Annotated in this window: 59 protein-coding genes and 5 pseudogenes (2 of these 64 cut by a window edge); 12 read left to right on the forward strand and 52 right to left on the reverse strand. The window is 41.4% G+C overall.

Going from position 1 to position 57671, the window contains the following annotated elements; genetic code table 11:
- From AC6EJC_RS18465 to spoVAC, 7 genes are all read right to left on the reverse strand, one after another.
- A protein-coding gene (locus AC6EJC_RS18465) for a YqeG family HAD IIIA-type phosphatase (RefSeq protein ID WP_444955219.1) crosses the window boundary here: on the reverse strand, nt 1-149 show its beginning. It extends 382 nt beyond the left edge of the window; 149 of the gene's 531 nt are visible here — the first part of the coding sequence; the start codon lies at nt 147-149; the stop codon falls past the left edge of the window.
- Between the two features lie 146 nt (nt 150-295).
- Nucleotides 296-2542 carry a transglutaminase TgpA family protein gene (locus tag AC6EJC_RS18470; protein ID WP_444955220.1) on the reverse strand — a complete coding sequence of 749 codons (2247 nt, stop codon included), beginning with the start codon at nt 2540-2542 and terminating at the stop codon, nt 296-298.
- Nucleotides 2539-3786 carry a DUF58 domain-containing protein gene (locus AC6EJC_RS18475; protein ID WP_444955221.1) on the reverse strand — a complete coding sequence of 416 codons (1248 nt, stop codon included), beginning with the start codon at nt 3784-3786 and terminating at the stop codon, nt 2539-2541. The genes AC6EJC_RS18470 and AC6EJC_RS18475 overlap by 4 nt, the downstream gene beginning before the upstream one ends.
- 3 nt (nt 3787-3789) lie before the next feature.
- Nucleotides 3790-4749 (reverse strand): AAA family ATPase, encoded by a 960-nt coding sequence (locus tag AC6EJC_RS18480; protein WP_444955222.1) that lies wholly within the window; start codon nt 4747-4749, stop codon nt 3790-3792.
- Between the two features lie 215 nt (nt 4750-4964).
- Nucleotides 4965-5321, reverse strand: a complete 357-nt coding sequence (gene spoVAE, locus AC6EJC_RS18485) for a stage V sporulation protein AE (RefSeq protein WP_025682025.1) — start codon at nt 5319-5321, stop codon at nt 4965-4967.
- On the reverse strand, nt 5318-6340 hold the full coding sequence (gene spoVAD / locus AC6EJC_RS18490; protein WP_149093917.1) for a stage V sporulation protein AD: 1023 nt from the start codon (nt 6338-6340) through the stop codon (nt 5318-5320). The genes spoVAE and spoVAD overlap by 4 nt, the downstream gene beginning before the upstream one ends.
- Nucleotides 6337-6843: a stage V sporulation protein AC gene (gene spoVAC / locus AC6EJC_RS18495; RefSeq protein WP_444955285.1), complete on the reverse strand. Its 507-nt coding sequence runs from the start codon at nt 6841-6843 to the stop codon at nt 6337-6339. The genes spoVAD and spoVAC overlap by 4 nt, the downstream gene beginning before the upstream one ends.
- A 184-nt stretch (nt 6844-7027) precedes the next feature.
- On the opposite strand from spoVAC, the gene AC6EJC_RS18500 reads away from it, so the two are divergent.
- The gene (locus tag AC6EJC_RS18500) at nt 7028-8107 is read left to right on the forward strand and encodes a M42 family metallopeptidase (RefSeq protein ID WP_444955223.1); all 1080 of its coding nucleotides are present in this window, start codon (nt 7028-7030) and stop codon (nt 8105-8107) included.
- A 98-nt stretch (nt 8108-8205) separates the two neighbouring features.
- Here AC6EJC_RS18500 and AC6EJC_RS18505 read toward each other — a convergent pair whose 3' ends face one another.
- On the reverse strand, nt 8206-8922 hold the full coding sequence (locus AC6EJC_RS18505) for a metal-dependent hydrolase (protein ID WP_444955224.1): 717 nt from the start codon (nt 8920-8922) through the stop codon (nt 8206-8208).
- Between the two features lie 157 nt (nt 8923-9079).
- The gene (locus tag AC6EJC_RS18510) at nt 9080-10231 is read right to left on the reverse strand and encodes an iron-containing alcohol dehydrogenase (RefSeq protein WP_444955225.1); all 1152 of its coding nucleotides are present in this window, start codon (nt 10229-10231) and stop codon (nt 9080-9082) included.
- Between the two features lie 279 nt (nt 10232-10510).
- Between AC6EJC_RS18510 and exlX the strand changes: the two genes are divergently transcribed.
- Nucleotides 10511-11224, forward strand: a complete 714-nt coding sequence (exlX, locus tag AC6EJC_RS18515) for an expansin ExlX (RefSeq protein ID WP_444955226.1) — start codon at nt 10511-10513, stop codon at nt 11222-11224.
- Between the two features lie 222 nt (nt 11225-11446).
- Nucleotides 11447-13708, forward strand: coding sequence for an AraC family transcriptional regulator (locus tag AC6EJC_RS18520; protein ID WP_444955227.1), 2262 nt, complete (start codon nt 11447-11449; stop codon nt 13706-13708).
- Nucleotides 13709-13811: 103 nt separating this feature from the next.
- Here the strand turns inward: AC6EJC_RS18520 and AC6EJC_RS18525 are convergent, their stop codons facing one another.
- The 5 genes from AC6EJC_RS18525 to AC6EJC_RS18545 all read right to left on the reverse strand — a co-directional run bounded on the left by AC6EJC_RS18525 (nt 13812) and on the right by AC6EJC_RS18545 (nt 19436).
- Nucleotides 13812-15353, reverse strand: coding sequence for an extracellular solute-binding protein (locus AC6EJC_RS18525; RefSeq protein ID WP_444955228.1), 1542 nt, complete (start codon nt 15351-15353; stop codon nt 13812-13814).
- 109 nt (nt 15354-15462) lie between these two features.
- A complete protein-coding gene (locus AC6EJC_RS18530) occupies nt 15463-16356 on the reverse strand; it encodes a carbohydrate ABC transporter permease (protein ID WP_061830389.1) in 894 nt (297 codons plus the stop codon).
- An 18-nt stretch (nt 16357-16374) separates the two neighbouring features.
- Nucleotides 16375-17370: an ABC transporter permease gene (locus AC6EJC_RS18535; RefSeq protein WP_444955229.1), complete on the reverse strand. Its 996-nt coding sequence runs from the start codon at nt 17368-17370 to the stop codon at nt 16375-16377.
- A gap of 234 nt (nt 17371-17604) precedes the next feature.
- Nucleotides 17605-18381, reverse strand: a complete 777-nt coding sequence (locus AC6EJC_RS18540; RefSeq protein ID WP_444955230.1) for an NAD-dependent epimerase/dehydratase family protein — start codon at nt 18379-18381, stop codon at nt 17605-17607.
- Nucleotides 18382-18548: 167 nt separating this feature from the next.
- Entirely contained in the window at nt 18549-19436 is an 888-nt protein-coding gene (locus AC6EJC_RS18545; RefSeq protein WP_444955231.1) for a DMT family transporter, read from the reverse strand.
- A 217-nt stretch (nt 19437-19653) separates the two neighbouring features.
- Between AC6EJC_RS18545 and AC6EJC_RS18550 the strand changes: the two genes are divergently transcribed.
- The gene (locus tag AC6EJC_RS18550) at nt 19654-20403 is read left to right on the forward strand and encodes a YdcF family protein (protein WP_444955232.1); all 750 of its coding nucleotides are present in this window, start codon (nt 19654-19656) and stop codon (nt 20401-20403) included.
- Between the two features lie 104 nt (nt 20404-20507).
- On the opposite strand, the gene AC6EJC_RS18555 is transcribed toward AC6EJC_RS18550, so the two are convergent.
- Both AC6EJC_RS18555 and AC6EJC_RS18560 read right to left on the reverse strand, forming a co-directional pair.
- Complete coding sequence (locus AC6EJC_RS18555) at nt 20508-20969, reverse strand: 2-thiouracil desulfurase family protein (protein ID WP_444955233.1); 462 nt, start codon at nt 20967-20969, stop codon at nt 20508-20510.
- Nucleotides 20970-21212: 243 nt separating this feature from the next.
- Nucleotides 21213-21629, reverse strand: a complete 417-nt coding sequence (locus tag AC6EJC_RS18560) for a NucA/NucB deoxyribonuclease domain-containing protein (protein WP_444955234.1) — start codon at nt 21627-21629, stop codon at nt 21213-21215.
- Nucleotides 21630-21924: 295 nt separating this feature from the next.
- Here AC6EJC_RS18560 and AC6EJC_RS18565 point away from each other — a divergent pair.
- Nucleotides 21925-22128: pseudogene (locus tag AC6EJC_RS18565) on the forward strand (RNA polymerase subunit sigma-70); the annotation flags it as partial.
- On the opposite strand, the gene AC6EJC_RS18570 reads toward AC6EJC_RS18565, so the two are convergent.
- The 7 genes from AC6EJC_RS18570 to AC6EJC_RS18600 all read right to left on the reverse strand — a co-directional run bounded on the left by AC6EJC_RS18570 (nt 22099) and on the right by AC6EJC_RS18600 (nt 28286).
- Complete coding sequence (locus tag AC6EJC_RS18570) at nt 22099-23766, reverse strand: recombinase family protein (protein WP_444955235.1); 1668 nt, start codon at nt 23764-23766, stop codon at nt 22099-22101. The pseudogene AC6EJC_RS18565 and the gene AC6EJC_RS18570 sit on opposite strands and share 30 nt — an antisense overlap.
- Before the next feature lie 66 nt (nt 23767-23832).
- Entirely contained in the window at nt 23833-23979 is a 147-nt protein-coding gene (locus AC6EJC_RS18575) for a hypothetical protein (protein WP_155766947.1), read from the reverse strand.
- A gap of 223 nt (nt 23980-24202) precedes the next feature.
- On the reverse strand, nt 24203-24415 hold the full coding sequence (locus tag AC6EJC_RS18580; RefSeq protein ID WP_444955236.1) for a hypothetical protein: 213 nt from the start codon (nt 24413-24415) through the stop codon (nt 24203-24205).
- A 304-nt stretch (nt 24416-24719) separates the two neighbouring features.
- Nucleotides 24720-24944, reverse strand: a complete 225-nt coding sequence (locus AC6EJC_RS18585; protein WP_044645149.1) for a hypothetical protein — start codon at nt 24942-24944, stop codon at nt 24720-24722.
- A gap of 36 nt (nt 24945-24980) precedes the next feature.
- Nucleotides 24981-25229 carry a hypothetical protein gene (locus AC6EJC_RS18590; protein WP_444955237.1) on the reverse strand — a complete coding sequence of 83 codons (249 nt, stop codon included), beginning with the start codon at nt 25227-25229 and terminating at the stop codon, nt 24981-24983.
- Nucleotides 25230-26131: 902 nt separating this feature from the next.
- Nucleotides 26132-27907 carry a hypothetical protein gene (locus AC6EJC_RS18595; protein ID WP_444955238.1) on the reverse strand — a complete coding sequence of 592 codons (1776 nt, stop codon included), beginning with the start codon at nt 27905-27907 and terminating at the stop codon, nt 26132-26134.
- Nucleotides 27908-28064: 157 nt separating this feature from the next.
- Entirely contained in the window at nt 28065-28286 is a 222-nt protein-coding gene (locus AC6EJC_RS18600; protein ID WP_372238124.1) for a DUF5659 domain-containing protein, read from the reverse strand.
- An 899-nt stretch (nt 28287-29185) separates the two neighbouring features.
- Here AC6EJC_RS18600 and AC6EJC_RS18605 point away from each other — a divergent pair.
- Nucleotides 29186-30067 (forward strand): DNA-binding protein, encoded by an 882-nt coding sequence (locus AC6EJC_RS18605; RefSeq protein WP_444955239.1) that lies wholly within the window; start codon nt 29186-29188, stop codon nt 30065-30067.
- A 162-nt stretch (nt 30068-30229) separates the two neighbouring features.
- Here the strand turns inward: AC6EJC_RS18605 and AC6EJC_RS18610 are convergent, their stop codons facing one another.
- The 14 genes from AC6EJC_RS18610 to AC6EJC_RS18675 form a co-directional block, all read right to left on the reverse strand.
- On the reverse strand, nt 30230-30559 hold the full coding sequence (locus AC6EJC_RS18610) for a hypothetical protein (RefSeq protein WP_043882133.1): 330 nt from the start codon (nt 30557-30559) through the stop codon (nt 30230-30232).
- Nucleotides 30560-31819, reverse strand: coding sequence for a WXG100 family type VII secretion target (locus tag AC6EJC_RS18615; RefSeq protein ID WP_444955240.1), 1260 nt, complete (start codon nt 31817-31819; stop codon nt 30560-30562).
- 539 nt (nt 31820-32358) lie between these two features.
- Nucleotides 32359-32508, reverse strand: a complete 150-nt coding sequence (locus AC6EJC_RS18620) for a hypothetical protein (RefSeq protein WP_322152961.1) — start codon at nt 32506-32508, stop codon at nt 32359-32361.
- 5 nt (nt 32509-32513) lie between these two features.
- Entirely contained in the window at nt 32514-33851 is a 1338-nt protein-coding gene (locus AC6EJC_RS18625) for a helix-turn-helix domain-containing protein (RefSeq protein ID WP_444955241.1), read from the reverse strand.
- A gap of 769 nt (nt 33852-34620) precedes the next feature.
- Complete coding sequence (locus AC6EJC_RS18630) at nt 34621-35238, reverse strand: recombinase family protein (protein ID WP_444955242.1); 618 nt, start codon at nt 35236-35238, stop codon at nt 34621-34623.
- A gap of 276 nt (nt 35239-35514) precedes the next feature.
- Entirely contained in the window at nt 35515-35856 is a 342-nt protein-coding gene (locus AC6EJC_RS18635; protein ID WP_342426901.1) for a hypothetical protein, read from the reverse strand.
- Nucleotides 35857-36542: 686 nt separating this feature from the next.
- Nucleotides 36543-36875: a DUF3102 domain-containing protein gene (locus tag AC6EJC_RS18640; protein ID WP_444955243.1), complete on the reverse strand. Its 333-nt coding sequence runs from the start codon at nt 36873-36875 to the stop codon at nt 36543-36545.
- A gap of 19 nt (nt 36876-36894) precedes the next feature.
- On the reverse strand, nt 36895-37605 hold the full coding sequence (locus AC6EJC_RS18645) for an alpha/beta hydrolase (RefSeq protein WP_444955286.1): 711 nt from the start codon (nt 37603-37605) through the stop codon (nt 36895-36897).
- A 325-nt stretch (nt 37606-37930) separates the two neighbouring features.
- Nucleotides 37931-38407 (reverse strand): hypothetical protein, encoded by a 477-nt coding sequence (locus tag AC6EJC_RS18650; RefSeq protein ID WP_444955244.1) that lies wholly within the window; start codon nt 38405-38407, stop codon nt 37931-37933.
- A 66-nt stretch (nt 38408-38473) separates the two neighbouring features.
- The gene (locus AC6EJC_RS18655; protein ID WP_444955245.1) at nt 38474-39745 is read right to left on the reverse strand and encodes a flagellin N-terminal helical domain-containing protein; all 1272 of its coding nucleotides are present in this window, start codon (nt 39743-39745) and stop codon (nt 38474-38476) included.
- A gap of 93 nt (nt 39746-39838) precedes the next feature.
- On the reverse strand, nt 39839-40474 hold the full coding sequence (locus AC6EJC_RS18660) for a restriction endonuclease (protein ID WP_023987873.1): 636 nt from the start codon (nt 40472-40474) through the stop codon (nt 39839-39841).
- Nucleotides 40475-41025: 551 nt separating this feature from the next.
- Nucleotides 41026-41310: a hypothetical protein gene (locus tag AC6EJC_RS18665; RefSeq protein ID WP_444955246.1), complete on the reverse strand. Its 285-nt coding sequence runs from the start codon at nt 41308-41310 to the stop codon at nt 41026-41028.
- A 112-nt stretch (nt 41311-41422) separates the two neighbouring features.
- A complete protein-coding gene (locus AC6EJC_RS18670; RefSeq protein WP_444955247.1) occupies nt 41423-41869 on the reverse strand; it encodes a hypothetical protein in 447 nt (148 codons plus the stop codon).
- Between the two features lie 44 nt (nt 41870-41913).
- Entirely contained in the window at nt 41914-42564 is a 651-nt protein-coding gene (locus tag AC6EJC_RS18675) for a hypothetical protein (RefSeq protein ID WP_444955248.1), read from the reverse strand.
- Between the two features lie 161 nt (nt 42565-42725).
- Here AC6EJC_RS18675 and AC6EJC_RS18680 point away from each other — a divergent pair, with 161 nt between their 5' ends.
- Entirely contained in the window at nt 42726-42941 is a 216-nt protein-coding gene (locus AC6EJC_RS18680) for a helix-turn-helix domain-containing protein (protein ID WP_242210791.1), read from the forward strand.
- A 189-nt stretch (nt 42942-43130) separates the two neighbouring features.
- On the opposite strand, the gene AC6EJC_RS18685 is transcribed toward AC6EJC_RS18680, so the two are convergent.
- The gene (locus AC6EJC_RS18685; protein WP_444955287.1) at nt 43131-43352 is read right to left on the reverse strand and encodes a DUF5316 family protein; all 222 of its coding nucleotides are present in this window, start codon (nt 43350-43352) and stop codon (nt 43131-43133) included.
- Nucleotides 43353-43737: 385 nt separating this feature from the next.
- Here AC6EJC_RS18685 and AC6EJC_RS18690 point away from each other — a divergent pair, with 385 nt between their 5' ends.
- On the forward strand, nt 43738-44535 hold the full coding sequence (locus AC6EJC_RS18690; protein WP_444955249.1) for a hypothetical protein: 798 nt from the start codon (nt 43738-43740) through the stop codon (nt 44533-44535).
- 832 nt (nt 44536-45367) lie between these two features.
- Nucleotides 45368-45910 carry an RNA polymerase sporulation sigma factor SigK gene (gene sigK, locus AC6EJC_RS18695; protein WP_444955288.1) on the forward strand — a complete coding sequence of 181 codons (543 nt, stop codon included), beginning with the start codon at nt 45368-45370 and terminating at the stop codon, nt 45908-45910.
- A gap of 178 nt (nt 45911-46088) precedes the next feature.
- Here the strand turns inward: sigK and AC6EJC_RS18700 are convergent, their stop codons facing one another.
- The 11 genes and pseudogenes from AC6EJC_RS18700 to AC6EJC_RS18750 all read right to left on the reverse strand — a co-directional run.
- Nucleotides 46089-46460 (reverse strand): hypothetical protein, encoded by a 372-nt coding sequence (locus AC6EJC_RS18700; protein ID WP_444955250.1) that lies wholly within the window; start codon nt 46458-46460, stop codon nt 46089-46091.
- A gap of 395 nt (nt 46461-46855) precedes the next feature.
- A complete protein-coding gene (locus AC6EJC_RS18705) occupies nt 46856-47065 on the reverse strand; it encodes a hypothetical protein (protein ID WP_444955251.1) in 210 nt (69 codons plus the stop codon).
- Between the two features lie 115 nt (nt 47066-47180).
- Nucleotides 47181-47498 (reverse strand): putative quinol monooxygenase, encoded by a 318-nt coding sequence (locus AC6EJC_RS18710; RefSeq protein ID WP_444955289.1) that lies wholly within the window; start codon nt 47496-47498, stop codon nt 47181-47183.
- 3 nt (nt 47499-47501) lie between these two features.
- Nucleotides 47502-48668, reverse strand: coding sequence for an iron-containing alcohol dehydrogenase (locus AC6EJC_RS18715; RefSeq protein WP_444955252.1), 1167 nt, complete (start codon nt 48666-48668; stop codon nt 47502-47504).
- 14 nt (nt 48669-48682) lie between these two features.
- Complete coding sequence (locus AC6EJC_RS18720; protein WP_444955253.1) at nt 48683-49252, reverse strand: FAD-dependent oxidoreductase; 570 nt, start codon at nt 49250-49252, stop codon at nt 48683-48685.
- Entirely contained in the window at nt 49252-49395 is a 144-nt protein-coding gene (locus tag AC6EJC_RS18725) for an NAD(P)-binding protein (protein WP_444955254.1), read from the reverse strand. The genes AC6EJC_RS18720 and AC6EJC_RS18725 overlap by 1 nt, the downstream gene beginning before the upstream one ends.
- Nucleotides 49396-49467: 72 nt before the next feature.
- Complete coding sequence (locus tag AC6EJC_RS18730) at nt 49468-49719, reverse strand: oxidoreductase (RefSeq protein ID WP_444955255.1); 252 nt, start codon at nt 49717-49719, stop codon at nt 49468-49470.
- A complete protein-coding gene (locus AC6EJC_RS18735) occupies nt 49694-49903 on the reverse strand; it encodes a beta/alpha barrel domain-containing protein (RefSeq protein ID WP_444955256.1) in 210 nt (69 codons plus the stop codon). The genes AC6EJC_RS18730 and AC6EJC_RS18735 overlap by 26 nt, the downstream gene beginning before the upstream one ends.
- Nucleotides 49900-50546 (reverse strand): annotated as a pseudogene (locus tag AC6EJC_RS18740) (oxidoreductase). Before AC6EJC_RS18740 ends, AC6EJC_RS18735 begins: the two are co-directional and overlap by 4 nt.
- An 88-nt stretch (nt 50547-50634) precedes the next feature.
- On the reverse strand, nt 50635-51591 hold the full coding sequence (locus tag AC6EJC_RS18745; RefSeq protein WP_444955257.1) for an NADP-dependent oxidoreductase: 957 nt from the start codon (nt 51589-51591) through the stop codon (nt 50635-50637).
- 42 nt (nt 51592-51633) lie between these two features.
- Nucleotides 51634-51793: pseudogene (locus tag AC6EJC_RS18750) on the reverse strand (aldo/keto reductase); the annotation flags it as partial.
- A 259-nt stretch (nt 51794-52052) separates the two neighbouring features.
- Between AC6EJC_RS18750 and AC6EJC_RS18755 the strand changes: the two are divergent.
- Entirely contained in the window at nt 52053-52712 is a 660-nt protein-coding gene (locus AC6EJC_RS18755; RefSeq protein ID WP_444955258.1) for a type 1 glutamine amidotransferase domain-containing protein, read from the forward strand.
- A 132-nt stretch (nt 52713-52844) separates the two neighbouring features.
- On the opposite strand, the gene AC6EJC_RS18760 is transcribed toward AC6EJC_RS18755, so the two are convergent.
- On the reverse strand, nt 52845-53708 hold the full coding sequence (locus AC6EJC_RS18760; protein ID WP_444955259.1) for a LysR family transcriptional regulator: 864 nt from the start codon (nt 53706-53708) through the stop codon (nt 52845-52847).
- A 31-nt stretch (nt 53709-53739) separates the two neighbouring features.
- Nucleotides 53740-54078, reverse strand: a complete 339-nt coding sequence (locus AC6EJC_RS18765) for a winged helix-turn-helix transcriptional regulator (RefSeq protein ID WP_444955290.1) — start codon at nt 54076-54078, stop codon at nt 53740-53742.
- Between the two features lie 237 nt (nt 54079-54315).
- Between AC6EJC_RS18765 and AC6EJC_RS18770 the strand changes: the two are divergent.
- Nucleotides 54316-55456 (forward strand): annotated as a pseudogene (locus AC6EJC_RS18770) (MFS transporter).
- Nucleotides 55457-55469: 13 nt separating this feature from the next.
- Nucleotides 55470-55927 (forward strand): annotated as a pseudogene (locus tag AC6EJC_RS18775) (LLM class flavin-dependent oxidoreductase); the annotation flags it as partial.
- Between the two features lie 818 nt (nt 55928-56745).
- On the opposite strand, the gene AC6EJC_RS18780 reads toward AC6EJC_RS18775, so the two are convergent.
- On the reverse strand, nt 56746-57671 hold the end of the coding sequence (locus AC6EJC_RS18780) for a fibronectin type III domain-containing protein (protein ID WP_444955260.1). It continues 3661 nt past the right edge of the window; 926 of the gene's 4587 nt are visible here — the last part of the coding sequence; its start codon lies off the right edge, out of view — the gene reads right to left on this strand; it ends in the stop codon at nt 56746-56748.

Consider the following 57671-nt stretch of genomic DNA (forward strand, 5'->3'; position numbering starts at 1 on the left):
AGCTCGGGAGTCGCATTCGGCGCTTTTGCGCCGACCAGCGTGTTATCCAGATCCGTAATAATGCCGCGATATCCTTGAGCATACAAGCCTTCAAGATCAATATCAAAGACGGTATTCACCCGTAATTTGGGCATCAGCATTTCAAACAACGTCGGTCACCTCAGTTTCATACGACAAACTATACCATATTACTATGGCTTAGTAAAAAGCTATCCGCAACAAACGGACAGCTTTTTACTAAACATATAGATAAAGATTCAAAATCGACGGCATTCGAACCTAGTAAAAATATAGACTAGCCTTTATCCTTCTGATCCGACGCAGCTTTTCGTCCAGCCCATCGTTGCATCCAGCCCTCCTTGTGTAACAGGGAAGCTTGTTGGCGAACCTTACGCCAATCCTCCGCGGTTACTGACGAAGGACTATAACGCGCTTGTTCAAATCGTCCAAGCAACTGATGTAAAATTGAAGCGCGTTCCGGTGCTTCTAGCGCCCATCTGTCAACTGATTCCCTCAGCGTCTCGTGACTGGGGCGGACAAATCCCTTCCTTCGCATGTACCGTAACCAGTGCTCAGTTTCGACGACCACCTTTTCATCCGGGGTCAGCGGCTTACCTCTGCGCAAGCGCAGCAGGTAAAAGTGAATGTCTGCCCGATTACGCCAGACGATATAAGCAGCCCACAGCAGAAGAATTGCAGCAGCTGAACCTATGATTACAGGATGAATCTTTGAACCTTCCTCTGGATTAGTCTGCGAGGTCTGCTCAGGCTGTTCTGGTTCAGGCTGATCTTTGACTTCTGGAGCTTCTGGAGTCTTTGAATCCTCCTGCTCCGTAAGCAGCGGCATATCAAAGCCAGGCGTAGCTTCTACAGGAACCCAGCCGTATTCGCCTAAATATACTTCCACCCAGGAATGAGCATCCGCGTTTGTCACGGAGTAAGAGGACATATTTTCGTCACCTTCGCCCGTTGCTGCATCATCTGAAAACGTCTGCTGACCAGGTGCATACCCTTTAACCCAACGGGCTGGAACCCCGACGGAGCGAGCCATCATGACTAGTGAGGTGGAATAATAATCGCAATAGCCCTCCCGAATCTCAAACAGAAAGGCATCCACAAAATCTCTGCTTCTTTTCCGTGAAAGATCCGGATTGTTCGTATACGCATAATTTTGCTGTAAATACTGCTGTAGCAAGCCGACTTTTTCATACGGCGTTTTCGCCGTTGACGTTACGTTCTGAGCCAAATCACGAACCCGCTGCGGCAACTCATCTGGAATTTGTAAATAGGCTTCCTGTTTGTTTTTTCCGTACAACTCATTAAAAGTTTTTGTGCGCAGCTCTTTCTCCGGGATCACAGGGACATACGATACCAGGGTATACGTTTTAGGATAAGCAGTTCTTCGGGAGGATGGATCCCACAGCAGTTCTGCCTGTTCCGGATTCCAACGCAAACCGTTTGCTCGTGAATCTCTATCCACCGATTGAACCCGATGCACCGAATAGGCGCCAAACAGAACGGGATAGCTCTGATCATTTTGCATCGTAATCGTCTGCACGACTTGCTCAGTCGAATGCCGCGTTTCTTGTGTGTTTTCAAGTTCTGCGGTCATTGGCACATCATTTAGTATTTGATCATCGTTGCCCCCGTCACTCCAGCCTGTACCGGAATACGTTTGTTTCGTTTCCCCCCGCCAATAGCTTCGCTGATTGGTCGTGATGGTCATGACGGGTGAATAATCAAAATTAAAACCTCCACCTAACCGATTATCCTGGCGACTATAACCCGATGCGGTGTTCATCCGCTGATTCAGCGCCCCAGCTCCATTGCTGATCCCGGCGGTGGTTGAGCTATTGCGCTGGGTCCACGCCGTATAGGGGTCCGTCAAGGCTGGCTGTACCTCGGGCATATTCACACCAGCCATAATAATGAGCGCAAAAATGACCGCAATATTGGCTGCGATTTTATACGGATAGCGCCGAATATGCTTCCACCCTTGAGGATAATGCTGCCGAAAATACTGCAAATGCTGTGTCACTAGCCACCCCATACCAGCAAAGACGATCCAGGCAACCTCCTCCCACAGCACAGTTGGCGTGAAGGAATCAAGCACCGCCAGCGCGGCAATATTGATGCCCACAAGAACTAGAATCCGCTGCTTCGTCGTAACGATAAGCGGTACCATTTCAATAACTAGCCAAGCGATGAGAGAAAACCAGATATAAGGAGACATATTGGATATAAATTGATCCAGGCGATTGGCTACCCCACCGAAGGGAATAATGATGGAGTAAGACACTAATGTCCGATACAAAATAAAAAACAGCGTCGCCGCCTTAACGATAAATTCAATCCAAGGACGAAATGGTAGTACAATCTTCACCAGAGCCAGCATTGTAATGGTCGTCAGTACTAGTTCTCTTGTCTCTTCCAGCCATAATTCGGAAGCAAAAGACACCCATTGCATGGCAATAATAATAATCCATAAAAATGTAAAAGCGGGAGCCCATGAACCCTTTAACGATTGTAGCCAGCTCTTCATAGTGTCCCTCCCCCCATTACAGCCGGGAGCTCTTCAAGGCTCTCAACATCGTAGCCCTTGATTCCCCTTGCACGAAGCATGCTCATCCATTCTTCATCTTTTCCCTCGGCAGAGCCTTCTCCAATATAGACATGGCACGGGGTCATCCCCCGGGTATCGGCCCAGCGAAGAAGTTCCAGCGCCTGATGATCCTTCAGCGGACTAATCAGTATAAAATAACAACCTTGGGGAAACTGGCGCACACTGCTTTCTACAGCGGACTTCAAGCTACCTTGTGAAGTTGTGTGTACGTCTACCAAGTGATGCATCATCCGTTGTCGTTCCATCGTCTGCTCACTTGGCTGAAAAACGGTGCCTTTCTCTCCAGCTGTGCACAGTCCGACGCCCATCCGCTCTCGTCCGCCATACTCCAGCAGTGAAGCGGTAGAGGATACAGCTAGCTCAAACTGATCGGCGTTTACATAATGCTTCGTGTGTACGTCCAGCACAAGCATCGTTTTGGGAACCGTCTCATGCTCAAATTCCTTGGATTTCCAACTACCTGTACGAGCCGTCGCATTCCAGTGGATACGTGAAAACCGATCTCCGTATACGTAGTCCCGTACACCATTAATTTGTGTCGTTTCACGCCGCGTTCGAGTTTGAACGGTCTGCGGCCCAGACATCCTTGACCGACGGTCATTGATCTGCCAATACGGAATGAATACCGTTCGGGGCAGCACCCGAAATTCACCGCGTGCGTTCAATCTGCCTTGGTGCTCCAACAGACCAAAGATGTCCTCACTCACACATTCGGTTTCCTCAAAATGGTAGCTTCCCCGCTCTAAAGCGGGAGTCTGAAATGTAAGCTGACCTCCCCCTTTCAGACTGGGGATGACACTGTCCTCAAACGACCAGGATTCACCTGTATGTCGCTTAAGGACCTCACGAACAATGATATATGGTAACGGAAGAAAGCCGGGAATGCTCAGGCTCAGTTTTACATGTACCTGATCTCCCGCATGCAGCAGTTCTCCGAACTCCGAGCCTAGCGAAAGCTGCCGAGAGCCTTGGACACGGCGAACCCCGCTCAGACCAACGATCCATAAATAAACGATTAACAGCGTAACCATAGACAACAGCATGACCGACGTCTTGCCGCCCTGAAACAACAAATATAGCAGGCACACCACCCATATGACCATCAGAAGCCAGATGCGGCCTGACAGCCGGGGAAGCCTGCGCTTCCTTTTGACCATGTTCATTCCCTAAGGACGCTCCATTCGTACGGGAACATGAACCTGTCGGAGGACAGCCTGCAGCACGGACTGAGCGTTGGAACTATCCAGGCGCGCCTCGGGACGCAGCAACAAACGATGTGTTAGCACATAAGGTGCCAGCGCCTTCACATCATCAGGTAGCACATAGTCACGGTTGTCCAGAAAAGCGTATGCCTTGGCCGCCATTACAAAAGCAAGCGCCGCCCGTGGGCTAGCTCCCAGCAGCACGGACGGATGTTCTCTCGTCGCACGCACGATATCAAGTAAATAGGACGTCACTGCTTCGTCCATATAAATTCCTCTGATTTCCTGCTGGATATCAGCAATCTGCTCCATATGAGCTACAGCCTCCAGACGGTCTGCCGGCTGGCCCGCCTGATGATGAAGCAGCATGTTTCGCTCCGTCTCCATGTCAGGATAACCCAAGCTGATTTTGAGCATAAAGCGATCTAGCTGTGCTTCCGGCAGCATATAAGTGCCTTCAAAATCAATCGGGTTTTGTGTCGCACACAGCATAAAAGGATGAGGCAGCATATGTGTGTCCCCATCCACCGTCACACTGCGTTCCTCCATTACTTCTAGCAGAGCCGATTGGGTTTTTGTCGTGGCTCGGTTAATTTCGTCCGCCAGCAAAATGTTAGTCATCACAGGACCCGGACGGAAATAAAAACGCTCGTCCCGTGGATGAAATATGGATACCCCTGTAATATCACTCGGGAGAATATCAGGATTACATTGAACACGGCGGTATTCACCGCGCATGGATTTGGCAAGAGCCTTGATCATTTGCGTTTTTCCCGTACCCGGAACGTCCTCGATCAGAATGTGTCCACCCGCCAGCATAGCCGTAAGCAGTAATTTTATTTCAAAGGATTTACCTAATATACATGATTCCAGATTAGAACGGATTGCAGATACAATCTGCACAGATTCTTGACGTACGGGCATAGCTCTGTAAACCTCCTAGATAGCAACATGTTTCTTATTATTGTACATGAAGGTGGGCACAGAGTACACTTAACCCCCTGCCCATATTACTCAAACTCCATCCTTCTTTCATATCGTACATGTGTAGACAATCAAAAGCCCTTCGGTCATCAGATCCGAAGGGCCCACGTATATAATATTTATTTTACTTATGTCATATCTAAAGTATACTGCTTTTATATGCTTCCTTTTGGACGAACAAACAAGCATGCCAGAAAAGAGAAAATAATCGCCGAGGAAATTCCTGCACTTGTCAGACTAAAAATCCCTGTAATGACACCCAGCCATCCATCCTTCTCCAATTCGGTTAGTGCGCCGTGTACGAGTGAGTTACCAAAACTGGTAATTGGAATGGTCGCACCCGCCCCTGCAAATTTAATAAGCGGATCGTATATCCCAACGGCATCAGCAATTGCACCTGCAACTACCAACGTACTCATCGTATGTGCTGGCGTCATTTTAAACGCATCCATCATCAACTGGCCCACGACACAAATGGCACCACCCACTAAAAAAGCCCATAGATATATCATACTTTTCCCCCCGCTTCGAAAGCTACAGCATGTGCAACACAGGGAATACTTTCACCCTGCTGTGTGGACAAAGGAGATAATAACGCTCCGGTCGCCACGACTAGTACCTTTTGCAGTTCTCCCTTTTCGATCCGCTTCAACAGATGTCCATAAGTTACCACAGCCGAGCATCCGCAACCACTGCCCCCTGCAATGACCTTCTTTTGCTTATTGATGTCGTAAATCAGTAAACCGCAATCATTAAATTCCGTCTGATTCATATCGTACCCATCTTTTTTGAGCAGCTCCTTGGCAATCGGCAGCCCCACTGAGGCTAAATCCCCCGTTACAATGAGGTCATAGTAACCAGGGTCCCGGCCTGTATCTCGAAAATGAGACAACAGGGTATCAGCCGCCGCTGGAGCCATGGCTCCGCCCATATTAAAGGGGTCTTTAATGCCCATATCCATCACGCGTCCAATGGTAGCACAGTCCACCACCGTACCTGACTTGGCATGTCCCACAATTGCGGCGCCGGAACCCGTAACGGTATACTGAGCCGAGGGCGGCTTCTGTGACCCATATTCCGTAGGGTAACGGAACTGCTTTTCCACAGTACAGTTATGACTGGTCGTACCCGCCATCACGTAGTCACCCGCCTCTGAGTCCACAATAAGCGCGGCTAAGGCTAAGCTTTCCATTGATGTTGAGCAAGCTCCAAAAACACCTAAATAGGGAATGGCCAGCTTGCTAGCCGAGAAGGAGCTGCTGATAATCTGGTTCATCAAATCACCACTAATAAAAAATTGCACTTCCTCTTTGTTTAAATTGGCATTAATTAGCGCCAGCTCAGTAGAATGCTCAATCAATCTACGTTCCGCTTTTTCCCACGTTTTCTCGTTAATTTCGATATTGTCATAAATATAATCAAAATCTGTGGACAACGGCCCCTCTCCTTCATCCGGGCCAACAACGGTGGCACTGCCAATAATGCGCGGTCTCGATTCAAACTTCCAGGTTTGTCCTCCCTGCCTTCTCATAGGTGATTGCCCCCCACACCAAGGATGGCGTATATAACTCCTACGATAAATGCGGCCACCACCCCGAATACGACAACCGAGCCTGCCAGCTTGAACATATTCGCGCCCACACCGAGCACCAGTCCCTCGGAACGATATTCCAATGCAGCCGAACACATCGAGTTAGCAAAGCCTGTAATTGGCACAGCGGTTCCCGCTCCCGCCCATTGGGCAACCTTATCGTAAACCCCGATGGAGGTTAATATGACCGCCAGCAAGATCATCATGGATGAGGTCGGCGGCGCTGCCTCCTTGGCTGACATGTGCATTCCTGCCATAAAAGCCTCCTGAATCGCCTGTCCAATCACACAGATCACGCCTCCAACCAGAAAAGCGCGCACACAATTGGCAAATACTTTTCTCGAAGGTTCATGCTTTTGTGAAATACTCTGATAGTCCTTCTCATTTATGGACAGCGGTGACGTATTAGTACGAAAACCGCGCTGCCCGGATTTAGCTGGCATCATTCACCACCCCTTATCTGTAAGTTTCGCGCTTGGCGGTTCGAATTGCTTGGGTCTTTATCATTATGAGCTTTTTGGGGAAATGTTATGTCAGGAAAATGATATCGTGGACATTCGGTACAAATCCATTCATACTGAATACATGACGACCACTGGTTAATTAATAAGGAGCGAGGTACACATCATGGAATCAAAAACGTTGGAATTGTTTAAAACTTTAACGGAGTTTCCTTCCATTCCCGGTCACGAGCGTGAACTGCGGGCATGGGTTAAAGAGCGGATATCCGGTTATACGGATGAAATCGTACAGGACCGTTTGGGCAGTCTTTTTGGCGTGCTACGTGGTCAAGAGAGCGGACCACGTATAATGGTGGCAGGCCATTTGGATGAGGTAGGATTTATCGTGAATGGCATTACGGAAAATGGAATGATTCGTTTTCAGCCGGTTGGAGGCTGGTGGAGCCAAGCCATCATGTCACAGCGTCTTCAAGTGTTGACTCCAAAAGGCCCCGTTATCGGTGTAGTTGGCTCTGTTTCGCCTCATTTGCTGGATGAATCGCAACGCAACAAGCCTATGGACATCAAACATATGTATCTGGATATCGGCGTAGACAGCCGACAGGAAGCGCAAAATCTGGGGATCGTACCAGGAACGGCCATTGCACCCATCTGTGATTTCACTCCGCTGGCAAATCCTAAAAAAATCATGGCTAAAGCGTGGGATAATCGCTACGGTGTAGGCTTGGCTATTGAACTGCTTGAAGCATTACATACAGAAAAAGATAAGCTTCCCAATACATTGTATGCGGGGGCCACTGTTCAGGAGGAAGTGGGACTGCGTGGCGCACGCACAGCGGCCAACCTGATTCAGCCGGATATTTTCTTTGCACTGGATTGCAGTGCAGCCAACGATATGGGCGGCGACTCGAATGCTTACGGGCATCTCGGTAAAGGCGCACTGCTGCGGGTATTTGATCCGGGCATGATTACACATCGCGGGATTGTGGAATACGTGCAAGACATGGCGGAAACCCACAAAATCAAGTATCAATATTTTATCTCCACAGGGGGAACCGATGCAGGCCAAGTGCACTTGAGCGGAATTGGCGTGCCATCCACCGTCATAGGTATCTGTGGACGATACATCCATACTTCCTCGTCCATTATTCACACCGATGATTATGATGCAGCCAAAGAGCTGATCATCAAGCTGGTTCAAAATCTGGATCGTACAACGCTGAATACCATTATTGAACGAGCTTAAGATGTAACAGAAGTTAGCGATCTATTAAAAAACAGTCAAGACACGTACAACGTGCATTGACTGTTTTTTAATTTAATAGAAACAAAAGATAGAACATCTCAAATCAAATGCTTATAACGAAGCAAAGCAATCACTACAAGTACAGCTGTTAAAGCAATGCAGACGTTTTCTACCTTTGCTCCCTTCCGGGTTCCGGTACTCATCAATTTAAATCGCAACTTCCATTTGAACGGCGGCAAAGGTTTAATTCCGTTATTCGTCAAGGAATCTGCCAGTAAATGCAGCAAGTACGCCATACCTCCAGCCAGCCATATGCTGTCACCGTGCAAACGTGTCGTACCGTAAAGCAGCGCGGTCCATGCTACTGTCGCGTACACCGTATGTGTCAATCCCCGGTGCGGGACAAGCGTACAAATGATCAGCAGACACCCAGCGATATAATTCCACGGTGCATATGATTCCCCATACCAGGCTAGGCCGATACCAAGTAGAAAGATAATAACCTTGCGCATGGATCGTGAAGGCATAAAAGAAGCGCTGATCATCAGCAAAGCCAAAACAAGATTCCATGGCGGTGGAGCCAAACGGGTGAAAAATACCCAGCCAGCAGCCCCAATCATTAGAAGCTGTACGAGTCTAAGCATTTTGTTTGGCAACGCACGGCTCACGAGCATGGAGTTAGGCTCGTCAATATCCGGCAACAGTGAACTAACCACAGCAGCTGCCACGGCAGCCGGAGTCACTTCGAATCCACTTAAGGCTAATACCGACAGGGAGACCCCGGTTCCAATAATTAAATGGGCTCTTCCCATCATGGTGCATAACATCCTTTCGTTGCAGCATACAACGGAGTTCGACATCACTCCGTTTGAATCAGCATGATTCGATTGTATACGACAAACAAAAGGAGAACAATAGTTCGCTTATTCTTTTTAAAAGACTTCATACAAAAGTCCTAGTTTAAGTTTCGCTCTAGAGTATTTTTTGAAACAAAGTGATAACTTCCTCTTTGGTCGGCTGAAAAGGATTGCCAGGGGCACACGCATCTTTCATGGCATTGTCTGCCAACAGATTGAGGTCTGGATCCGTTACTCCCAGCTCAGACAAACGTTTCGGAATTCCGACCTCCTGCGCCAGTCCACGGATGGCATCCACAACAAACTCAGCACATTCCTCATCAGTCCGCCCTTTGACTGAAAATCCGATTGCCTGAGCAATAGGTCTGAATTTACGTGGTACATGCTGAGCATTGGCCTCCTGCACATAGGGTAGCAGCATCGCATTACACACGCCATGGGGCAGATCGTACACACCGCCGAGCTGGTGGGCCATCGCATGCACATATCCCAAACCTGCATTATTGAAGGCCATCCCTCCGAGAAAGACAGCATAGACAAGCTTTTCCCGGGCTTCGATATTTTGACCATTGTTCACAGCTTCGGGCAAATAATGGAATATCAGTTCGACGGCAGCCAAGGCAGTGGCATCCGTGACCGGATAGGCTCCAGGGGTAACAAGCGCTTCAATCGCATGCGTAAGCGCATCCATTCCTGTCGCTGCAGTTAATTCAGCCGGCTTGCCCACCATTAATTCAGGATCATTGACGGAAATGGAAGCGAGACTGTTTTTATCAACCATGACCATTTTCACCTTACGTTTTTCATCCGTAATGACATAGTTAATGGTGACTTCACTGGAAGTCCCCGCTGTTGTATTCACCGCCACAATCGGAACGGACGGCCGTTTTGATTTGTGAACGCCTTCATATTCCGAGATATGCCCTCCATTCGTGACAATAATGCCAATAGCTTTGGCCGCATCCTGAGGCGATCCTCCACCTACCGAGACGAGAACATCACATCCGTTATCCTGAAACACCTTAACACCTTCGTGAACATTGTCACAGGTAGGGTTAGGTTGGACTCCGTCAAAAACAATATACGGAATTCCATGTTGCTCTAACATAGCAATAACGCGGTCAGCAATCCCATTTCGTCGCAACCATTTATCCGTTACGACAAGCGCTTTCATAAATTCCTTCTCTTGCAGTAGTGGTCCCAGGTCCCCAAGGCATCCGCTTCCCATCAAATTTACTGGCGGTACATAAAAGACATTCGTCCCCATTATTAACCCCCTCCTCTGTGCTTTACTCTCCAGTCATCCCTGCCCTCTGTTATAAAGCTACATCTTCCTGAACTTACCACCTGCCCTGCAAACTGTCTGCGAAAAAAAGCACAGTTCTGCCATTTCCCAAAACACGCCATATGGCCTATGCCCATGTTGACAAATATCTTTTATATTTTCTTTTTGCCTCAAAGTCCTATTGTATAATTTGAAATATTAGGTAATATAGTGTTTATATTTACTATATAAATCTATTAATTGAACAAGGAGGAAATGATTATGCAAAAAAAATCTGCGTTCCGAAAGTTCAAAACCGTCGGTCTGACGTCGTTGCTAAGTCTTGTTTTGTTCGCCCTTCCCGCTTCAGCTGCTTGGAATGATACATACACGGGATACGCTACATATACAGGATCAGGTTACTCTGGAGGGGCATTACTGCTTGATCCCATCCCTTCGGATGCCAAGATTACAGCGCTTAACCGGACACAACTGAATTATAACGGAATCAAAGCCGCATTAGCTGGAGCCTATTTAGAAGTTCAAGGCCCTAAAGGGAAAACAACCGTATATGTAACGGATCTTTACCCTGAAGGTCCAAGTGGTGCGCTCGATCTGTCCCCGAATGCATTCAACCTGATCGGTAATCAAATTGATGGAAAAATCAATATTTCGTGGAAAGTTGTCAAAGCTCCGGTTAGCGGCAATGTCTCCTACCGCATTAAAGAAGGCAGCAGCCAATGGTGGGCAGCCATTCAGGTACGCAATCATAAATATCCGGTCTTGAAGATGGAAGTCCAACAAAACGGACAATGGCTCAATCTCGAAAAACAGGATTACAACCACTTTCTGGGTACTAATTTAGGAAAACAGCCTCTAAAAATACGGATTACCGACATTCGCGGTGTCGTGCTGAACGATACGATCCCAGCTCTAGCGGAAAATGGCACAGGTGAAGCCTATATCGTTAAAGGTAACGTTCAATTTCCTGACTGATTGAAGTACCGTCATCTTTCCTTCTTTTATTTGAACAGACAAACCCGGCCGGGAACCGACGCAATCCAATGCGTATAAGTGTTCCTGGCCTTTTTACGAAAAGATCATTATTTTTCACAAAGAATCGGTTTGTTCACTGTCCTGTTCACAGGATCACACGTATAATGAATACATAAATAGGGTGTACTTTACAGCTACGTGCACACAGACAGGAGGCCTGCCATGAGCAATTTCAAAAAGCATCACAAGCTTCACAGCAAATTGCTGGTCAGCATCACGTTATGTATTACGCTAACGTTGCTGGTATCTACCACTGTGTATTATTTCTACTATATTCGCGTGGAAAAGGAGCAGGCGTTCGAGGCCAATCACAACAGCTTAACGTTGAGAAGCAAAGAGGTCATTAACATGACATCCATTGCTCAATCGTTGGCATTTCAAATGTATCGCAGCAGTACCCTGTCCAAGTTGTTGTATTATCCCAAACCCAATGTATATGATGTAACCGCTGCCATGACTGAATTAAATAATTATCTTAATTCCATGCCGTATATTGAATCCATCTATGTGTACAATCCTAAAAGCGGTACCTTCTACATTGCATCCTCACAAGGTCAAAACGGATTATTCAGCAAAAATGAACTGGCTGATACAGATATCATTCGCGTACTGGATCATTATCAGGACTATAAACCATTTACGCCTATCCCACGCACGTATCCGCTGCTGTCTGCCTCAGACTCCGTAGCAGGAGCAGAGCAAGCAAGCCCAGATATCGCAGCTTATACGTATTTATGTTATGACGCAATTAACTCGAACGAAGCGATAAATTCGGCTGTGATTGTGAATGTGTCTGCGGCTTGGATGAACAAGGAAATGGCGGCAAGCCCAACCTCAGGCGGAGCGGCTTATATTTTAGACGATCAGGGCAGACTGTTGTCCGGTATAACACTGACGGACGAATCTTTGAACGAAAAAGAACAGCAATGGTTGCACACCAGAGTCAAAAAACAGGAAACAGGCTATTTTGTAGAAGACTTTCATGGTAAAAGATCACTCATTTCCTACACCTCCCCGGATGGACTAGGCTGGCAGTATATTAGTGTCACACCATATGAAAGCGTTATCAAAATGGCGAGTGTTATTCGTAATGCGATGGTACTGATAGCCGCCATCATCGCACTGGCAGGATTCGTGGCTTCGTGGCTGCTGTCCAAAATGTTGTATACGCCTATTGGCCAAATCGTTGTGCATATGAATTCACTGGAATCGGAGAAACGAAACAGCATGTACACAATCCGGCAAAACATTTTACGGAATGTGATCCGGGGAATCCGAAATCTTCCTGCCGGAGAAGAACCGGAACGATTGCGCGAGCTTGGGATTACGTTCCAGTTCGACAAAGACTACCGCCTTGTGCTGCTGCGAATAGATGAATATGCCCGGTGGCAAAGGGAACGTGGACCTGACCTGCTACCCTATAAATTTGCAATCATGAATATCGCTTCCGAAATATGTGGGCAGACATACCGAGTGGAGACCGTTGATATGGATGAGGACAGCGTCCTACTGATGCTCAACATTCTCGATCCCGCGGAGCATACAGACACTGTACTGCTGGAAACCTTATTACGCCAAATACGCGAAGCTTGCTTTGAATATTTGAAATTGAGTGTATCACTGACCTACAGCGCCATTACAAGTCAACCAGAACGGCTGCATCTGCTGTACCGCCAGGTACAGGACGCATCTATGCACCGATTTTTTCAGGGACATGGCTGTATTATTAATGCGCAAAACACTACAGAAGAAGATATCCAAAATACTTACGTATATCCAGCCGATAAAGAGAAAAAAATGCTGGATACGCTGCTATCTGGTCATACGAAGGATGCACACAGTATGTTCAAAGACTTGCTGATGCATATGGAAAAATATCCGTTTTCCTCTGTTCAGGTGGCGATATCCCGGCTCATCATGAGTGTAAATAATGCTGTTCGGCATATAAGTGAGCTCAATGGATTTGCTATGGAATCTAAACCCGAATTACCATCCGCAGATCGGTTAGAGACCGCCGAGGATCTTATTGATCATTACCAATTGGTCTTTGATCATGTTCGCTCCAGTCTATCGGAAAAACGAAATACGAAGCAGGAACGACTGGTACGGCAAATTAATGAACGAATGGAACAAGGTTATACGAATCCTAATTTCTGTCTCAATCAGATTGCGGAAGAGCTGGATATGTCGCCAATCTATGTAAGCAGACTTTATAAGCAGCAGACCCTGTCCACCATTGTGGACGTCATCCAGCAGCTCCGTATACGCAAGGCCTGTGAGTTGCTGGAACAGACCGACTGGTCGGTGGCTGACGTGGCAGAACAAACCGGATTTGCGAGCAGCTCTTATTTCCATCGCTTGTTCAAACGTAGCTTGGGCGTAACACCGACAGATTTTCGCCGTTCTAAAGCGAATGCGCAATAAGTAAACTGCTCTCAACGCCATTAAAAATAGACTGACATAAAAAAGCAAGCCTCCAACTTTCTGGAGACTTGCTTTTCTTCTTTATATCACAATTCTTTATGTTTTATTTAATCCCCTTCTCCTTCACGTAGACTTCCCATTGTTTTGTATATTCCGTCTGGATTTTCTCCAGCCCAGCTTGGTTTGCCTTTTGCAAGAAAGTCTGCAAACCTTGATCGACGTTGTCAATCAACCCAGCTTGGAGCGGATACAGATATTGCTTCTCAACCTGCTCCAGAGCCGCTTTCTCAGCTTGGTAGGTCGTATAGTCCTCTGCAAAGCCGGTAAACAGGTCAGGCTTCTGAATTTTATCCAGCTCGGCAAAAATCTTCTTCACACGGTCAAAGCCTGAATCAAACAGCATGTATTCCGGGTTACGCCAAGCCCAACTGTTCATACCTTCCCTTGAAAAACCGTTCGTACTGCCGCTACCTATCATATGATAGTAACCATCTTTGACTTCGTAGTTTTTGCCTTCAATACCATATTGCGTGAGCAAGTTATAGCGTTTGTCCGTCACAAGCTTTTCATAAAAAGCCAATGCGCGCGCCGGATTTGGGCTGCTTTTTGGAATCGCAAAGCCGTTATGAATCGGATGCACTGGAGTTGCATAACCTGTCGTCAAAGGGAATGGGTAGTACTCGAGCTTCCAGTCCGGGTGAGATGCTTTGAGCTTAATGACCATATCATTAAACCGGGTTGGATTGTCACCGAAAATACTCGCTGCTTTACCAGAAGTCACTTGATCCTGAAGCGTATCTTTTACGTTTAATACGTTTTTGGGAATGAATCCTTTATCGGCCCAGCGTTTGTAAGTGTTCAGCTCTTCCTTTTGTTCATCCGAGCCCCAATATTTATAAACTTCTGTTGGTTTTTCGTATTTAATACCGATACCATAAGGCAGTGTGCCCACGCTCTTTGTTACTAATTCGGTATATCGATCATGCAGATTTCCCTTGATATCGCTGTTCAGAGATACGGTTTTCATATTTGGCTCATGCTGACGTATCCCATCCATATAAGCCTCGTAACTTTTCATATCTGTCGGTTTAGGCAAATTGTACTTCTCACGTAAATCCTCACGCCATACAAAACCGTTTGTGACATATTCTTTATACGTGCCAGGCACGGTGTAAATTTTACCCCCGATTTTAACGCCATCCCACATGTCCTGAGGCACAAATTTTTGCAAAGCAGGTGCGGCCTTTGGCAACAGATCGTCTAGCGGCAGGAATGCGCCCTTCTTGGCATAGGCCTGATACTGCGTCCAATCTGCAGTGAAGATCAGGTCGATAGGCTGACCCGAAGACAATAACAGCTTATATTTTTGATCCCAGTCTGTCCACGTCGTATAGTTAAATTTGACGGTGGCATTCAGATCTTTTTCCGCCAACTTATTGATTTCTGCCTCAATGGTAGGCAGGTCCTTAGGAGCATCCCCGAGCATATAAAATTGCAGCTGCACTTTCTGAGACTTGTCATCCTCTCCATTTGCTTTTTGAGCGCTGTTTCCGCTACCGCCTCCACATCCGGCTAATAGCGCCATGATGACCATTACTGCAACCAGGATGGACATGCGTTGTTTTCTTTTCTTTGTGAATGTCATGTGAATCCTCCCTTTGAAATGGTAATCTATTTAAATAAAACGCTTACAAAAAGTGTTGCTTAGATGCCACAACGTCAGCACGCCATGCCATCCCAACCTGAATTCCGTCTTAGCCTTTTACAGCACCGATGGTCAATCCCTTAACAAAATAGCGCTGAATGAACGGATACAGCAGTAAAATGGGCCCGGTAACCACGATAGCCATTGCCATTTTGGTCGACTCCGTCGGCATATCGTTGGAAAGGGATACGCCAGTACCTGCACCCATTTGAGCGATAAATTGCATGGAGTTGATTACATTATACAGATAATATTGCAACTGGTATTTATGCGGATCGTTAATAAAGAGTGAGGATGAGAACCAGTCATTCCAGTAAGCCAAGGCCAGAAACAGTCCTACAGTAGCAATACCCGGCGTAGATAAAGGCAGCACAATCCGATAGTAAATTTTAAAATCACCCGCACCGTCAATTTTAGCGGACTCGAATAACTCTTCCGGCATCGAGGAACGAATGAAGTTTTTCATCAAAATGATCAGAAACGGAGTCATCAGTCCCGGGAAAATAAGCACTGTATACGTATCAAGCAATCCTAAATACTTTGTCAGCATAATGTACCAAGGCACCAACCCGCCTCCGAACAACGTCGTAAAGTAAATATAGAATGAGAACGCGTTCCGGTATTTAAAATCTTTACGTGCCAGCACATATCCTGCCATCGTCATCAGGAACAGGCCCAACGTCGTGCCTACAACAGTGGTAAAAATCGTCACCCCGTACGCCCGTAATACCTCTTCAGGAAAGGTGAACACCGTCCGGTATCCTTCCAGCGAAAATTGCTGTGGAATAAAGTGATATCCATCCCTGATAATCGATTCATTACTGGTCAGTGAAGCCGAAATAATAAGTAGGAACGGGAGTAGACAAGCAATTGAAGCAATAATGATAATCACATAAGAGATTATTTTAAAAATTCGAGTATATACATCCTCTTTGATCGCCATCCGTTTGGGTCCTCCTTTCTAGAATAAGGCATATTCGTCGTTCAACTTGCGGATGATGTAGTTCACAGTCATGATCAGTACAAAGCCAAACAATGATTGGTACACGCCTGCCGCCGAGGCCATACCCACATCAAAAGTCACTTTCAACGAACGGTACACATAAGTATCCAAAATATCCGTCGTATTGTACAGCACCCCGTTGTTGCCGATTAACTGATAGAAAAGATCAAATTGTCCTTTCATAATACTCCCAAGCGCAAACAACAGCAGCACAACGAATGTCGACTTGAGCATAGGAACGGTAATGTACCAGATTCGTTGAAAAATGTTGGCTCCGTCCATTTTGGCCGCCTCATAATATTCGTCACTGATACCTGTGATCGCTGCCAGGTAGATCACCATACTGTAGCCGAGATTTTTCCACAGATAGAACAGGATAATCAGGAAAATCCATACCCATGGTTTGTTGTATACATCCACGCGTTCACCGCCAAATTGCAGCAGCAGCGTATTCAGAAAACCATTATCATAATTAAATATGTTATATACGATGACACTTAGAATAACGAAAGAAACAAAATAAGGCAGGAACATCACAGATTGAGCGATCTTTTTAAAGTAGCGGCCTCGCAGCTCATTCAGCAAAATAGCGAGGACAATCGCTAACATGTTGCCGAGTAAAATAAACGCCGCGTTGTACCCGACCGTATTTAATGTCAGTTTTGTCAGTGTGCCGGATTGCCATAGAAAGCGAAAATTCTGGAGTCCGACGAACTTGGCATCAAACAGGCTAGTATTGAAGTCGAACTGGGTAAATGCATAATAAATACCCACCATAGGAATGTATGAATTAATGAAGAAAAAAATTAAAGTAGGTAACAACATCAGAAATAATACCCGATTGCGGATCAGTTCATAGAAAAAACCGTGTTTCCTGCCCGTTCCCAGCCTCTTACCGTCCAGGCGGGAATCCGTCGTAAGCATTGCAGAATTTTTGGGCATAGGCTGATTCAATGTGAGTCACTCCCCCTCTGTATACGTTACCGACCGCAAGGTTTGTAGCACCGCCGCCGTATAACTGCATTTTATGTAAGCGCATTCAAAATGGAAAGTGAAGCCTCTCTTGCTTCATGAACAAAGGAGTGTCCTGAGGAGTGAACAATTCGGATATTTGTGAAGTTTTGTGTGATATGAGGCGCCTGATCGACGCCTTGAGCCCATTTACAAAGCATATTTGAACGATCTGCTCTATTCCTTTTGCCCACCCTGGAAAGTGGTTTCATCCTGTTTCACCCGAAATCCGATTTTCTTTGCCTGCTCCAGCAGCTCGGCGGCGTTATCCTGCGGCTTATATCCGATTAGTTCTTCCAAGTAGCCAATGTCATAATAATTATCCGTATTGGCTGACGTACCGTACAAATTAAGATAGCACATTTCCGAACAGGCTTCGATACAGCAGATGGTCAGACGGATCATATCGCGCTCGGAAATCCAAATATGAGCTGCACGCTCCGAATGGGGCAGATCATCCCCAGGAAAATTTCCGATACGGATATTAATTGAAGATATTTTGCCCTGATCGGCATACAGCCGTCCCAACAGTTCAATGTAGCACTTACTCAATCCATAAAAACTGTCTGGTCGGTAGGGATCTTCTACATCGATGGTTTCGCCTACTTTATAAAACCCTGTGGCATGATTGGAACTGGCAAAAATAATGCGCTTTACCCCATTTTTCACCGCAGCTTCATACAGCTTATAGGCTCCGCTAACATTGCCAGACAAAACCTTGCCAAGGAAATCCCCTTCATCCTTGATCCATGCAAAATGCAGTACCGTATCCACTCCGCGCGTAAGCTCATCCAGTCGTGCGGCATCGTGTATATCCATTTCAACAATTCCAGCCTCTTCATCCCTCTTCAAGTCAGCGGCGGTTATTTCATATGTCCCTTCCGCTTTTAGCCCTTCATACAGTACTTTCCCAATTGTGCCCGCTGCTCCCGTAATCAGCAATTTGCGTGTCATTGTGCGCTTCTCCCTTCTTTGTTTAGCAACGTGCCGTCATCCATAGCTTAACCAACTCCCCAGGGAGGGAACCTCGTTCCCATCATTCATTGCATTCTATCATATATAAAAAAGGACCCTGCTACTGTGCAGAGTCCTTACTTGTTACTATTTTTAGGTTACTATTTTCAAGCTTGCCGAACTACTCTCGCTCTGCGATTAACTAGATAAATGCTAAATCCGATTAATACCAGACCGATCAGCAGAAAAGCCGTAATCGCTTCGTGAAGCATCAAAGAGCTGACAAATACTGAAATCACAGGCACCAAAAACGTATAGGAGGCGACCTTACTTGCATCCCCCGAATTAACCAACGTGAAATACAGCAACCATGATAGCGAAATCCCCAGCACAGTCCCGAATACCAGCCCTGACACATAGGGAACATTCCACACGATGTCCGACCAGCTTTCCGTTACCGATCCAGCTCCCGTTAACACGATGCCTCCAAGTGTACATTGAAATGCAACCAACCACAGTGAATCCACACGCTGGTTTACCTTTTTCACATATACCGTTCCCAATGCCCAGCTCACTGCTGTAATAATGGCGATGATTACACCTGCCACAGCCACATGTCCTGAAAATCCTCCGACACTGACAGCTGCAACGCCCAAAAATCCGATGACCAATCCAATCACCTTGAGTCTGGACATCGCTTCCCCCAGCCACATCCATGCAAAAATGCCGACCAGTACAGGCTGGAGATATACCAGCACAGAAAACAAGCCGGATGGTACGTACATCAGTCCCACCGTTTGCAGACCATAAAACAGTACCACGTTAAAAACACCTGAAATAGCATACACCCGCCAATTTTCTTTCCAACGAATGCGATTCCATCTCGGTACTAAAATTGCTCCCAATAGCAGGCCGCCCAGCAGTGTACGTAGCCCTGCAAACAAAAGTGGAGGCGTGAATTCCAATGCGACTTTATAAATGGGCCAAGAAATGCCCCACAATACAACCAGTAGCGCGATCATCATCATCCGCTTGGCTGTCGTTAACTCTCCCATGACACTCTCGCTCCTCTATGAAAAAAATCACTAGACTTTATATATTACGCCTACAGAACAACTTTATCAAACAAAAATATGTATTGGAAAGCCTCCAGCTCTCAAGCACGCTTGTTCATCGAGGTATGTCTTCGGACAGAGGAATCCAGTCATTTGCCTATGTTACAATATACCCAAAAGATAGATAAAGCTTATAAGGATAGGAGGTTGTCTGCACTTGATTTATATCATCAAATTTTTGTACAGCTTCGTGCTCCCTCCCGGTTTGTTTATCCTCGTGATGGCAGGGCTCGTGATCTGGCTATGGAAACGGGCGCGTAAGCCTGCTGTCGTACTGCTCCTTGTCACATTGCTACTGTATGTTTCCTCCACCAATTTGGCTGGAGATCTGCTAATCAGTAGCCTGGAAAAGCAATACCCACAGCCCCGTACCGTTCAAGGCGATGTCATTGTCGTACTTGGGGGCGGAGCTACAGAGGGAACCCCCGACATCAATGGACAAGGTAATCTGCTAGGGTCTGCGGCCAATCGACTACTCACTGCGGCCCGACTGCACGAAGCAACAGGCTTACCTATTCTTTTTTCCGGTGGACAAGTGTTTGGAGACAGTGGTAATGAAGCGAATATTGCCCAAAGGCAACTGCTAGGACTCGGTATTCAGGCAAAGGATATCCTGATCGAAAACCGTTCCTTGAACACACAGCAAAATGCCGTATATACATCCCAAATTTTGAAACAGCACCAGCTCACAAAACCTGTTCTGGTGACCTCTGCATTCCATATGCCACGTGCTGCGCTGGAATTTCAGCGTGCAGGCATGCAGGCCACAGCTTATCCAACCGACTATCTGGCAAGTGAACATCTGTCACTCTATGCTGGCAAGCTCTCGCCGTCTGCTGGAGCCATGTCTACAACCGGAACAGCCCTCAAGGAATATCTAGGAATTCTTGCATTAAAGCTTAAATAATGTGATGTCTATATAGTATAGCGGCACACAGCACAAACAAGCGTCTTACGCTCGCAGGTATAAGCCTGTAAGCTGTCAAGGCGCTTGATCTACCGTTACATATTCTAATGCAAGAAAATATCGGTTATTTGCTCTTCTGATATTACCTTAAAGCCTTCCTTTTTTAACAAAGCCGAGGTTACCCCGTTACCTGCTATTTTACGGTTTTCGAATGACCCATTATAGATAGCTGCTGATCCGCAGGACGGACTGTTTTCTTTTAAAATAATAAGTGTTGCGTTAACCTCTCTGGCTATATTCAAAGCTTCGTACGCACCTCTAATGTACATATCACTGACATCGTTGCCCGAAAACTCGATCACCTTGGCTGTGCCGTTCAGCACATCCTCCCCTGTCCCTCCAACAATCTCAGCAGGCTCTCTAGGAGTCATAAAGCCCCCCAAAAGCTCAGGACAGATCGTCATAGCTTTCTTTTCCTCTACCAACTTCTGAATATGTACATCCAGGCTATCCGTCCCGTTATATCGCACCTTCATGCCCGCCAAACACGAACTTACCAGAATCATTAGTTTCCACCTCATATCCATTGCTTTCACTATTAAGTAATTAAAGTATAAACAAATTTTCTCATAGAGTCATCGTACGAAATTTAAACTCGCTTCTTCTATCTCTCATAACAGCCACTGCTTCTGGGTGACGTCCAATAAACCAAGCGAAGCTCTCCCGTAATAAGGATAACTCCGCTCGGTTTATGTGCATCTTAGGTCTGTTCTGCCTGGGCCAACATACCGACCGATTCCTAACTCGTACTAATTTACTATAAATTCAACTCGCGTTCCGTCTGGATATTCGTCCAGCTGATGACTTACCCATGATCCTGCACCCCGATTATCACTAGGACTTATATAGCGAATATCTGCGCCAGCCCCTCCTTCTGCACACATCGCCATCGGCCACTCGTCACGGTCGTATCCTTTTTTGGTCGGATACCCCTTCAAAGACTCCTTGCGATTTTCCTCGGCTCCGTCACGGTCAATTGTACAAACCGAAGAATGCCCGGCTGCAATGGCATCCCTAATGTGCGCCCCCGTTTCCGGATAACGAGAGGTCGGAAAATTCAAAGTATACTCTGCTGCCACTCTCTGCGTGTTCATCACGGGTTCTGCATAAGCACTTTGTACGGAAAAAATAGCGGCCAGCAAAAAAACAATGAGTCCGCGTAGCATTTCACACCTCCATTTTTTGTTATTTGCCTATAGAGTACAATTTTTCATGTGGATGTGTGTGAATTTTTTGGTATTTTTATGTAAAAAAACTCCATCCATACAATGTTGATAGAGTTCCTAACGTTTCGAATTATGTATTGGAGGTTGCTCAAGTAAGATATACCTGTAAATTGTTACGGAGCAGTTTTCGGAGTACAGGCACGGATGGGCACCTGCCTACATACAATAAACAGACCGCAAGCCCGGTAAGTAACAAAGGCCGGTAAGTTCGCAACTACCTCAGGAGGTGTCATCCGTGCCCGGACTATTTAGCGCTATCGCTCTGTTCATCAAGGAATTGACGCTACTCGTTTCCTACGTGAAAAACAACGCCTTTCCGCAGCCATTGACTGAGAAAGAGGAAGCTCGACACCTAAAGCTGTTTGCCGAAGGCAACGCCCATTCCCGTAATACACTCATCGAGCATAACCTACGGCTGGTGGCTCATATTGTGAACAGGTTGTGTTCCAGAAACAAAGTAATTATCTTTTGAAAATCCATCCACCATTCTGTTTAGGAACCCATAGAAGGATAAGCTAAATTGTTTCTTTTCATGGTCATATCGGATTATAATTTCATCAATCAGATTTTCCACAATCCTTCTTTTTATCTCTGGTGCTAATTCATTGTTTAATACTTTCTGATATTTAGATACCATCACTTTAATGACATCCTCAGACATCGACTGCCGATTCAATAAAGATATTTTTTCCTCAAGTCGTCCAAGTTCTCCTTGAATTCTTTTTACCTCTTTATTTAAAGTGGTCATATCAGTTTCCAATTCATCCTCCTCAATAACCCCTTTCCTAAACATAAACTTTATTTTCTCTCTTTCCTTTTCCTTCTCTTCTACCTGTTTTTCGAAGATATTTTTCAAATTCATGAGTTTATCTGTAGCATGGCTATCCTTTTTTGAAAGATCATTTTTTAGGTGTTCAGGATTGTTCAGAACTTTCACAATTATTCCCCATATATACTCATCAAGAATTTCAGTTCGGATCACCGGAATATCGCACTTTTCTACCCCTTCACCATACCTCTTGGGGTATTTGTTAGCACATCTGTAAATGGGATAACTCTTCTTCTCACCGTTTTTAGCTTTACCCGGATAGCTTGTTGCTTCCCACACACGTCCACAGTGACTACACTTGATTAACGATCTTAACAAATAATGGTGCTTCACATTCCGACCTGTACGTGTAAAATTAGTTCGCTTCTTTTTCTGGGCAAGTTCAAAAGTTCCCAAATCTATTAATGGAGGCACATCTACACTTATCCATTCTTCCTTATTCCTTATAGTGTAAGTCTTTTTAGCTTTACCTGATGCTGTTTTTTCACCTTTAATCTTCTTCGTTGATCTGCGGTTATAGTAATATTTACCGATATAAATTTCTGAAGTCAGGACGCGACCAATAGAACTGGCACTCCACTGCTTACTTTCTGCTCGTTTAGGAACAGCGCCCATCAAATATAAGCTCTCACCAATCTGTTTCATCGTTTTGGAGTCATGAACATACCAATGATAGATAAGTTGAACGAATTTAGCTTCCTCTTCATTGATTATAAGCTGACCATCAACAAGATCATATCCATAAGGTGCTACACGCATTGGCATAATTTTTTTGTCTTTTTCAACTGCTCTGAGCCTACCACGCACAGTACGCTTTTTAATTAGGGATAACTCATACTGAGCAATAGACGACATCATGTTAAAAAACAACTGGCCTTCAGGTGTGTTTTTATATTCTGTATCTACGAAAATAAGCTCTACATCATGTTTTTCAAGCTCGCGGCAAATAATGAGTTTGTCGGTCAGATCTCTTGTCAGCCTGTCGGGATGCGTCACAATTAACGATTTGATTTTACCTAGCTTAATGTCTTGCATCAAACGGTTAAGAGCAGGACGATCAATGTCCTCCCCTGTAAACCCTTCTTCTTGATAGACCTGTAGAGTATTTTCCTGAATTCCTAATTTACGTGCCTTATTAAAACAGATCTCCACTTGACCTTCCAAACTTGTACCCTCGGAAGCTTGCATTCCTGTAGATACTCTTGGATAAATAGCCGTTATGTAAGCATTCAATTGTCTACACCTCACTTTGTTTTGTGTTCATTATAAATCCTATGCTCATTACTGTATATAAATAAAGAAAAAACGATGCTGTTACACATCGTCTTCTCTTTTTGTTGATTGATTACTTATTTGTTCAAGTATAATTTCTAGGACATTCTGCAATGGTTTATCATTATTTATGTATTGGTCTGATACTGGATTAAAAACAGGGACAAAGGTGAATTCATTCTTCTTCATTGTTATACACCACCCGTCTTTAAGCTCACATGGATAGTGTATGAACGATGAGATTGTCCCTATGTCACGGCTACATCCTTGAATAATCCGATGTATAAATATCACATTCCTCTAAGCTATGTATTTTTGTCAAAGTGCTTACTATGTGTTGCTATATGTATAATTCAAGCGTTCTAATTTCAATTCTAACCCTTCCTAACTTGCTACCTACTCCAACTACTTCCTAACCGTACACACGCTTTAAAATGGATTCAAGCTCGTCTGAGCAGTAATAATTGTCTAGAAACGTCCTAACAACTTCATATGGATAATCTTCATCCATTATGGCTGTCATAATGAATCTTTTTGGCTCTATATGTATTCCATCTGTACTCAATTGACCTGCTACAATAGCATATTCGTTTATAAGGTCTTGCAGGGAAATTTGTTTACTCAAATATATATCCTCCAATTTTTTGCGCTGTAAAATGCCAATTTTATAAACTATCCGTTGAAAACTAACCAGAGGAATCCATACATTAAAGCGATTAGTCCTATAATACCGAACAAGCAAAAAAGTAAAAGCATGAGAACAAATTTTTTACCTTCCATAATAAACACCTCATTAAAGAATATAAAAGAAGTCAGCTACAATCCAATCAACTTTACACAAGAAAGGAATATGTAAAAGGATACTATAGAATGTTGTATCCAAACATGCTAGCCAATCAAGCACATCACCTCCTTTTAATGTATGATAATTATTTTTGTGTATAGCTACGTTTAAACTGTTTTACAAAATTACTACTGGTATATTCCGTACTCGCATTAGCGAATTCTAAGAATAAATCAGCGTTTTTTACGGCAAACTCCATTAGCATATCATGACGACATTCCAAATCATATTCTGCTTTCAAGTGTCCATCATGCTCCTCGTATCCCAATACGCTTTTAATAAATTCATTTGTTCCTTCAGTATGTGGCATTTTCTATCTCCCCTATTAATTTTTAAAATGCTTGTTTTACTGCATTTTTGCTTCTACGCCTTCGACAAATCCCATATATGTATCAAAGCTAATCAATCTCTCAGAGCTTGCATGCATTCGATCCTGTAGATACTCTTTAAAATCTTTGAATAGCCCATGTTCATGAATGAAATCCAGAACTACTTCATATGATTCTTCGTATCCCTCAACTACTTTTTCAAGTGATTCATTTTCCTTTTTAAGCGAAACAAATTCCTCTGGTGTCAGCGTGATAGCTTTATTCATTTAAAATTCTCCTTGTTTATGTATTGTTATATTTTATATAATTCTGGCTTACTTCATGTGAAGCCAATCCAACACTAGCTCAATCCACATCCCCCCTTTCAATAAACGCCTCTATGGTAAGTCTATGCGGCTATATGTAAAACGTAAAGGTGAGTCCCTAAATCAATTTTAACGCTCATAACCCTATATATTTATCTATGAATAAACAGGTGTTATCCTTCCTATACAAATACCCATCCCAAAACGAAGCATCTTAATTTCCTATAGATTATTAATGGACGCACTAAAGACAAGCCAAACGTCAATCCATTGACCAATACATTGCCTGTTCTGTTATCTCCCTGTCAACTAATCTGGCTCTGTGACTATAATCCCTAAAAATTTATGTACAACAAAGCAATGGAATCAAAATCAGCTTCCACATCTATTTTCTACTTCTGCAACGGTAACGATTAGAAAACTCCCCTTATCGGGTCGTGTTCCAACATTTGCTCCACAGCATACGCTATGTTGCTCATTTGTTTACTTTAAACCTTATCCCATCCAACGTTTCAGATAATCCATGTTCAAACTAAATAATGCGTACATAATTATGAAACTCAATTAACCCGATTTACACATTTCACCAATCTCATCATTGTAATTAAAAGTTTGATTGAAATATAGGCGAAAAAGGCATGTTTTTGACTATAACTCATAAAAATAAATGTGTAAAAAACATAGATAAACATTGAGTTTTTTACCAATCTCGCCATTTTTCTATATATTATATATAGAGGGATTGGATAGATTAGTATTCGATCAAGTTCAATAATCTAAATTAGTATATCCTCGTATGAGGAGAGACAAGGTATTGGAAATGTTTTCTCCAATATCCTTCCCTCGCATAAGTAGTTGAAAGATCACAACCTGATAATAGAGCGGTATTCAATTCGAATCTGTTTTGTGCTTATGTACGATCGAACTAGGCTTAAGTCCTTATTGATATATCTTGAAAAATGACTGCTTTTTATATTGAATTGCTTGGCTATATCTCTCTTTAGATACGTTCCCGGTGGCTGTTTAAGTAACCAATCTACAATTTTCTCTGTCATTGTATCTTCTTTTGATGATCCTGAAGCATCGTTTAATTCATGTCTGCTAACAAAATCATCTACAGTTAATGGGATTGGCCTAGCTATCTTGATATGTTTCAATTGCTTGGCTACTCCGTTAAAAACCTCTTCTTCGCTTGTCACTATGTATATTTCTGCTTTGGGCTTAGGATTACGCTGTACCCGCTTCACTGTCTGGTACATCTCTGCAATGATGGTAGCTTGCCTGATTTTCTCTAGGTCAAGATTTTTGAAGGATTTAGTTTTCCCCTTTTTAACAACACCTAATCCAATTCTCCAATCATGCTTATCCGCGTACTGACACAAATGTATGATATGAGACTCAAAACGTGGATTAGGCGTACCAAGCAAGTAACAGCAATCGAAGTCGCGCCATGTGTTCTTACCTATCAGATTCCCATACCAGTTAACCGATATAGTTTCGCCATTATATTCATCTCCAATAGCAATGTCAGTGAATCCAACTTGCCTGAGTTGACGAATAAAGCCACCTTCATCACCGTTATCAGATAACACGAACTCTTTCTGTAAAACAATCAAATACCGCTTCCCAAGCTTATAGTTACGTTTGATAAAATTCGATACCTTTTCAAAGTATTCATTCTGATTAGTTTCAGTGTTCAGCTTCTTATGAATGCTGGTTTTGCTGGTGTTGAATGTAATGTGCGTTATAGTTGAGCCTGAATGGTCTACAATCCTTGACTGCTTATCCAAAATAAATTTGATATTTCCATTTTTCACACTGTATAGATGGTCTATTTGTCCGTTAGCGTCCAATATTATGTTGTTGGCTAGACAAAACAGTCTGTGATTTCTGTTATATGTACTGAGTGAATGATAATTGTAATAGCATGTATTTTGATAGAATAATTGAAGTCTTTGAACAATGCCCATGAGATTATTATAGGTTGCTAAACCTTTGTTACGGATAATCTCAAATTTATTTTTATCTAAGGAATTAGACAACTCGTAGACCGACTCTAAGCTATCAATTCGGGGATGACACCTTATGATCCCTGTGCTTGAGAGCTTTTTCCCTTCACTTGTCTTCATTCGCTCACATTCATTAACCTGATCAAGCAAACCACTGACCGCATCATACAACAAGGGATGAAGAGTATGCGGTAAAATAGAAAATAGATTGTTATACTCCGACCTACTGAAACTGACAATATCGAAGTCAATACGTTCGTCTATGACTTGTGTGTGTCTGCCCTCTGTGAACCATTGTCTTAGTTCATTGTTTTCACACAGCATTTTATAGCGTGAATGTGTAATAATGAGAACATCCGAGTCACGTACAACCTCAAGATTCTGCCTATAGTAACTCCAATTGTCAGAGGTAATCCCAATAACATGCTGACCTTTGCCTGTAATTCGTACGCTACTGTCTCCAAATCCTTGGTATAACTTGTCTACATTTTCACCTATGTACTGAGCGGAATCTTCAACATCTTTAGCAAACCGCTTTACTAATAGAAACTTCCTATATGGCTTCCCATGATTTTGTCCTGTGAACTGGTAGGACTCTATGTAATCTCTCAAAATCTTATTTGTTTCCACAGACTTCCCTAATGAAGCCTCCAAATCAATAACTACAAACGTATTCGGATCAGTTTCCCCTTCTAATATCCTCCATTTCATATTTAAAATTTTATTTGTATACTTCTCACCGTAAACGTCATCAAATGTTGGAATAAAATGATTAGAATGTATTGGTTTAGCCCCTTACTGGCATTCTGTTGGCATACTCATGAAACTCATGATCGGTTTTATAATCTGCCATTGCCTGTTGTAAGCGTTCACTAGAGCAAAACAAATAAACATTCCTGTCACTCTTCAAATCATCACCAATCGCAACCAACATAAATCCCTTCAATTGAAGATAAAGAGATAGTTTGCGCGAATGAATGACAGTTGTCCCATTAGAAATATAGATCACTCCTGTCTTTTCGATATCCAGTTTTCAAAGATCGCACAACAAATAAACTTAACAATCCATTTCAAAAAGAAAAAATAAAGATAATATTAAGTTTGCCAATCCTAAAATAGTTTTATTTCATCTATCCGATCTAGTATGTATTCTATCTACTTGCTGTATTTTAAAATCTACTTTTTTAATTGTAACCGTGGTAAAGCAATATGTATTGTCAGCTACTACTCAACTTTCATTTTCTTTGGTTCTGTTTCACCTTCGCCTCACTTTGTTTCTCCTTTCAATTTATTGTTTCACTTCTATGTCACTATTACAGTATAGCATATACTCCCTTAATTACAAGTTTTTTATATACTCTATTGATATATTTTCGGTCAGGCATTTTTGTAGTCGCGAAAATATGCCTATATTAAAGAACGAGAATTCCAATTCACTTATTTGGCTACTCGTTTGATCCAGATTGACCGTTTTTTTTAATTTCTTCCTAATCTGGAATTGTCGTTCATTGTTCGAATGTTATCCCCTTCTTTTGGCATATTTTCTAAGGTCGTGATCCGAATTGCAACGTGGAGGAAGAGCAGAAACATACGAACAATTAATCTTCCCATGTAGATTTCGTAAAATAACTCAGTCAAATTAAACTTTTCATCTGAATATCAAGTTTGAGAGTCAACGATCTTCCAATACAGCCAGTATGATAATGACCTTTGCCTACAGTAAAAGGATTGCCAAACTTATCCGGGTCGAGCATTCGCCTTTTACTGTTTATTATGCAACAGAAAGCCGCCCACTATAGGTGTTTTTATAATGAACGTGAACTTGTCACCGAGTCACTTAACTACGTAATTGACCATTGTCCAATAATGCTATATTATTGGTTAAAAATGTAATATGGAGGAAGATGCATGTTCAACTCGGCAGTTTTGGAATCAGTAAGCGATATAAACCTTTTGACTGACATGTTGCGAGCAGAATTTTCACTAGAAGATTGGGATGCTATGGTACATATTGCGGACAAGCTTTATTTGTCGATTAGAACTTTGTATGATGAAAACCAACTTAGGCAAGCAAAAGGTCAACCAAAAATTGATACCAAAAAACTTAAACGAAGTGTCGCCTTCTATTTTGGATATGCAATGGTAGCAAAAGGTATCGCATTACAGAAGACGGGTGATTACACAGCAGCCAGAGATTGCATCGAAAAGTACACTGAATTGGGCTGGATATACGGATTGGACGAGGAAGGGCAAGCTGATGTGGCTCATTTCAGGATGCTTGCACGAGCAAATACATACGTCCTTGACTTGTTGGAAGGAAAGATGGATACGCTTCCTGAATATGTTCAATTTATACATCAAAGTGAAGAAGAAGAGTTGTTGCCGGGAATCATAACGATTTTGGAGGCAGCTATAAAATACGACTATAACGTTGATTGGGCATTAAAAGAATTTCAACCTACTCTGGATTCCTTAGACGGAAACTACGAAACAGATGCCAATATACGTTATTATATAGACCATCTCTATCTAATGGCTCTATATAACCTCAAAAATGCAAATTATTCTAATGCACTAAATATATCCCTCAAGGCTTTGGGAATGTCTGATAAACTCAAAGATGATACAGGGTATAAAAAACTCAATGCATTATTTGTATCTTTTAGTGTTCATGCAACTAAAGATCAACTGGAAGCATACAATGTATTGAACAATAAAATCTTGGGGAGGGTGCTCAAAGATGAAAAAGGCATTATGTATGATGGCAGTAGCTTTGTTTCTGCTCGGTAGCGTGAGCAACATAGGAGCGTTAATCGCCCCGAACAATCATGGAATGAATAGCTTCCAACTTGACAATCATGGAATGAATAGCTAGATTCGTACATTTTAAAATTGCACCGAAGAAAGGGTGTATCCAATTTGTATACACCCTTTAATCCAAATTATCACTACCTACCCTATAAAAACAACTGCTTCCTTACGCTGAAACGCGCTAGGCAATTTTTCTATGAGTGTTATTACTCGTTCAACGAGTTTATTTTTGTGATCCTCCTCTAAATTTCTTTCTGCCCAATTCTGAAGTTGTCGAAGCTCAGACAAAATATTTGGTAAGTCTTCCTCCTCAACATCAACTCCTGTTGAAAACAAATCTATCCATTGTAATCCTAAAGATTCGATAGCTGGTTGCCAACATTCATTAAAAAATGATTCTGACGCAACGGGAAGAAAAAAACTTTTTTCAAACTCATTTTGTGGTTCGAGTATCATAACGCTAACTGACATTTATTTTCCTCCTCCAAACTGGACACTAAATTTATAATCTGGAAACTCCTTTTTAAGCTGATTTAGGCTGTTCTCGGCAGCTTTTCTCAATTCAGGTGTATCACCATTTAATCTAAATACAAATTCCCGAATATCTTTAATACTATCGAGATGTGGGATATCAGATGAACTATTTTTTGTTGCTCTTGTAGTAAATGCATTATTTTCTAGTTCATTAATTCGATTTCGAGTCTTCTTTAATAATTGTTTATCCGTAAATTCTTGGGGCGTTTGAGCAGGTAAACCTGTCTTAGGATTTACTTTATCTAATCCTTTCGCAGATTTATCTTCATAGAATATTTTCTTTTTCAAATCAATTTCATCGAATTCTCCTATTGATTCACCTTTTTTATTGACAATCTCCACTTCTTTTGGATTTTTTATCGTAGAAGGCGATTGACTTGTCACTTCATGATGTACGGGGGAACTTGAAGGCTTTGAATTTTTACCTCCACCTTCTCCCTTCGCCATCTGCCACAATTCTGCTGAGCTTTTCCCTATTCCGCTTGCGCCTTTAACTGCGGTTGTACCTCCATGCGCTGCTAAAGCCGCTGAGCCTATCAATCCAGGTATTCCGATTATACTACCAACTCCAGTAGATGAAACAGCAACTGATAATCCTTCTCCACCTGTTCCAACGATTACCTCACCAGCACCCTGCAAGGTCGTAGCTACGTGGCCGAGAATTTCACCTACTTTAGCAGCCATAGGATGATCATAGTCACGGTCTTTGTCAGGCAGCATCCCCAAGGTTAAATCTTCCTGAATAGCTCCTTTTGCTCCCTGAGCAGTATCCCACAGAATTTCTCCTTGAAGCTTACTAGCTTCCATCTGAGCTTCGGCTTTTGTGATCTCAGCTTTACCGATCTGTTCAAAAATTTTATGTAGCCAACCTTCGCCGCTTGGTGCCGTTTTAACAGGCACACCATTCCCTGGCACATCCAGTACAACTTTTTCTCCATCTACCTGTGTGAAGTTTTTTGAAATAAAAATGAGTTCTTGTGCAACCGTAGAAAGTCGTTCAAGTGTCACGCCCATGGATTGTCTAGAGACCTGAAAATCTTGGAAAAACCTCTCTCGGGTAGCACCAGACCAACCATGTTGGACAAAATCAATTCTTTCATTCAGTAAATTCAACATACGTTCCATTTCGTGTTTACCATGCAAGAACTGGTCAGCCACTTCCATTAGCTTATCAGGTGGAACCAATATTCTCCCCAATTGATCACGTCCATTTTAATTTAGATGGAAATAATCTTATCAGAAGGAGATGTTTAGGGATATCCATCCACTATCCTGTTATTTCCTTTTTATATTATGTGACCAATGGACTGAAATAAACAGGTTACTATGTCAAAAGTATTATACCCCTTGTTATAATTTACATGGATCAACGTAGCACTATTAGCCTTAAACTTCGTCCATCAACCATATCCTGCTATACTCAATCCATAAGAATATGCCCTTAACCAGCTCGTCTCAACTTTCTGGTATGTATAAAGGCATTCATGTCTGAACATATTTAATGTTCAGACAATTAATTCTTCGAATTTTTCACTTTAGTGATATTTATGGCAATAACACTAATTAGAACGATGCCATAATAAGAGTGCTATCTAAGTTGCTTCAATTCCTCACATTTTCATTCCCTAATCAATCCCTGACATACAAAAAAGGCTAGACAGAATAACCATCTAACCTTCACTTAATTTTTTATGGTTTAATGAACATGAACATTCCTTACTATTTATACAAACATACTAACTTCCAATATGCCATCCAAACACTTGGATACCACCTTTAGAAACTGCCTGTGACATACCAAAATCTTGAATGCTCATTGTTTGTGTGCTTGCTATTAATACCAATAAGAAAGTAGTCGCGATCAACCCTTTAATTATGCGTTTCATATACATTACCCCATTTCCACTAAATTACGATACTCCACTTTTGCTTCATTTGTGACATATTGCCGATAACGTTCAAACATTCTCACGCAACGAAGTATAGAGTGCTCATTATTTATTATAGTGGATATTCTCATACAGTCTAATAAGTAGACAATTCCCTTTTCGTACTGACCATTGGTCAAATAATAGTCAGCCAATTCACTCAAAAAGCCAACAAGTTGATTATTAATATTCTGCTTGTCATTTGTTTGCCTTCCTTCTTGATCATGTATGTTGGATATTTCCCACTCAAATTGACTCAAAATACTGTCTACATTTAATTTATAACGATTGGCTACTATCATTATATTCCACAGACCCGGTAGTAATTCCTCTCTATTTGTTGAGATAAGATCAATATATAAGGGGAGCACTTCTATATCTCCAGCCATGAGTTTAGTTAAACATATATTAGCCTCGCCCCATTCTTGAAACAGGCTTTTCCAGCGTAATGTTTCTTCATCGGTCTCTTTCACCCAATCCAAATCACAAGACTCATACGCAATTTGTAACGCCAACTCATATTTTCCTTGTTCATAATAAACGCCGCCAATAAGTGATCTACTGAATGCTATATAAAAAAATAACGGTCGCAGAGTCTTGCGCTCTCCCCTTTGCTGAGACAAGGAGTAGTGAGCTTCCGCTAAAACCCTTAAATCCTTAGCAACTTCCTTAGCGCGATCCCATTTACGCAATGATCGGTACACATTAGCCAAATCTATAAGTGCATCTAATTGATCTATAGCGTCGAGACGTTTGACAAATGATTCAAATTGGAGTGCTGCTTGTAAATTTCTTTCCTGATCGTCTCCAATCCGAATTTTGAATATACGATATTGACAGATAGCTAGGCGTTCAGAATGTTGGTACTTTTCTGCTTCAGCTACCCCCTCATAGAGTATCAATGCCGCTTCTAGTCGTCCCTGCGCCAACAATCCTTCTGCAATTTCAAATAGCTTGGGCGAATACAGTAAATTATCCATGATGGCTCCCACCACTCGACGGATCACACCGAGCTTGTCCAACTCCGCACAGCGATATAAAAATGGCTCAATTCGCCTCATATTCGGAGGATGGTCGATGATGTAGTTTTCTACGAACAAGTCGTAAAAGTGACCCTCTGGTAAGCCCATAGCTTCAGTAATTCGATCAAGCTGATTAATAGACATAGATTTGTTACCTGTTACAATGCTACTTATTATTCCCCTATTCATCCCTGTAATTTGTCCAAATTGCGATAATGTTAAGCCTTCTTGTTGTAGAAATTGTTCCAATTCTGCTCTAATCGTGGGTGTAATTTTCATCGATAAACCACCCTTTCAACGTAGACTAACAATACGATGCATAGTTAAAATTATTATGTAGTTGTGAAACAAGTAGTAAAATACCCTAACGATTTTGATTGTACCATCTTTTGGTACAAAATCATATACTTTTCATATATGTAGTTAAGATACCTTTTAGGATAGTTTGCGATGATTTTATGATTAAGGGTATCGTCTTTATGCATATGTATAATTTATTTAGAAAATCATAATACAACTCATCCAATACAAAGTTATCAGATTAATAGTTACATTCGTATTCCCTTGTAATTTATCGGTATATTCGGTTTAGAATTGATATGTGAAGCAGACCAACAACGTCCACAATTTGCGTATGGTATTGAGTCAAAAAATAAGCTGACTCGCGGAGTGGAAGTGCTATGCCCATATTTGTAGAAGTTAAGTGATCAATTGATTTTTACCACCCCCCGTTCCGGAAAATTTTCCGTATCGGTATCAATGGATTCAGGTAGTGATAACATTTCAAACAATTTACCTACATCTAAGCGGTACAATGTCGTACCAAACTGTTCATATGCTTGAATAGCTGAATCATTCGCTTATAAAATAACTTCAGTGTGTAGAAGGAAGTGCTACTGCAATATTTGGAAATTAAACAGGCGTTTTAGGTGTAAACTATCCCCCTCATTCAAATTAGCGCCAATATATGATTATTAAATCACAAAAAAGCCTAGACATAAATCATCTAAGCCGTGAGTGTGTACGTAGTGTACACATGATTATTATTTTATCCTACTAGTTTCTGTTGCTCATATTCCCTTACCCTACGATAAAATTTGTTAGGCTTCATTTCTACACGCTTCATTGCTTCAACTGCTGTTATGCTGCCTTCCTTCCATTCCTCATATACCGCAATGAAGTCATCACTTATTGCCTGTTTAGGCCGACCAAATACCACACCATTATTTTTTGCTGCTGCTATACCTTCAGATTGTCTACCGTTTATCTTCTCACGTTCACGTTCTGCCATGTAGCTGAGTAATTCAAGCACGATGCTGGATATAACTTTCTCCAAGCCATTATGATATTGTCTGGTATCAAGGATAGGCATATCAAGAATAACAATGTGTGCGCCTATCTCGTGCGTAATATCTTGCCATTCACGTTTGATTTCTTCTGCATTCCGTCCAAGTCTGTCTAGTTCCTTGATGAACAGAATGTCGCCTTTTCTAAGCACACTCTTCAATGCTTGATATTGTGGTCTATCAAAATTCTTGCCGCTTTTCTTATCAATAAAGTAATCTCGTTCCATGATACCTAAATCATGCATTGCTTCCAATTGTCTAGCTTCGTTCTGATCTTTCGTCGATACTCTTATGTAACCATAGTGTCTAATCTCACTCATATGGATCATCCTTTGCTATATCATTGATTATATTATAACAAAACTATGTCAAAACGTATGTGTAAATACATGAAATACTTCAAAATTGTTTATATACTATTTGACACGCTTCATAACTATTTTTGACATACGTCAGACAACTATTGCAAAAGGTATACTTTATGACATAGTGTTGAAAAGACCTTGGCTAAATTGAGCATAATAAAAAGGGCAACCGAAGTCGCCCTAGATATTCCAATTATACAATTTAACTTTTAAATCCTTTAGTACACAAATCTATTTACTGTCTTCTTCCTTGATGTAAGTAGCATCATATTGAATGATCGCTTTTGTTTTATCCGTAGTCTTTGAACCATCGTAGACTACTTCATCTTGACTGAAATCCCCTACAGTCTGGATTGATTTAGTATCTTTTACAAACAATCCATCCTTAGTTGATATCTTATCCGGATGATTAAATCCTTCTAATACGTTATCAGGAATTATTGCTTTTGTAACACTATCTGACTCTCCAGAAGTATCGCTGCTAGCAAAAACACTATTAGTAATTACCACAGCGAACGCAATAGCACTAAAAGCGAGAAAAGCCACGCCCCAAGTTCTTGTTTTTACTCTCACAGTAACCCCTTCTCTTCTAATCGATTTATATATCCATATATTGAAATCATATACAATCGACTACTTACAGTCAAATAGTCTGGAGTCGAGATTTCTGTATTTTCGATCTCATGACTAGAAAAATTTCGTAAGTGAATAGCGATAGGGTTGAGGTTAACACTTTATCAACCATATGAGGGAGGATAAGCCGCATCGACGCCCTTATCGAAGCTCAATCGTGAAACTTGGTCTTATGTTCAAAAACTCCTTATTCCATATGGCTTTTTGAGCCATTCTGGTTCAAAATTGTGCCTGAATATATTTACATCGTTCCATATCGAAAAAACAGTGAAAATGCAGACAAATAAAGGGAATTTATAAAGAATTGCTTTGCAACGTGGTTTCAATCGTACGTATCGGAGAAAAATATCCAAAAAAGATTGATGCATCAAGGGATTTTTGAGCTTTTATAAATTAAATTGTGAAAAACTAAAATTTGAAAAATCCTTTAAATATCTATGTTTTTAAAAACAGCAAACACGTATCGTAATCGTAACAGGAATAGCGGAGTGGAAGTGTTATTTTCATGTTTTTTCACTCTATCAAGCTGGTTCTATATAATAGAAGAAACTCAACTTTACCTCAAACAACTCACGCACAGTCATCTCCTCCACCGTCTTCTGTTCACCAGTCGAAGGGACAGTATGCTACTGATTAATAAAATCTAGACGATCAATAGATTCGGGTAGAGACAGCATTTCGAATACTTTGCTGTTTGCCAAAAGCGACGACGTCGTCGCATTTCCAAACTGCTCAAAAGCTTTTATCATTCTTTGTGCTGTTCTGGGAGTAAAATCAACTGTCTTTAACCACTTTTCCCACTCACCATGCACCAAATCATTCTCTTTCACATGCTTCAATCGTCGCCCAATCTCAAACACTGATTGACCAGCTATTTGTTTGTAGCTTATAGAAGATGAAAACAGCGCTGGATGGTATGTAAAATGGGAAGCAGTGAGATAAAACTCCTTGCTTCCCATTATGCTTAATTTGCGTATATTAATTTGGAAATAAATGTTCTTTCAACCACTGCCTATAAAACTGCAGTTGCTCTTTTGTGTGAAAATAATGTTTTCCATGCTCCATCACTTTTAGATGGCAATGAAATCGGCTTGCAAAAGTAGATATCACATCATATTCACATAAATCATCTTCAGAACCATAAAGAATTGCAGTTGGCTTATTCCATGTATTAACCGGATGTGATTTAACATAGCAGTAATAATCCCAATAAAGTGTTTGTCCAATGGGTGTAGATATTTCTCTTTCAACTTTTAATCTATCCTCACTTACACTGAACCATGTCATCATATTTTTGATTATTCTCTCCATATCTAGCACTGGAGAAAGAAACAGGCATTGTTTAAGTGGGAAATTATTATAAGCAAGCAAACTAAAATACGCACCCATGCTACAAGCGAAGATACTGATGTCATCCCATTGCTTTTGTGTGTAACGCATGATTATGTCAAGATCATGAACACAATTTTGAACTTTACAGGCGTACGCTTCTTCTTTGCGGTCACCATGTTCAGGCAAATCAAAACTAATGACTTGATACCCTTGTACCGTTGCTTCTTCGGCAAATATAACGATCGCATCATCTGCCTTGTTTGACATATTACCGTGGATAGCTATAAATATCTTATCTGATTTACCACCCCACAAAATTGCCGGGATACCCTCTATTTTCAATTCTTGTTTTATCATTACTTTATCCTCGCTTAAAACAGCCAGTTGTATGTTGTCTTCCTGTTCAAAATGTTCTTTGCGATTCCACTGCTCCAAATTTATTTTGTTAGAATTCATGATTATCCTCCTAAAAGTAGTAGTATGGGTTTTTAACTTTTAGGAGCTGTCTTGTCTGTCAGTACCATACTTTCACCCGATTCCGATTTTTTTAATTGAGTGCTATACCATATGATGTGAGTATCTTACCTGTAACTGTTAATATGAATAGTTGAAGCTGGAACTCAGGCTTTCTATATTATGTCATAACCCTTGATATCCGTAGGTTTAATGCTATGTTAAATCCTCATCGCCTCTCAACAAAATACCTGTTGGTCATATACCAAGCTTTACCCTTCTCTGTATCAACCATACCCTTCTTGCTATCCAAGAATACAATATCACTACACTCCTTACATCCCCATTTATTCCTTTTATACACTGACTCTTCTATATAGGAAGCACCACATTTACATTCTACCTGAATCAATGTCTTGTGCTGACTGTATGCATCTGCTAACTGTTCACTGGCTTTACTTGCTACTGTAAATTGCTGTATCACTGCTATATGTTCTCTTTGCTCTGAGTATTCATTATGTACCTTAAAATCTGCTACCAACTCAGGGTTTAAACCAAAATATTGTTTACCCACTGTAGTCACATACTTACTTCCTACACGATATGATTCTATCCAGTCCTGTATTTGTTTAGTGGATAGATTAATAGTTCCTTTAATACCGCTGTTTAACGTGTAGGTCATTGTGTGATGCTGGTTTAGATTCATTTATCATTCGTCACTTCCAATCGTGGGAAATATGTAACATAGCATAAAATCATTATAACTAACAATTTAAGACTTGAGCATTTGCAACATACTCTCTGGCTTTATATTAGCCTGTGTCAGAATTGCTTGTGATGTCTGAAGCATAATCTGATTTTTAGCCAACTGGGTCATTTGTTTAGCAATGTCGGCATCACGAATGCGAGATTCCGCAGAAGTAAGATTCTCCGTATAGTTGTTGATATTGTTAATTGCATGCTCCAAGCGATTTTGGTAAGCTCCCAATTTAGAACGTTCTGATAATACTCTATTAGTAGCATTATCAATATCTTCTACAGTAATTGAAGGGATCACTTTGTAGTTATCGAATGAACCTTCTGAAAAGGCTGTAAACACTCCTGTATATCCTTCAACCATACTTGAGTTAACAGAGTAGCCGTTTATGTCACCTATCCCTTCAACCGAGAAGGTATAATAGTCTCCAACAACTGAAGCGGAAAGCTTATAAGTCTTTCCCACATTCGCTGCTTCTACTCCTATCATCCCAATGTTTCTATAGATTCCATTTACTCTTTCTCCTAAATAAATTGCTCCTTTTTGTGTATACCAGCCAAAGACTTCATTATCATAACTTTCACCTTTAATGATAATCCCTACATTTCCTTCTGGATCAGCAGAATTGAATTCCGCATCCACAGTTATTGTCATTTCATTATCCTTAATCACTTGAGACAATATTGTTTTGTCTCCTATACCTAATGTTTCTTGCCTAAGTTCTCCATTCTTCACACTCCACTGCCCAGCATCGGAAAACCACTGTGAGAATTTATTATGATCGTCAAAGTTTTCTTTATAGTATAAGCCGAGATCCATGTTATTTATTGTAATTGGAATATTACCATCAGCGTAAACATTCCTAGAGAACGAGCCATCAAACAAATTAATCCCATTGAACTCGGTATTGCTAGTTATACCATCAATATGATCAAGCAATTCAACCATCTCATTAAGGATATTCTCTTTATCACTATTTTGTAGTATCCCATTTTCCTTCTGAATAATTAGTTCCCTGATTCTGTGTAAAGAATCATTAACACTTGCCAAGGCTCCATCTGCTGTTTGTAGGAGAGAGATACCATCTTGAGCATTACGCGCAGACTGATTTAATCCACGAATCTGCGCTCTCATGCTCTCTGATATTGCTAAACCAGCCGCATCGTCAGACGCACGGTTAATACGTAGTCCTGATGATAACTTCTCCATCGTTTTATTGACAAAACCTGTACGCTTTTTTAAGTTGTTACTTGCAACTGTTGCCACAATGTTCGTATTGATAATCATATGTTCTCCCGTAATTCTCTGTCTTCATAAGATTTTTAAGTACATTATATTCTTTCAGTAAAATCATCGTTTTACTACGGGAGTATCCAGTATCTAGTTACCTGAAGCGATAAGCTTTTCAGCCTTGCGATCCTTTTTAATCACTTTACTGTTATTCCTATAGTCATCCCATGAATCCAAACTCAAGTAAGGCTCTGCTTCAATGATATCTTTTACCTTGCTGTGCTGTTGTTCTTTGAATAGCTCAATCATTTTAATTAAATCGTTGCGATCCAACAGCTTTACTCCATTATAACTGGCTAACTGTTCACACGAAGTTGTGTATTTGCTTGAAGTAATGACAATAGATTTCTTAGCTCTGTAAAATCGCATAGAACTATAAACTTCCTGAACTGCGCTCAAACCAACAGGATTGCTTATTGCATACCGTTTAGCCTGAATGACATTACGGTAGCCCTCTCTGTCCGTAAATACCAAATCTGTTCCAAAATCTCTACTGTCTTGTGTTTTATACGCATCACCATAGCCTAAACACTGGAACAGCCTGAACAGATACATTTCAAAGTCCTTGCCATCCTCCATACGGTCTATTTCGTTAATGCCAATTTTATAAGGGTCAATATTCTGCGTTACTTTATACGGTTCCTGAACTCTAGGCTTCTTAAATAAGCGTAGCAACACCAAAGCAATCAATACAACAACGACACACACTATCACAAATATAGACAACAATGTTCCTCCTTAGCTACTTTGGCTCTTTTTCACACTATCTTATAATACAACAGATAGGGATAATTTCCCATATATTTTGGATAAGTATAGTAGTTTAGCAACAAAAGAAACGCCTATTACTAGGCGCTTAGTATCATATTCAAAGGGTAACAATTTAGCATCCCCCAACCTATATGCACATTTCTTCTTGTTTCAGCTTCCTTTTTTCATACGCCTACCTGTTTGCTTGAACCAGCACTTTTAGACTGATCAATTGACCATCCCAAGTCTGTAGAAAAAGTTTCCCCTTGATTAGTCGTCCACATTTATACATTGGTTATCACTCCTTTATTTGATTTGATGATAGTTATATGAAAGTTCATAAGTTTGATACTACGACTTAATAAGTCAATTCATTGTAGTGTTGTCTTGCCTGTTCAATACTTATTTCATCGAATACACGATACATTGCTCTTGTGAAACTTTTTATCTGTACAGGTTCATAATCTAACCGTTCCATAGTATCAATCCAACTCGTTACGATACGATGTTGCGATGAAATGGTACTTTTACATTGATTGAAGTTCTTCAATTTCCTTCTGTTTCTTTTCAATCTCCAAGTCAACTAATGCATGTTTAACAGCAAGCTTAAATGATTCAGCAATACTACTATCAAGCAAATTAAGTTCAGGGCAGTTTACAGGCTTGTTCTTGTCTATTACATCGACGAGTGGATCAAACCTTTTTCCTTCGTATCTGCTGGCAACTTGGAACATGTAGACAAGTAACATAGCTGCACCATTATGTTCTTTTATGAATTTTTCATATAATGATTGATGCAAATCAATATCCATAACGACACCTCATAAATGTTATTAATAATTTGTTATATGATTTAACAGGACAGATAATGACCTATGATGAGTGAAGTATGTAGTTTGACCTGTCCTGCTATGTATTGTTGAATTAGATAGATAATGCCACTTTCAACGAGGTTGAATACTTGCAGCATTTAATATAAGCGTCATAGATACGTTCTGGATCGTCAGTTTTAAATCGATTTACTTTCCAAACTGGCATTTCCTCCTGAAATAACTTTTCCAATGCTGCTTTCTTGTTACGGTAGTAGTCATATACAAAGTCAGCTTTGAATGTGTAACCGTTTCTGTCAATATCCTCTTTCCGTATGATTGTTAATAATGACAATTCAGTCATTGTGGGCAACTTACGTTGAAGAAATTCATTCATGCGCTCAACTGTTTTAAGCATAAATTTCATTTTGGTAACTAGGATCTCTGCTTTAGGTGAAACTTCAAGAAACCAGCAAAGCTTTTCAATTGTCAGGTCAGTGTGATATGGAGTTTGAGTAGTGGTCAAATTGACTATCCCTTTGTTGTTCAATGTGATTGTCATTATGTATCTTCTCCTTTTGGAAAATAGTTGTGTCACGTGACACCCTAGAAACCTGAAACAATTCCTCTCGATTCATCCTCAGCACGTTCAATAGCTTGTATAAACGGCGTTAAAGGTTTCTCTTGTTTGTACTGAATAGCCTTCTCACATGTGCCTCCAGCAGCTTCCCATTCCCAATAAGCGATGATATCAATAGGCTGCAAAAAATACACGGACAAGGCTTCCACAGGATTGACAGCGTACAATTGCATAAACTGTTCATCTGTAACTTGATCACGCTGAAGGTATTCATCTTTCATTTGATGAAGTAAAACAAAAGTGGCTTCTCCATTGACGTTTACGATTCGATTTACATACTCATTACGGCGCTCAACTGTGTTCAAGATGATTTGCATGTCATTGCGAATGCCAATTGCTTCGGGGGAAATATTGAGCATATTGATTAGGTCATTTGTGGACAAGTTAGGATTGTACGGTGCTGGTTCGATAATACGAGTCCAATTGTCGTCATTACCATGCTCAAACACTTGGATAGCGTCCGACACGTTGAGGCCAATAGTTTGCCACTTGCGATTTAGAGCGTCGGTTACGTGGTAATAGTGCAGTTCTTTTTCGCTGGCTTCCTCTTCTGGTTCCCAAACTGGCTTCATTCGTATAATGTCGATGATGGCTTGCTTGTTTGCTTTTTTCGTCACTGGGTATCTTCCTCCTTGAGAAATTGATAAAATGGTGATGAAAGTGCCAAAGAAAGTACTATAAAACCTAATATAATATACGCATAAACGTTTACTGGTACAACTAAATAATACACGCTTATGCGTTTAAAATAAATCTTTTTCTGGAGGATTATAATTTTATGAAGCTAAAATTAAAACTGAGGGAAGTTATGAAGGAAAAGGGGGTCACTCAGATGGAATTATCGAAAAAGGCAAATGTACGACAAGCAGCAATATCCGAATTGTGTAGGAATGAACGTGAAGAAGTTAATTTAGCGATGTTGACAAGAATTGCTGACGCATTAAACATTAAAGATGTATCTGTATTGATGCAGTTCGAGGAAACAGAAGAATAACCTACAGAATACTAAAATCATCACCTACATAGACACAGCAAAGAGCCTAGAAATTTATCTAGGCTTATTTGGGTATAACTTACAAAACACTATATTGTTGAGTATACCCAACATTTCAATAAGCGAAGTTTAAACCATTGATAGTAAAACCAAAATATAAAGAATTGCCTATTTGCCTTGCTCTAAAATTCACAAAAAATGACTTATGATGATTGGAAGAATAAAAATTACGCCACAAATAAAAAATATCAAAGTCCATTTTAGTCTAATTTTACCATCTTTACCCACAGGATCGGCATCTCGTTCATTATAGTAGTTTGCCCGTATTCTATCCCCACTTACACCTATCCCACTTATGATAATTGCAAGAACTATAAAAACAACACCTATAATAAATAATATATTAGTAATTTCTAGGCCCTCCTAACTATTCATTTTCAACAAAAAAACAAACAAGGAAAACATAAAATAATTTATCTATATGTGCAATCGTAACTAATCATACACACATTTGCAACTTTTAGTTACAGCACATATTGAACTAGAAAATTCAAAATATCAAATCAATTTTCATTAAGTATTTATACAAAATTTTGCTTTCCGAAACTTTTTCAATACTAATTATTTACTATTCCATAATATTCATGTAAAGTATATAGAAATAATAGGGATTAATCTTCAAAGAATAGTTCCTTCTTACTTTTTTATGTAATTTTTTTGTTGACTTCCCAGATTACTAATATATAATAAAAGACGAATTAACAAAAAAATCATAATTAGGAAAGGGTTGGTTTTAATGGTTGGTTTTAAAAAGGTTATAGCTTTATCTACTACTGCCTCTATTGCACTAACTTTATTCAGTTTACCTGCATTTGCGGACAATAGTCCCACTGTCCAAGAAACTCAGATTAATTCTTCTACACAAAATAATGTTTCAAATATTTTTAACAAGCAAGATTTAGTGGTAACCCATGAAGCTCAAGAGATTACTGATTTAAAAGAATTAGAAAGAAGAGCTAAAGAAGGAATTAGCGACCTAAGTACGAATGAAATCTCTTCTGCGCCAAATATCCAGCTAAATTTAGGGACTGATGAAAATACCAAAGTCATCAGAACAGCCCAAATTTTACAAACTGCTAAAAATGAAGATGGAGTTATACTTAACAAAGTTGCAATAACTTCAATTAGTTATGATGAATCAAAATACTCATCAGGGTACGACTCAACAGTGGGGAATAAAGCCTACGCTACAATTTATGTTGATGATTGGTACGATCCAAGAGGGGTGAAATATTGGGATCTCCAACATGTTTCAGGTGGATGGGAATTGGATACTGGTGTATCAATTCCAAGCGGTACTATAACAGCAGGACAAGCTGGGGCTACTTATGGAGGTATTGGATTTAGTCAAAATAAAACTTGGAACGTTTCTGGCACTACTTTTAGTTACGATGTTCCCGCATCTTGGGAACCAGTAACTTCTATCGGTGGTGGAGGATTCCTTAGTACTGTAGTTGGCGTAACAACAAAAGTCAATTATAAGAGAGGGACATCCACATGGAGTCATACCTTAACCAATAATTTCACTTCATAACATATAGATATAATTAAAACTCATCCATGTTCAATAAAGAGGCTCTCCTAAATTTTTCTTCAATTCGGGGCAGCCTCTTTATTATTCAAGCTATTTCAAAAGCTTAATTAACCGACTATTTCCAATTTTCCGTATTGATATTTATCCTGTCTACTGGTTTCCTTTTACCAATTCCAGTTTTGATCTGCAACAATTGATTTCCCCTACATTAAGCTTCGCACAATTTTGCTTATCGGTATTCAAATAAGAATGAGACTGTAACTGCTCGACGCCGAGCTATTTGTATATAAAAAATCCAGTCACCGTCAATATGAGGGCAACTGGATGGTAAAATTGGTGTTTTATTTAGAGGGATGGATAATCCACATACCTCTGAGACGCTCACACGTTCGTTTTAAGCCTGTTATTTCGGATTCGGGATAACTGGAGTGATTTGTAAATAACACAAATTAAAAACCATCCTTATTGGATGACTTAGAGTGATTACTGACTAAACACAGGCATTAAGTTATTTGCTAATGAGCTTAATCAATTTATAGACACATTAGCAAACATATTTGATCCTTCTGCTAAATGTTCGAAGAATAAAACAATACCTGCGAACATAATAACAGCTATAACTATTTGTGGTGTACTCTGCCTTATTTCACGTATAAGTTGTCCCCTTTGATTTGATACCTATATTTTACATTCTGGATGTATGACGGTCAAATCTGATGCTGTCCTATTAAATCATAATAAACTTGTCCTCTTTTGGCACAAGCTTTCTTGGTTTATTGGAGCCTTTAGGAAACTCTTCAATTTCAAAAATCCCCCGGAAATAAAGAGCTAACTGCTCATTATTTTTACTTTGTTTTATATTCACATCTTCAAAAAATTCGATAACACCGGCGAAGATTTGGAGGATCTTATATCCATCGGCACCATCGGACTGATCAAGGCCATTGAAAGCTTTCAGACCGGGAAAGGTACAAAGCTCGCTACATTTGCAGCCCGTTGTATAGAAAATGAAATTTTGATGCATCTCCGTTCATTGAAAAAAACACGCAAAGACGTATCTCTCCACGATCCTATAGGGACCGACAAGGAAGGCAACGAGATTACTTTGATTGATATCCTCGGCACCGAGGCGGATGATATTGTTGATAAGGTACAGCTCAAAATCGAGAAGAGTAAAATCTATCGCAACCTGGATATTTTAGATGAGCGTGAAAAAGAAGTGGTGATTGGCCGATTCGGCCTGGAAGCCGGAGGAGAGGAACGAACACAGCGGGAGATTGCACGAGAACTGGGGATTTCGCGTTCGTATGTGTCACGAATTGAAAAGCGCGCGCTGATGAAGTTGTACCATGAATTTTACAAGCAGAAGGGGTAATGACTAAGGAAATACGTAGAACCCCGCACTGTATGGAGGCCCTAATCAGGGCCTTTTTTCATTATTTGTATTTCAGACAGAGTTCTTTTTAGATACGTAGAGATCTCTTCGACACAAATAAACTCACTCCATATAGTCAAAGGTAAACGTGTTTTTTCCTCTATTCTTCAGTAGAGTATTAACTTTTTTCTAAATATGACAATGGGAGTGGAGAATAGACAATTGTATCTCCATCTTCATTTCGTTTTAAAACAATAGCAAACTCAGCCCCATTACTCTCATCCCCTCTTGGCAACGGGAATATCATAGCCGGACAACGCAACTCATAATTATGAGGAAATACTTTTCGAAAGTTCTCTAAAGCATAATTCAGAATCGCATCTATTTTGTCGGTAAGCACATTAAATCCGCCTATTACAAAATCATTGTATTCTTGAGAAGAGGTATACTTCTCAAATAATTTTCTTTTATATTCCTCCACAGTACTAAAACAAACTTCCCAATCCAAAGGGAATAAGCCATCTCCCAAATAATAAGTATACATTTCCATATTCGATATATTCCTTTCTCGCACCTGAAATAGTTATTCATATTCTTAACATGGAACTCCCAGCCCGCAAATGAAGTTTCTATTATGATGCTTGACCACTTAAACACTAGTATGAATTTCATGATAAGAAATACATTCATTGAGAGTTTCATATAATAGTATAAAACATTTTCGACAAACGGAGATTCCAAAAATACTTCCCCTAAAAATGTTTTAGTTGATAATAATCTCCATTGGGAAAGCAGCTTAAACAACAAAGGCGGAGAAATCATTCTATATAAGAAAACACATAACAATGTTGTCATGCGTCTTCATAGTAATGTATTTTCTTGAGATAAAAGTCTTAGATATTATGGAACAGAGGTTTGGATTGTCAACAGAAAACTGGACAACTATTATGAGGGGATCTTTCTGGCCTCTACTGGCGTGAGGTATCCCGGTGTGCCATGGATGCGCTGGTGGTTGAACCAGTTCACATCTGCTTCCCTTACGAGTGTCGTAGACCTCGCCAGCCTTATACTCTTCTTTACCCACTCCTGAAGCTGGATCTTGCTCCAAATTCCCAATCGGGCTGAAACGGTGGTGTAGCTATCTTCCCCCTCCAAGTTTACTCCATCCTCATGATACATATGGACTTTTTTGAGTGTCTACTTGAAGGGGATAATACCAAAGCATAATTTCGCTTAGAACCTTTTTATGTTTTCCTTTTATCCATCCAGATCAATTAATTTCGTGCAATCGATGTGTTTGCCTTGACTCGATAAGATCCTCTGTATTACCTAAAAATTGCTTATAATGGTCTTTTTGAATATGGATGTTTATAGACTCCTCATCTTTCCAGATTTCATAAAACACAAAAACTGCATTATTTTCTATAGATTGATGAAGGATGTACTTTATGCATCTTTCATCAATCCGGAAGATGAAACAAATTTTACCAACTATTGATGCAGTAGCTGTTCTTTCACCGGTTTTGCTTGAAGAATAGCTGCAATCGATATAGCGCTCATTTTCTATGATCTCCCTTCTTTCGTTGATTGACTATAATGATTTTCTTAAAATGGTCTCCACATCTTTTTTATTTAAAGGGACATAACTTCCAATGGTTTCGGTGACCATTGTTCTTTCAACCATTAAATCGATTTCTGTACCGTCGATTCCATAATCGGAAAGTTTCTCAGGTGCTCCGAGCGAACTCCAGAACTCACGTAATTTTCGAATCGTCTCTGCCGCCACGTCAGAATTTTTTTTGTTTTCAGCTTCAATTCCAAACACGCGAACCCCTAATTGAGCCACTTTTTCCGGTTTTTTGGAAGCGACAAACTCCATCCAAACAGGGAACAAGATTGCTAATCCGCCGCCATGAGGAATGTCATGAACGGCTGATACCGCATGCTCGATCGTATGGGTCGCCCAATCCGTATGAACACCCATGGATAGAATGCCATTTAAAGCAAATGTTCCGTTGAGCATGATGACCTCACGGTAATCATAATTATAGAGATCATTTATCAAATTGGGGGCAACTTCCATTGTCGTCTGTAGGATGGATTCACCGACCCGTTCTTGCAACGGGGCATTGGATGAAGCATGAAAGTATTGTTCAAAAACATGGGACATTATGTCTACCATGCCGTAAACCGTTTGGTTTTTGGGCACTGAAAAAGTGTTTTCCGGATCCAGGACACTGAATTTAGGGAAAATATGATCGGAGACAAAAAAACGTTTATCCTTCTCTTCCCAGTTGGTAATGACCGAACCGCTGTTCGCTTCTGATCCTGTCGCAGAGATGGTCAACACGGTGCCGATAGGAACGGCTCTCGTTGCTGTTGCTTTATTCGTTACAATATCCCACACATCACCATCGTAGTAGACGCCTGCAGCGATGGCTTTTGCACAATCAATTACGCTTCCTCCACCCACAGCTAGGATAAAATTCAAATTATTTTCTTTTATAAGGTTGATTCCCTTATTCACCGTTGTTAACCGCGGATTGGGTTCCACTCCGCTCAGTTCCTCCACATAGACATCTGTAATTTCAGACAGGGCTTTAATAACTTGATCGTACAACCCATTCTTTTTAATACTTCCTCCCCCGTATAGAAGCAAAACACGCCGTCCATAGGTTGGAATTTCATTTTTGATTTCTTCTACTTGCCCACGTCCAAAAAGGATTTTGGTAGGATTGTTAAATTGAAAGGGATTCATTGTACTCCTCCTTTTTATATTGCCAAAGCAGTCTTGTAAGCAAGGTTGATACCATCCAAAGCCTTACCTACAACTGAAGCATCACCAAGAACTTTAACGCTGTACTTATCTACAAGTTCTACAGCCAATGAGTTATTGGATCTTGATCCTATTGCCAGAACTACCAAGGAAGCAAGCAGCGATTGGGCTCCCTCTTCCGTTTCAATGATTACACTGGTATTTGTTATTTCCAGTACCTTCGAATTTACATAAGCGGTTACTTCATTAGCTTTTAAGGACTTCATTAAGAACTCTTTGGACGCAGGCTCCATATCGGCTGCAATTTCCGGACGCATCTCAACAATTGAGGTCTTTCTATGAACGGCAATATGTTCTGCAGTTTCTGCCCCTACTAACCCGCCACCAATGACGACCACATCTTCTACCAGATCAACTTTACCCATTAATACATCATTTGCGGTATATACATGAGATTTGTCTGCGCCTGGTATTCCAGGAATGATTGGAGTGGCTCCCGAAGCGAGAATGATTTCATCCGGGTTAACTTGTTCCACCAATCCTGTAGTCACCTCGGAATTTAACACTACCTTGACTCCCGCTCTTTTCCTGGAGGGATTGCCGCAAGGAGCCATTGTCCGCCAAGCTTATTATTCTTTTCATATATGGTTACATCATGACCGCGTTTGGCAGCTACAATAGCCGCTTCCATACCAACCGGTCTCTCCACCTACGACCATCACTTTCTTTTTAACTTCGGCTTCCTTGATCTCATACTCGTGTTCTTTTCCTGTCGCTGGGTTTACCAAACAGGAAACAGGTCTTGCTGAGCGATCCTCCACTGGCAGCCTTGTCTACAGCCGATACAGAAAATGATCTCATCCAGTCTTCCTTCCTTCACCTTGTTCGGAAATTGAGGATCTGCTGTTGAAGCCCGGCCCATGGCCACAAAATCTGCCTTGCCTTCCTTTAGAATTGACTCCGCCACATGTGGATAAATGATTTTGTTTACTGCAACACCGGTATATCTACCACGCTTCTTTTTCTTTAGCATAGTCAGAGAATACGGCCGTCCTAACCGCCGTAGGTGCAGATACGATTGCCCCGCTCTTGTAAACACCGGCAGAAGCATGTATTGCCGCAACGCCATTCTCCTCCAAGATCTGACTGATTACTTTAGTATCCTCAATGGTTAGTCCGCCATCTACCAACTCATCAGCAGAAATTCTGTAAATCAACGGGTAGTAACACCAACCAATTCCTTGGCTCTGGCGATGATTTCAAGCGGGAATCTTAATCTGTTCATAAGGTTTCCACCATAAGCGTCGGTTCTCTTGTTGGAGAAAGAAGAGACGAATTGATTGATTAGATATCCATGCGCTCCATGAAGCTCAACCGCATCATAGCCTGCTTCTTTACATCTTCTGATGGCTTGCGCAAATTTCTCCACCATTTCCTTTACTTCCTCCGTTGTTAATTCAACAGGAGTTTCCGATTGAGTCGGATCTTGAATGGCAGACGGGGCAACCGGTCTCATGCCCATAATTTCACTGCTGGCTTCTCTGCCTGCATGATACACTTGAACAGCTATTTTGGCACCTGCGTTATGAACCCTTTCCACCAATTCCTTATGTTCTACCATTATTTCATCTGACCATAAACCCGCCATATTCTCAAAGCCGGCCTCCGAGGTTCTATTGCATTATCCTCAGCGATGATCAAGCCCCAGCCGCCTTTGGCTTTTTCCTCATAGTACCTAATGTATCGTTCAGTCAATCTGCCGTCCTCTGCCGCATATTCGGATAACATAGGCGGGACAATCAGCCTATTTTTAATTTCTAAATTTCCTATTTTGCCTGGTTCAAAAATTTTCTTAAACATGATAATCCTCCCCCTTTTACTGTTTTTTAATTGTGAAATTTTGCACTTACATGATGTTACAGAACGAGCTGAAGCGTATACTGATTGATCAGTTTGTATTACTCAAAACGATCTTCCCTCGTGTTCGCCCTGTCTGGCTTAAACGGTGGGCTTCTCTGACTCCGTCAACGGTAAGTGGAAAGACTTCGGTTATAACCGGCTTTATTTTTTGTACTTCGACTAGCTCGCGAATGTGGTTCATATTCTTTCCGTCCGGACGAGTAAATACAAACTTAACCGTCAACTGAAGCTCTTTTTCTAATGCATCTATATAATCGGGACGTATGACATCCCGCCCGCTAATGAGGGTTGCCACTGTTGCATTTTTCTTCATGAATTTCAGAGCATCTCCATAAGATGAACCTCCAAGCGTATCCAGCATAAAGTCAAATTCCGTCGCTGTATTCATACTGCCCAGGTCATAAGCGAGGACTTCATCCGCCCCCAAATCACTCACAAATTCACTATTTTTAGAGCTTGTTGTCGTCGCCACATATGCGCCGCATGCTTTAGCCATCTGAATGGCAATAGAACCAATCCCGCCACTTCCCGCTAAAATCAGTACGTTATCCCCTGGCTGAACATTTCCTGCTTCTACAAGAGCCTGAAATACTGTGAGCCCCACCAAGGGAAGAGAAGCCGCTTCAACATGGGTCAACCCGTGGGGCATCGGTGCAACAAGGTTTGCAGGGACCACGATTTCATCGGCATACGTACCCTGTTTTTCCATTTCCGGTCTAAAAAAGACGTCGTCTCCCGCTTTAAATTCCTGCACCTTTGATCCGACAGCAAGCACTTTCCCTGCCGCATCCCAGCCTAATATAAGGGGGAGCTGATATGGAAAATCTTTTTTCAAATGCCCTTCCCGTATTTTCCAGTCTACGGGGTTTACTCCACTTGCTTTGATTGAGATCAACAGGTCCTCTGGGCCCAATTGTTCTGTTGGAACAACAACTGTCTTCAATTGTTGTTCATCACCATATTGCTCAATGCCTATTCCAATCATCAACTTTCACCTCTCTTGGCGTTGGACAAAGCCACCGCGAATAACGGCTGCTGTATCAATACTGCGATATCCATGTTTAATAGCGAATGCTACTGCATTTTCAAGTTCGGGACCTTCCTCAACTTTAAATACACCCAAACCAAACCACGGCATGCTCACACCATTACGCAGTGTAGTAGTAATCTTGTAAACTATTCACCATTTGTATCTTTCCTCCATTCATTAATTGCTCCGGGTAGAAACGTGTATGGCAAGGATTATTATAAATTCAGTTGAACATTATGAGTAGTACGTACTTTTTAGTACTGTAGGCACTAAAAAGTGCCTACTAAATTTTTTGGGAACTATTCGAGACCTATAAATAAATTTATACCTTTATGCCCATTATCTAATTGGATATATTCCTGGGCCAATTATACAATGGGGACTGCAAAACAAATTCCCTAAAGGAGAGAAACAACATGCCAAAAGATATAGCCATTATTGTTACTTCAGCGGATAAAATGAATAATGGGAAGCCAACCGGTCTTTGGCTTTCCGAATTCGCTGAGCCTTATCTGGAATTCAGCAAACAAGGATACCAAATCACCATAGCCAGTCCATTGGGCGGTAAAACGCCAATTGATGAGTCCAGCATAAACGCGGACACTTCCAAGGAGATTCTTGACACTGCCCGCTATCTGGAAAATACGGTGAAATTGGACGAGATTAAATCCGAGGACTTCGAAGCTATTTTCCTTCCCGGTGGTCACGGTACGATGTTTGACTTGCCCCAGAACCAAAAGCTCCAATTACTGCTGAGAGAATTTTACGAAGCGGGCAAAATTGTCGCCGCAGTTTGCCACGGACCAGCCGGATTGGTCAATGCCACTTTATCCGATGGAACTCCTCTGGTTCAAGGAAAACGAGTGACAGCCTTTACCGACTCGGAAGAGAAAGCAGCAACCTTGGACGCCTACATGCCTTTCTTGCTGGAATCCTCATTACGCCAAGCGGGGGCCGACTTTGTAGCAGAATCCGACTGGAGTAATCATTATGAGGTAGACGGAAATTTGATTACCGGGCAAAATCCTCAATCTACCGAAAGTGTTGCCAAAGCAATCATTAATCTGCTCGGGTAAGCAGAAACGGAACCGTCATTTAAAAGGACGGTCCGCTTCTGCGAAAAATATAAAATAATTTAGTGCGTGAAACATATAAATTCTTATATTTTATAAATAAAGCTGCGAGCCTATCCGGTTCGCAGCTTTATTCTATCCTATTATGCTTTTTAACTTTTCAATCACCATTTGAAGATTCGGGTGTTCTTTGTCCTTCACCCTATACGCAAGATAAAGCTCATTTTCGACAGTGTAGTCAGGAAAAACCACCTTCGTTTTGCCGAGGGACAAGGATTCACGAATGAGATAGGTTGGCAAAAGGCTCATCCCCATATGACTTTCGATTCCTTTCAGTATCCCGCGTAAATCAGGAATAACATGGACCGGTTCCCATTGCGGACGTTTATTGAAATGCTGCCGCCAAAATCTTCGTATGATTGGCAATTCCAGTCCGTAGCTCAACCAAGGCTGCAGATTTAGCCATTCTTCAATATCGTCCGCCGGAGATTCATAATTCATTGGAGCGACGAGTACGAAGGTTTCGACTTCCAGCTTTACGTAAGAGAAGCCCGGAACATCGTTTTTTCGCGAGGTAATAATAATATCGACTTTATCCTCCTGCAGATATCCCAAGAGCTGTTCAGCCGTTCCCAATTGTGCAATAATGCGAAACCCCATAGATTCCCCATACTCCAAAAGCCGATAAAGCATATATTCCGGTGCTGCACCTAAGCGTACCTTCGGAATTTCGGTAAGGGACGGAGCTTTGATGCGCAATGTAATATTCTCTAAACGCTCCAAAATGGGCGCAACGAGTGTATACAGCTCTTTCCCCTTGTCCGTAGGAACCATCTTTCGCGGAGTCCGCAAAAACAATGGCTCTCCCACTTCACTTTCCAAGGCCGACAAATGCTGACTCATCGCCGGCTGTGTAAGGTAACGGCTTTCTGCGGCTTTAGAAACAGTTCCATTTTTGTAGATGCTTATGAAACTCCGGTACCATTCAAAGTCAATCATAATGCCTCCAGACTTACTGTACCCGAATAATTTATTTGGAAATTTCAATTTCGGGGCCTTCAACCATTTCCATATGCTGCTCACCCCAAGCACACATCGTATCAAGAATGGGTTTCAGAGACCATCCATATTCTGTTAACGAGTAAACAACTTTCGGCGGTATCTGTTCGTAAATACTTCGTTTCACCACTCCGTCCTCTTCAAGCTCACGTAATTGCTGGGTAAGCATTTTTTGGGTAATGCCAGGCATTAATCTTTTTAATTCGCTTGTTCGCTTCTCCCCCTTATCTAAATGACACAAGATGACGACCTTCCATTTGCCACCGATCACTTCAAGAGTAGCTTCAACTGGAATGTTAAACACTTTAATTTACCTCCTTAAGCAAAGTAAGGTACTTTTTGGTGTGTATATAACTTTTTGGTTACTACGGAACTTTAAAGTATGTACTTATCATTTATTCCTTACAGCTCTATACTAGCACTCATAGACCAAAAGTAAAGTTTACTTCGGTAGAGTAGTTAGAATCACAACTAGGAGGAATATTTGCATGAGCCAGTCATCTGTACAATCAGCCCCAATGCAAAAAGAAACATTAAAATCAGGTAACTGGGCGCTTCTAGCCTTGCTATAAGTGCTTTTGGTATCGGAACAACTGAGTTTGTTCCAGTAGGTTTGCTTGCATCCATCGCAGGTGACATGAAAATCGGTCTTACCCTGGCTGGCTTGCTTATTTCAGGTTATGCCATCGAGGTTGCTGTAGGAGCCCCTATTCTCACTGCGCTCATCAATCGTATTATGTGGCTGATGGTTATTTTCATTATCAGCAACGGGATTGCCGCGCTTTCAACGTCATTTGAACTGCTGCTTATAGCTCGTTTCGTTACAGCCTTCTCCCATGGTGTCTTCTTCTCCATTGCATCAACTATTGCTGTCCAGTTACAGGCCTGTTAGTATCTCCGGAAAAGAAGGCTAGTGCCATCGCGCTTGTGTTCACTGGTCTTACAATTGCTGTTGTTACAGGTGTATCATTAGGGACAATCATCGGGCAAGCCTTCGACTGGAGAGCGACATTCTGGAGCGTTTCCATACTGGGTGTTATTGCGATTATTGCCAGCACCGTCCTGATCCCACGTAATTTGAAGCAATCTCCTCCTGCTAAATTCTCGGATATGTTCCGACTGCTCACAAATGGCTGGCTGCTTCTAGGCTTTTTGATTACTGCACTCTGTTACGGAGGAACGTTTGTCGCATTCACTTATTTAACCCCGCTCCTGCATGATGTTACAGGATTCAGTCATGGCGCCATCAACATTATTCTGATCTTCTATGGTATTGCTGTCGCATTCGGCAACTCTATTGGAGGAAAATGGGCCAACAAAAACCCGATACGCGCACTGCTTATGATGTTTATTTTACAAGCTGCGGTTCTGATTCTTTTAACCTTCCTCATTCCCTTTAAAATAGCCGGCTTGATTGGAATATTCTTAATGGGACTGTTTGCCTTCATGAATGTGCCAGGTCTCCAATATATGTTGTCCAATTGGCTGAAAAATACGTTCCTTCGGCGGTAGACGTCGCTTCCGCACTTAATATTGCAGCCTTTAACATCGATATTGCAATTGGTGCTTTTATCGGCGGTGTTGTTGTAGATTCTATGGGCCTTGGGCATACCCCGTGGATCGGAGCAATCATGGTTTTCGTTGCGATTATACTCACTGGCATTTCTGCCAAGCTTAAGCGGAATTGAGGGAGCAGCGTATATGTTTGATCATCATGAAAGTTATCAAAGGATGTACAAAGAAGGAGAGTTAACGCTTGGTCTCCACATCCCGCTAGAGAATTATCAAATGAAGATACCGACAATGGCGCACCAGGTTGAACTAGCAAGGCTGCTGAAAACTACGGGTTTACTGCACTTTGGCTCCGGGACGTTATCTTGAAAGATCCGAATTTCCTGGACCCGGCGGTTGGACAAATTTATGATATTTTGATTTACGGTACACATCTTCTCAGTCAAACCCAAAAAATCGCTCTTGGGACATCTGCACATGTACTGCCTCTTAGCCATCCACTTCGGCTTGCGAAAGAGGTTGTTACAATTGAAGCGCTGTTTCCCCAAAGGCTAATTATGGGTATCTCATCCGGAGACCGGCAAGCAGACTTCCAAGGACTTGGGGTTCATCACCCCCGCCAGGGTGCTCAGTTTGGGGAAACTTTCTCCTGAATCATTCACAGAGGAACTGTCGCACTTGACTTGACAATCCGTCTTCAACATAACATAGATACTTTCATTTCATTAATATCTTCGTTTACAATATACCACAAATTAATCGTTGTAGGTTCTTGTCCTATGCTCGAATAATATTCCTACGGTTCCACATACGAAGGGAATGATTGCAAAAAATACGAAAGGTCGTCTTCATGTGTAGCCCTCCGTTTTAAAAATTCGTTTACAGCCCCATAAGAGTGGTAGGAACGCTATAACAGAGGTTAACTTTATTAAGCTGTCTTTGCATGCCAAAGATTGTATAAATTAACTTTATATTTTATACAAGCTTAGGATTGGCGGTGCTTCGTATGTATTGGGCTCAAGTAAAATCCGAATGGACATTTTATAAAACTTTTTTTTAAATCCCTTCCTATCATTCACTCATTACACAAGCATTCAGGATATCATGTAATATCCTAAAATGATGATGGTAACGGCTTCCTCGGTTGCTCACTTTTCGTTTTGGATAATATAATTTATCTTCTTTGGTCCACCCCCAACTTCTCCAGTCTCACCAACACACCACCTTAACGAAAAGTATCAATTACGATCCAGTAAATTGAATTCGATATTAATAATACCATATATCGTCATATATAGGGTGGTATATATACTAAATAAATGCAAAAAAAACAGTAAAAACAAGAATTTCTGTTTTTACTGGTCTTAAAAATGTCTCAAACATATACCCAAAAATGTATCAGTTATCAACCAAATCTGTCTCAATTATTACCGTTACTCACACTGACGCAACCCCTTGATTTTACCTATTTCATTTGAAGCATGTTATAAATCATCTCAGCCGCTTCCGCACGCGTGACTTCCTGTTTGGCACGGAAGCTGCCATCTGGATATCCTTGCACTAAATTAATTTCGGTTAGACCAAATACATCCTTTCTGGCCCACTCTACAATTTGAGAGGAATCTGAGTATACACCGCTCTCTTGCTGTGGGGTAGCCTTGATAACGTTATTCACCATTTTAGCCGCCTGCTCCCGGTTTATGACCCGATCTGGACCAAATACTCTGCTACTAAACCCACGAGCGACTTGATCCTTAATCGCTGTTTTGAGAAGATCAACGTACCACGCCGATGGATTGATATCCTCAAAACCTAGTGTCACATCCGTTTCAAGCGGTAATTTCAGGGAACGGACAAGCATAGAAGTGAACTCCATACGCGTTACGGGTCTGTTCGGCTCAAAAAGCGTGTGGTTTGTTCCCTTTACTACACCCAAATCGGCAAGCGTATTTATTTTCTCTCTATTAAATACCCGATCAATGTCACTAAAATGATTTGACTTCGTCTCAACTGTTGAGCCTTGAATGGGCTCTGTTTCTATCGGCTCCTTTACAACAGGCTGAATCGGTTTTACACTCCCCGCACCTCCTGCTCCACCACCTGTGTCCACAGTATTAACCGTTGTTTTTCCGTTCGCTTGTTTTGCCTCTGTTTGTATTCCTTGACTATTTTCTGCCCAAAGTTGAACTGTATACAACTGCCTCTCTCTAAGTTGTCTCCAGATATAGCTTCGATCCTTACCACGATATAGTTCTGTGCCTCCTTCACTGGCGAGAACGAAAATATCATTTTCATGTTCTGACTCCCAATGGATGATAAACTCACTATTCGTTGTTTCCGTCTTCGAAAATGCAAACGCTGGAGACGGCAGCGTCTCCACCTCAGCTTCTG

Source organism: Paenibacillus sp. TY11 (assembly GCF_059772165.1).

Coding starts and splice junctions, on each gene's coding strand:
- AC6EJC_RS18470 (WP_444955220.1), bottom strand. CDS start 2,542: ATGAAGAGCTGGCTACAATCGTTAAAGGGTTCATGGGCTCCCGCTTTT.
- AC6EJC_RS18475 (WP_444955221.1), bottom strand. CDS start 3,786: ATGAACATGGTCAAAAGGAAGCGCAGGCTTCCCCGGCTGTCAGGCCGC.
- AC6EJC_RS18480 (WP_444955222.1), bottom strand. CDS start 4,749: ATGCCCGTACGTCAAGAATCTGTGCAGATTGTATCTGCAATCCGTTCT.
- spoVAE (WP_025682025.1), bottom strand. CDS start 5,321: ATGATATATCTATGGGCTTTTTTAGTGGGTGGTGCCATTTGTGTCGTG.
- spoVAD (WP_149093917.1), bottom strand. CDS start 6,340: ATGAGAAGGCAGGGAGGACAAACCTGGAAGTTTGAATCGAGACCGCGC.
- spoVAC (WP_444955285.1), bottom strand. CDS start 6,843: ATGCCAGCTAAATCCGGGCAGCGCGGTTTTCGTACTAATACGTCACCG.
- AC6EJC_RS18500 (WP_444955223.1), top strand. CDS start 7,028: ATGGAATCAAAAACGTTGGAATTGTTTAAAACTTTAACGGAGTTTCCT.
- AC6EJC_RS18505 (WP_444955224.1), bottom strand. CDS start 8,922: ATGATGGGAAGAGCCCATTTAATTATTGGAACCGGGGTCTCCCTGTCG.
- AC6EJC_RS18510 (WP_444955225.1), bottom strand. CDS start 10,231: ATGGGGACGAATGTCTTTTATGTACCGCCAGTAAATTTGATGGGAAGC.
- exlX (WP_444955226.1), top strand. CDS start 10,511: ATGCAAAAAAAATCTGCGTTCCGAAAGTTCAAAACCGTCGGTCTGACG.
- AC6EJC_RS18520 (WP_444955227.1), top strand. CDS start 11,447: ATGAGCAATTTCAAAAAGCATCACAAGCTTCACAGCAAATTGCTGGTC.
- AC6EJC_RS18525 (WP_444955228.1), bottom strand. CDS start 15,353: ATGACATTCACAAAGAAAAGAAAACAACGCATGTCCATCCTGGTTGCA.
- AC6EJC_RS18530 (WP_061830389.1), bottom strand. CDS start 16,356: ATGGCGATCAAAGAGGATGTATATACTCGAATTTTTAAAATAATCTCT.
- AC6EJC_RS18540 (WP_444955230.1), bottom strand. CDS start 18,381: ATGACACGCAAATTGCTGATTACGGGAGCAGCGGGCACAATTGGGAAA.
- AC6EJC_RS18545 (WP_444955231.1), bottom strand. CDS start 19,436: ATGGGAGAGTTAACGACAGCCAAGCGGATGATGATGATCGCGCTACTG.
- AC6EJC_RS18555 (WP_444955233.1), bottom strand. CDS start 20,969: ATGATTCTGGTAAGTTCGTGTTTGGCGGGCATGAAGGTGCGATATAAC.
- AC6EJC_RS18560 (WP_444955234.1), bottom strand. CDS start 21,629: ATGCTACGCGGACTCATTGTTTTTTTGCTGGCCGCTATTTTTTCCGTA.
- AC6EJC_RS18575 (WP_155766947.1), bottom strand. CDS start 23,979: ATGAAGAAGAATGAATTCACCTTTGTCCCTGTTTTTAATCCAGTATCA.
- AC6EJC_RS18585 (WP_044645149.1), bottom strand. CDS start 24,944: ATGCCACATACTGAAGGAACAAATGAATTTATTAAAAGCGTATTGGGA.
- AC6EJC_RS18590 (WP_444955237.1), bottom strand. CDS start 25,229: ATGAATAAAGCTATCACGCTGACACCAGAGGAATTTGTTTCGCTTAAA.
- AC6EJC_RS18605 (WP_444955239.1), top strand. CDS start 29,186: ATGTTCAACTCGGCAGTTTTGGAATCAGTAAGCGATATAAACCTTTTG.
- AC6EJC_RS18610 (WP_043882133.1), bottom strand. CDS start 30,559: ATGTCAGTTAGCGTTATGATACTCGAACCACAAAATGAGTTTGAAAAA.
- AC6EJC_RS18620 (WP_322152961.1), bottom strand. CDS start 32,508: ATGAAACGCATAATTAAAGGGTTGATCGCGACTACTTTCTTATTGGTA.
- AC6EJC_RS18625 (WP_444955241.1), bottom strand. CDS start 33,851: ATGAAAATTACACCCACGATTAGAGCAGAATTGGAACAATTTCTACAA.
- AC6EJC_RS18630 (WP_444955242.1), bottom strand. CDS start 35,238: ATGAGTGAGATTAGACACTATGGTTACATAAGAGTATCGACGAAAGAT.
- AC6EJC_RS18640 (WP_444955243.1), bottom strand. CDS start 36,875: ATGGGAAGCAAGGAGTTTTATCTCACTGCTTCCCATTTTACATACCAT.
- AC6EJC_RS18645 (WP_444955286.1), bottom strand. CDS start 37,605: ATGATAAAACAAGAATTGAAAATAGAGGGTATCCCGGCAATTTTGTGG.
- AC6EJC_RS18650 (WP_444955244.1), bottom strand. CDS start 38,407: ATGAATCTAAACCAGCATCACACAATGACCTACACGTTAAACAGCGGT.
- AC6EJC_RS18655 (WP_444955245.1), bottom strand. CDS start 39,745: ATGATTATCAATACGAACATTGTGGCAACAGTTGCAAGTAACAACTTA.
- AC6EJC_RS18665 (WP_444955246.1), bottom strand. CDS start 41,310: ATGGATATTGATTTGCATCAATCATTATATGAAAAATTCATAAAAGAA.
- AC6EJC_RS18670 (WP_444955247.1), bottom strand. CDS start 41,869: ATGACAATCACATTGAACAACAAAGGGATAGTCAATTTGACCACTACT.
- AC6EJC_RS18680 (WP_242210791.1), top strand. CDS start 42,726: ATGAAGCTAAAATTAAAACTGAGGGAAGTTATGAAGGAAAAGGGGGTC.
- AC6EJC_RS18690 (WP_444955249.1), top strand. CDS start 43,738: ATGGTTGGTTTTAAAAAGGTTATAGCTTTATCTACTACTGCCTCTATT.
- AC6EJC_RS18700 (WP_444955250.1), bottom strand. CDS start 46,460: ATGGAAATGTATACTTATTATTTGGGAGATGGCTTATTCCCTTTGGAT.
- AC6EJC_RS18715 (WP_444955252.1), bottom strand. CDS start 48,668: ATGAATCCCTTTCAATTTAACAATCCTACCAAAATCCTTTTTGGACGT.
- AC6EJC_RS18730 (WP_444955255.1), bottom strand. CDS start 49,719: ATGCTAAAGAAAAAGAAGCGTGGTAGATATACCGGTGTTGCAGTAAAC.
- AC6EJC_RS18745 (WP_444955257.1), bottom strand. CDS start 51,591: ATGATTGGAATAGGCATTGAGCAATATGGTGATGAACAACAATTGAAG.
- AC6EJC_RS18755 (WP_444955258.1), top strand. CDS start 52,053: ATGCCAAAAGATATAGCCATTATTGTTACTTCAGCGGATAAAATGAAT.
- AC6EJC_RS18760 (WP_444955259.1), bottom strand. CDS start 53,708: ATGATTGACTTTGAATGGTACCGGAGTTTCATAAGCATCTACAAAAAT.